This is a genomic window from Methylibium petroleiphilum PM1, from assembly GCF_000015725.1.
In the GTDB taxonomy this organism is placed as follows: Bacteria; Pseudomonadota; Gammaproteobacteria; order Burkholderiales; family Burkholderiaceae_C; genus Methylibium; species Methylibium petroleiphilum.
In genome coordinates, this window is record NC_008825.1 from 335388 (window position 1) to 391291 (window position 55904).

A 55904-nucleotide genomic window follows, 5' to 3' on the forward strand; every position below is an offset into this window, starting at 1 on the left:
TGCCTCAACAAGCGCGATGGAGAGGCGGCCTGCGCCGACCACGACGCCGAGGCCGGCTTCGCGCGTTGCAAGTCGCAGGCGAAGGCGGCCGGTCTGATGGGCGCGGGCAAGGTCCGCGTCAACAAGGCCGGTTGCCTGGACCGCTGCGCCGGCGGGCCGGTGGCGGTGGTCTATCCGGAGGGCACCTGGTACACCTATGTCGATGCCCACGACATCGACGAGATCGTCGAATCCCACCTGAAGCACGGCCAGGTCGTCGAGCGCCTGCTGCTGCCGCCCGATGTGGGTCGCTGACGACGTGCCGGCAGCCGGTTGTCCGTTCTCGCGATGAACGTCCAGACGCAGCGACTGACGCTTGGCGGTCCCGCCGGCGACATCGAGTGCGCGCTCGACGCGCCGGCCGGCCCGGCGCGGGCGGTGCTGGTGATCTGCCACCCGCATCCGCTGCATGGCGGCACGATGGACAACAAGGTAGTGCAGACGGTCGCGCGTGCCGGCCTGCAACTCGGCGCGCGCAGCGTGCGCTTCAACTTCCGGGGCGTCGGCGCGTCGGCCGGCAGTTGGGACGAAGGCCGCGGCGAGCTCGACGACGCGCTGGCGGTCATCGCGGCGCAACGTGACCCGGCCTTGCCGCTGTGGATGGCCGGCTTCTCGTTCGGCGGCTTCGTGGCCGCCAGTGCCGCGGCGCACCTGAGCGGCGACGCGCGGCCGCGGCGGCTGGCGTTGATCGCCCCGTCGACGCAGAAGCAGCAGGTGCCCGCCATTCCCGAGGAACTCCAGGCCGACACGCTGGTGGTTCACGGCGAGACCGATGACGTGGTGCCGTTGTCGGCCACCTTCGACTGGGCGCGCCCGCAGGGCCTGCCGGTCACGGTGATTCCCGGCGTCGGCCATTTCTTTCATGGGCAGCTCGCGCTGCTCAAGTCGCTGGTGGTGCGCGGCTGGTCCTCCTGACCGGCGCGCCGCCCGCTCCCGTTTCCCGTTGCAGAGACCCCGATGAAAAGACTGTTCGTTCTTCTGTTCGCCGTCGCCACCGCTCTCACGGGCGTGGCGGCCCAGGCCCAGGCCGTGCAGCCGCCCGAGATCGCGGCGCGCTCCTACCTGCTGTTCGACGTCACCACCAACCAGGTGCTCGCAGCCAAGGACCCGGACAGCCCGATCGAGCCGGCCTCGCTGACCAAGCTGATGAGCGCCTACCTGGTGTTCCAGGCGCTGAAGGACAAGAAGCTGACGCTGACGCAGACGCTGCCGGTGTCGGAGCGCGCCTGGCGCACCGGCATGACCGGTGCCTCGCGCAGCTTCCTGCCGCTCAACAGCCAGGTCACGGTCGATGACCTGCTCAAGGGCGAGATCGTGCAGAGCGGCAACGACGCCACCGTGGTGCTGGCCGAGGGCGTGGGCGGGTCTCTGGAGCAGTTCGTCGCGATGATGAACCGCCAGGCGCAGGCCTTCGGCCTCAAGGCCACCACCTTCAAGAACCCCGAGGGCCTGCCGGCGGCAGGGCACACCAGCACCGCGCGCGACCTGGCGGTGATCGCGACCCGGCTGGTGCAGGACTTCCCCGAGTACCTGCGCTACTCGGTGATGCGCGAGTTCACCTTCAACAAGATCAAGCAGCCCAACCGCAACCTGCTGCTCTACCGCGACCCAACCGTCGACGGCCTGAAGACCGGCTTCACCGACGCCGCAGGCTACTGCATGATCACCACCGCCAAGCGCGACTTCCCGAACGGTCCGCGCCGGCTGATCAGCGTCGTGCTTGGCGCTGCGTCGATGGAGTCGCGCGCCAACGAGAGCCAGAAGCTGCTGAACTGGGGCTATACCGCCTTCGACGCCGTCAAGCTGTTCGACGCCAACCAGGCCGTCGTCAGCCCGCCGATCTGGAAGGGCTCCTCCAGCACCGCCAAGCTCGGCAGTGCCGCGGCCGTCTACGTCAGCGTGCCCAAGGGTGACGGCGACAAGCTCAAGACCGACATCTCGCGCACCGATCCGCTGGTGGCTCCGCTCGCCAAGGGGCAGGTGGTCGGCAGCATCAAGGTCACCGCCAATGGCGCGCCGGTTGCCGAGCTGCCCTTGACCGTGCTGGAGAACGTCGACAGCGCCGGGCTGCTGGGCCGCGCGTGGGATTCGCTGCGGCTGTGGATCCAGTGATGCCGGTGTCGATTCGTACCGGGTGAAACGCTGCTTGCCCGTTGCCGCCGACGGGCCTACGCTGCGGGCATGAACCCGCTGCCCAGCGCCATCCCCGCGGCGAGCGCCGACTCGCTGTGCTACCTGAACGGCGACTACACCCGCCTGGCGGACGCTCGCGTCAGCGTGCTCGACCGCGGCTTCATGTTCGGCGACGGCGTCTACGAGGTCCTGCCCGTCTACGATCGTCGGCTGTTCCGCTTCGACGAGCACATGGCGCGCCTGGAGCGCAGCCTCGCCAAGGTGCGCATCACCGCGCCGCTGACCCGCGAGGACTGGCTGGCGCGCATGCGCCGGCTGGTCGCGGCCCAGCACGAGCACAGCGGGGCGACCGACCAGCTCGTGTACCTGCAGGTCACGCGCGGCGTGGCGCTGCGCGAGCACACGATGCCGACCGACATCGAGCCCACGGTCTTCATGATGTGCAGTCCGGCGAAGCCGCCGACGCCCGAGCAGCGCCATGCCGGCGTGGCCTGCATCAGCGCGCGCGACTTCCGCTGGGAGCGCGGCGACATCAAGAGCATTTCGCTGCTCGGCAACGTGCTGGCGCGGCAGATGTCGGCCGACAAGGGCGCCGTCGAGACCCTCCTGTTTCGCGACGGCTTCCTGACCGAGGCAGCGGCGTCCAACGTGTGGATGGTGAAGGAAGGCGCACTGATCGGCCCGCCGAAGAGCGAACTGCTGCTCGAAGGCGTGCGGGTCGACCTGCTGGCCGAGCTGTGCGAGGAGTGCGGCATCGGCTACAGCCTGCGGCCGGTCAGCGAGGGCGAGGTCTTCTCGGCCGACGAACTGCTGCTGAGTTCGGCGATGAAGGAAGTGCTGGCGGTCACCCGTCTCGATGGCGAACTGGTCGGGCACGGCGCGTTGCGCGGCAAGCCCGGGCCGGTGTACGCCCGGCTCTACGAGGCCTACCAGCGGGCCAAGCCCGCCCAGTCGATCTGAGCCGCGGCGGCCGCGCGGATTTCGCGGGTGCGGGACAATCCGGCCATCGCGGGCGCCGCAGCGGCGTGCCCGCCCGATGCAGCGGCAGCAGACCATGACGGCCATCCCTCCCGAGCAATCATTGATCGAGTACCCGAGTGCCTTTCCGATCAAGGTGATGGGGTCCAACGCCGAGGGCTTCCGCGAGGCGATGGTCGACATCGCGCTGCGCTTCGATCCCGGGTTCGATGCGCAGACCGTCGAGGCCCGGCCCAGCAAGGGCAACAACTACCTCGGCCTGACGCTCACCGTCACGGCCACCAGCCGCGAACAGCTCGACGAGCTCTACCGCACGCTGAGCACGCACCCGATGGTCAAGGTGGTGCTCTGAGCGCCGCGCCGCTGGTCGAGGTTGCCGACCTCGTTCACGACTACGGAACGCAGCGCGCGCTGCACGGCCTGAGCTGCAGCATCGAGCGCGGCAGCGTGACCGCGCTGGTGGGCCCCAACGGCGCCGGCAAGACCACGCTGATGCGCTGCATCGCCGGACTGGAGGCCCCGCTGTCGGGGCGCATCGCCGTTGCCGGCATCGACGTGATCGCGCAGCCCCGCGAGAGCCACCGTCAGCTCGGCTTCCTGGCCGACAGCTTCGGTGTCTCGACGGCGCTGAGCGTGCGCCAGACCCTGAGCTATGCCGCGCTTGCGCACGGCGCGACGCCTGAGGCCGCCGCGGCTGCCGTGCCGCCGGTCGCCAAGCGTCTGGGCCTCACCGACCTGCTCGACCGCCTGTGTGGCGCGCTGTCGCGCGGCCAGCGCCAGCGTGTGGCGATCGGGCAGGCGCTGATCCACCGGCCGCAGTTGCTGATCCTCGACGAGCCCGCCTCGGGGCTGGACCCGGAGGCGCGCGCCGGGCTGGCGGCGCTGTTCCGCAGCTTGCGCGAGGAGGGCATGACCTTGCTCGTGTCGTCTCACATCTTGGCCGAACTGGACGAGTACTCGACCCACATGCTGATGCTGCGCGACGGCCGGGTGGTCGAGCACCGGGCGCTGACCGTCGCGGCGCCGGCGGCCGGCGATCGCCCGTTGCGCCGGCTGCGCGCCGGCCTGTTGACGGCGGCTCGGGAGGCGCAGGCCTGGCTCGGCCGCGAGGCCGGCCTGCAGGCCACGCTCGTCGACGCCCACACGCTCGAACTCGCCTTCGGCGGCACCGATGCCGACCAGGCGGCACTGCTGGCGCGCTTGATCGGCGCCGGCTTTGCCGTCAGCAGCTTCGCCGAGCGGCGCGAGAACCTGCAACAGAGCTATCTGCGCAGCGTGGCCGGCGCGGGAGCGGGCACATGATGCGCGCGCTGGCTGCCGGCAATCCGGAGTTCCAGCGCCAGCTCTGGCTGGAGTTCTCGCCCGCGCGGCTGCTCGGCATGCCGGCGGTGTTGGCGCTGGTGTTCGCCGCGGTCGGCCTGGCCGGGCCGTCGGCACTGCCGATGGTGGCGCAGGCCGGCTTCGTGCTGCTGGTGGGCTTCTACGGGGCGCGACTGGCGAGTGCCGCGCTGCTAGACGAGGTCAGCGAAGCCACGTGGGACGCCCAGCGCCTGTCCTCGTTGACGCCCTGGCAACTGACCTGGGGCAAGCTGTTCGGCGGCACGCTGTTCGCGTGGTACGGCGGCATCATCTGCCTGGCGGTGTGGCTGGTGTCGAACGCCGTGCAGGGCCACGGCCTGTCGTGGTCGCTGCTGGTCGGCATGGTGGCGGCTGGCGTGGGTCTGCAGGCGGTGAGCCTGATCGTCGCGCTGGCGGCCTTGCGGCGCGGCGGACTGGCGGCGCGGCGCGGCGGGGCCTGGTGGATCGTGCTGCTGGTGGTGTTTCCGTGGTTCGGTGCGCTGCCGCGCCAGGTGTCGCCCGGTGAGGTGCTGTGGTGGGGCATGAGCTTCGAGGCCGCGGTGTTCTACGCGGCAACGGCCGTGGTGTTCGCGGCCTGGGCTGTGCTCGGCGCCCAGCGGTTGATGGCCGGGGTGCTGCAACTGCCCTTGCGGCCGCAGGCCTGGCTGGGGTTCCAGGCGTGGCTCGCGGTGTTCGCTGCCGGGTTCTGGCCGGAGGGAAATGCGGTGTGGCGCGTGGGCTTCGCGCTGGCCGCCTGCGCCACCACCACCGCCTACCTCAGCCTCTTCATCGAGCCGCCTCGGGTCGACCTGTGGCAGCGCTTCGCCGCCCGCTGGCGCGCCGGCGGGGCGCTGGACGCCGCGACGCTGGAGCGGATGCCGCTGATGCTGGCGTCGCTGGTCCTGGCGCTCGGTGGTGGCCTGGTGGCCAGCGTGCTGGCACCCGATCCGCAGGCCGGGGGCATCGGCCGCGCGCTCGCGCTCGCCGGGTTGCCGCTGACCTGGGCCTTGCTGGCGCTGCGGGACCTTGCGCTCGCCTGCGCAATCCACTGGGGGCCGCGCGCGCGTCGGGCGGAGAGCACGACGCTGGTTGTGCTGGTGGTGCTGAACCTGGTGCTGCCCTGGCTGCTGCACGCGGCAGGGCTGTCCGCGCTGGCCGGCCTGCTGCAGCCGCTGGGTGCCGAAGGCGGCGGATGGCTGGGCGCCGGGATCGCCGCGCTGCAGGCGGCTGCAGCGGTGTTCGTCGCGCGCACCCGCTGGCGGCCGGCGGGGGCCTGATGGCGATGCAGCGACGGCGGCTGGGCCGCGTGGACTATGCGACGACCTTCGACGCGATGCGCGCCTTCACCGAGACGCGCACGCCGGGCACGCCCGATGAGCTGTGGCTGTGCGAGCACCCGCCGGTGTTCACCCAGGGACTGGCCGGCAAGGCCGAGCACGTGCTCGACGCGGGAGACATTCCGGTGGTCGCCAGCAACCGCGGCGGCCAGGTGACCTATCACGGCCCCGGCCAGGTGGTGGCCTATCCGCTGATCGATCTCCAGGCGCTGGGCATCTTCGTCAAGGAGTATGTGTTCCGCCTCGAGCAGGCGGTGATCAAGACGCTGGAAGGCTATGGCGTCACCGGCCACCGGGTCACGGGCGCGCCGGGCATCTACGTGAATCTCTGCGACCCCTTCGGCCACGGCGCGCTGCCGGGGCCGCCCGACCCGCGTGACCCCTGGCGTGGCATCGGCAAGATCGCCGCGCTGGGGATCAAGGTGTCGCGCCACTGCAGCTACCACGGTCTGGCGTTGAACGTGGCGATGGATCTGAGCCCCTATGAGCGCATCAATCCCTGCGGCTACGCCGGGCTGCGCACGGTCGATCTTTCTACAATCGGGGTCCCCGTCGATCCGGAACGCGCCGCCGCCGACCTCGGTGACCGGCTCGAGAGCTATCTCAGCCCCTGACACCGCGCGCCCACATTCCATGAACACGCTGCCCTCCACGCCGACCCCGACCTCCGTCTCACCGTCGCCGGCTGCAGGTGAAGCGGCCTACGACCCGCTCGCCAAGCAGAAGGCGCAAGCCAAGACGGCGCGCATCCCGATCAAGGTGGTGGCGGCCGAGACGCTGAAGAAGCCCGACTGGATCCGCGTCAAGGCCGGCAGCCCCAGCACCCGCTTCTACGAGATCAAGCAGATCCTGCGCGAGCACAAGCTCCACACCGTCTGCGAAGAGGCCAGCTGCCCGAACATCGGCGAGTGCTTCGGCAAGGGCACCGCCACCTTCATGATCATGGGCGACAAGTGCACCCGGCGCTGCCCGTTCTGCGACGTCGGCCACGGCCGCCCCGACCCGCTCGACCCCGACGAACCGCAGAACCTGGCCAAGACCATCGCCGCGCTCAAGCTCAGCTACGTGGTCATCACCAGCGTCGACCGCGACGACCTGCGCGACGGCGGCGCGGCCCACTTCGTCGAGTGCATCCGCCAGGTGCGGGCCCTCTCCCCGGCCACCCGCATCGAGATCCTCACGCCCGACTTCCGCGGCCGCGCCGACCGCGCGCTGGAGATCTTGAAGGCGGCCCCGCCGGACGTGATGAACCACAACCTCGAGACCGCCCCGCGCCTGTACAAGGAAGCGCGGCCCGGCTCGGACTACCAGTTCAGCCTGGACCTGCTCAAGCGCTTCAAGGCCTTCGCCCCGGGCGTGCCGACCAAGAGCGGGATCATGGTCGGGCTGGGCGAGACGGACGAGGAGATCCTGCAGGTCATGCGCGACATGCGTGCGCACGACATCGACATGATCACCATCGGGCAGTACCTGGCGCCCAGCGGGCACCACCTGCCGGTGCGGCGCTACGTGACGCCCGAGACCTTCAAGCGCTTCGAGGCCGAGGCCTACGCGATGGGCTTCAGCCACGCCGCCGTGGGCGCCATGGTGCGCTCGAGCTACCACGCCGACCAGCAGGCCCACGCCGCGGGTGTGGGTGTCGTCGCAGGCTGAGACGCCGCGGCCGATGATCTGGCCGCCGTTGCGGGCCTGGCTGCCGGCGCGCCTCCCGGTCGGGCCGACCGAGCGAGCGCGGGCCGCGCTGGGCGCGGCGCTGGGGCTGCTGCTGACCGGCCTGCTGAGCCGCTGGGTCGCTGCGCAATGGCCCGGCGCCGACGTGCCCTGGCTGGTGGCACCCCTCGGCGCCAGCGCGGTGCTGGTGTTCGCGGTACCGGCCAGCCCGCTTGCCCAGCCTTGGTCAGTGGTGGGCGGCAACACCGCCTCGGCGCTGATCGGCATCGCCTGCGCGCATCTGATCCCGGACCCGGCGTGGGCCGGCGCAATCGCGGTGGGGCTGGCGATCGCCGCGATGTTCGCGCTGCGCTGTCTGCACCCGCCGGGCGGGGCGATGGCGCTGCTGACGGCGTTGGCCGGCATCGGCTCGTTCGGTTTTGCGTGGTTCCCGACCTGCGTCAATTCCGTGCTGCTGGTGCTGGCCGGCGCCGCTTACAACAGCGCGACGCGACGCCCCTATCCGCACGCCCAGCTGGCGACGCCGCCCGGGCCGGGCGGCGACGAGACCCACCGCTTCAGCGACGCCGACCTCGACGCGGTGCTGGAGCGCTATGGCCAGGTGATCGATGTGAGCCGCGACGACCTGGTCGCGCTGCTGCATGCGGCCGAGGGCGAGGCCTACCGTCGGCGTTTCGGTGCGACGCTGTGCGCCGATATCATGACGCGCGAGGTCGTGACTGTGTCATTCGGCACCGAGCTGCAGGACGCCTGGGCGCTGCTGCGCGAGCACCGCATCAAGGCGCTGCCGGTGGTTGACCGGGCGCGGCGTGTGGTCGGCATCGTGACGCTGGCGGATTTCCTGCGCCATGCCGACCTGGATGTCCACGAGGGCTGGTCGGCGCGTCTGCGCAGCTTCATCCGCCGTACGCCGGCCACGCACAGCGACAAGCCGGAGGTGGTGGGGCAGATCATGACGCGCCAGGTGCGCGTCGCCAGCGAGGACCGCCCGGTGGCCGAGCTGGTGCCACTGTTCGCGCAGGGAGGGCACCACCACATTCCGATCGTCGGGCCGGAGGCGCGACTCGTCGGCATGCTGACGCAGTCCGACGTGGTGTCGGCCCTGTCGCGTGTGGGCTGAAGGCGCCGCGGCGCCGACTCAGGCCTCGGCGAGCAGCTTGTCGAGCAGGCGGTGCAGTTCGGCGAAATCGGGCTCGCCGACGTAGCGCTTGACGATCTCGCCGCGCTTGTTGATGAGCACACTGGTGGGCGTCAGCTGGACGTCACCGAAGCCGCGGGCGATGGCGCCGTCATGATCGATCGCCACACTGAAGGGCAGTTTGCGGGTCTCGGTGAAGTTGACCACGTAGGCCGGCGGGTCATAGCTCATCGCCACGGCCAGCGTTTCGTAGCCGCGGGCCTTGAACTTCTCGTGGGTGGCGGCAAGATCCGGCATCTCCTTCACGCAGGTCACGCAGCTCGTGGCCCAGAAGTTCACCAGCACCACCTTGCCGCGCCACTGTTCGCTGCGATGCTGCGAGCCGTCGAGCAGTGTGTAGGCCACGTCCGGAACAGCCTGCTTGCCGGTCAGTGCCAGCGTGGCGGCGATGCCGATTGCCAGGACGGCGGCCGCGGCCGCAACATAGCGCATCAATTTCATGGAGGTGTCCGATGGATCGTCGAGAGTTTACGGGGCAGCTCGTCGCCGGCATGGCGTTGTGGATCTGCGCCGCGCAGGCGCGGGCGCTATCCCTCAGTGACGCCGATGCCAGCGCCGGCTTGAAGGCGGCGCTGGAGCGCGGGGCCGAAGTGGCCGTGAGCCTGCTCGGCAAGACCGATGGATTCCTCGGCAATCCGAAAGTTCGCATCCCGCTGCCGTCGGGCCTGGACAGCGCCGCCAAACTGATGAAGAGCCTGGGCCAGGGCAAGAAGGTCGACGAACTGGTGACCGCCATGAACCGCGCCGCGGAGGCCGCCGTGCCGGAGTCCAAGCAACTGCTCAGCAATGCCGTCAAGCAGATGTCGGTCGACGACGCAAAGAAGATACTCACCGGCGGCGACACCTCGGTGACGAACTTCTTCGCCGAGAAGACGCGCATGCCGCTCGGTGAGAAGTTCCTGCCGATCGTCACGCGGCAGACCGAGAAGGTCGACCTCGCCAACAAGTACAACGCGGTGGCCGCCAAGGCGTCGGGCTTCGGTCTGGTGAAGAAGGCGGACGCTAACGTGCAGCAGTACGTGACCGGCAAGGCGCTCGACGGCCTCTACCTGATGATCGGCGAGGAGGAGAAGAAGATCAGGCAGGACCCGGTGGGCACCGGGAGCGCAATCCTGAAGAAGGTGTTCGGCGCGCTGTAGGCGCGCACCCTCAGTACTGCTTCGAGAGCTCGAACACCAGCGCGGACGGCAGCGACTGGTGCAGACCGTCCCGGCCCACCCGCGCGTGGTTCATGCCATTGAAGCCCGAGATCTCGAAGGCATTGCCCTCCTCGGCGATCTCGATGAAGGAGAAGCCGGGCAGCTCGGCACGGATCTCCTCGGCCAGCTGGTCGAGGCGCTCGCCGCGCAGCACGGCCTCGAACACGATCGCATGCGGCCAGCCTTCGCGACAAAAGTCGACCGCCTCGTCGACCGACCCGACAAAGTCGATCACCAGCCCCATGTTGGCGATGGCCTCGCGCACCAGCAGCCGCATTTCACGGCGGGCCGACACCACCAGCACCTGGTTGCCCGCCAGTGGCTTGGAATTCAGCGTCGATGCATCGCCATGATCGAGCTCGACGGCGCTCATGCCTTCGACGGGGTCGCTGACGGTGCGCGGGAACTCCAGCGCCAGTGTCACGTGGGTCTCGTCGGTGTCGCAGTGCAGCGCCAGGCCCATCGACTGGGCGATCTGTCCCACCAGATGCCAGTTCAGCGACTCGAGCGTGGCGCCGTCGGTCGGCTCGAGGGCAAAACTGCAGGACACCCGGCCGTGTGGCGGCCAGTCCTTCTGGTCGACGCGGAAATCGATGCTCGTGCGGGCGCCCTCGGCCGCCCAGTCGAGCACCGCGTTGAGCAGGCTGAACAACAGCGCCGGATCGACCAGCACCTCGATGGCGCGCGTGCTCTGCCGTACCTGGATGCCGCGGGCGTTGACCTCGCGTGCGCGGTGCGTGAGCACCGCCTGCAGCGTCTGGGCGAGGTCGAGCCGTTCGTGGGACTGGCGCAGCCGCTTCGAGGCGAACCGCGACAGCTGCTGGCCGACCATGCCGACGCGGCGTGCGCGTTCGATCTCGGCGCGCAGCACCCGCAGGCCTTCGCGGTCGATCTTGCCGGTGGTGGTGAGCTGGATCACGCGCTCGAGCGCCGTCGTCAGCGGCCCGGCCACGTCCCGCCCGATCTGCGCGACGATCTCGCGCCAGGCCTCCAGGGGCTCGGCTTCGGTGGTGGCGCGGGTGAGCGAGGGGCGAGCGGTCATGTTCGTTCTGTTGTGTGCGGCCATGCTCGGAAGCACGCGGCCGGGAAGCCCGACACTTCCTGCTGTCGATTGTCCGAGCGTTTCTTCACGCAGCCCAGCACTTTGTGACGTTCATGCGTGCTGCCCCCCTGACTCAGGGGCGTGGCGGGCCAAGCGCGCCGCGCTCGCGCGCCGCGGCGATGGCGGCCGCGTCCCAGCCCAGCCAGTCGACCAGCACGTCGTCGCCGTGCTGGTCGAGCAGGGGCGGCGGCCGGCGCGTCTGCGCCGGCGTGGCCGACAGCTTGAGTGGGCTGGCGACCAGTCGCAGCGTGTCGGTCAGCGGGTGGTCGACCGGCTCGACCATGCCGCGTGCCAGCACCTGGGGGTCGGCGAACACCTGGTCGAGCGCGTTGATCGGTCCGCAGGGCAGCTTCGCCGCCTCCAGGGCCGCCAGCCAGTCGTCGCGCCGACGCTGTCGCATCAGCGCGGCGAGCACCGGCACCAGCGCGGCGCGATGGCGCACCCGGTCGGCGTTGGTCGCGAAGCGCGGATCGGCGGCCAGCTCGGGCCGCCCGGCGACCTCGCAGAAGCGGGCGAACTGCGCATCGTTGCCGATCGCCAGGATCACGTGGCCATCGGCGACCTCGAACACCTGATAGGGCACGATGTTCTGGTGCGCGTTGCCGGCGCGTCCTGGTACCTGGCCGCTCACGAGGTAGTTGGCGCCCAGGTTGGCCAGCATCGCCACCTGCGTGTCGAGCAGCGCCATATCGATGTGCTGGCCCTCGCCGCGACGGAAGCCCTCGGCGTCGCGGTGCCGCAGGGCCGCGAGGATGCCGACGCTGGCATACAGGCCGGTGAACAGGTCGGCGACCGCCACGCCCACCTTTTGCGGGCCACCGCCGGGCAGGTCGTCCCGTTCGCCGGTCAGGCTCATCAGGCCGCCCAGCCCTTGCACCGCGTAGTCGTAGCCGGCACGCTCGTGATAGGGGCCGGTCTGGCCGTAGCCGGTGATCGAGCAGTAGACCAGCTGCGGGTTCAGGGCGTGCAGCGTCACGAAGTCGAGGCCGTAGCGCGCCATGTCGCCGACCTTGTAGTTCTCGACCAGCACATCGGCCTGCAGTACCAGGGCGCGCACCAGCGCCTGGCCGTCAGGGTGTGCGAGGTCTATCGCGATCGAGCGCTTGTTGCGGTTCGCGCCCAGGAAATAGGCCGATTCGCTGCTTTCGGCGCCGTGTCGGTCGTGCAGGAAGGGCGGGCCCCAACCGCGCGTGTCGTCGCCGCTACCGGGCCGCTCGACCTTCACCACGTCGGCGCCCAGGTCGCCGAGCAGCTGCGTGCACCAGGGCCCGGCCAGCACGCGCGACAGGTCCAGCACGCGCAGGCCGGCCAGTGAGAGAGGGGTGGGAGCGAGGGCCATGCCGCGATTCTGATGCGGTGCGCGCGGCATCCGGATAATGCGGCGATGTCGTTGCGACCCGTCGTGTGTGCCTGGGTGGCGGGTCTCTCCGCTCTGGCGGCGGCCTGCGCGCCTTCGCTCGACTGGCGCGAGGTGCGACCGGACGAGGCCGGCTTGATGATGTTGATGCCTTGCAAGCCGGAGCAGCGGACCCGTCAGCTGGTCCTGGTTGGGCGCCCGGTCCAGATGCGGGTTCTGGGCTGCACCGCGGATGGAACGACCTGGGGCCTGAGCACCGCCGACCTGGCTGACCCGGCGCTCGTCGGCCCGGCGCTGGCGGAGTTGCGTGCGGCGCGACGGCTCAATCTCGACGGAACCGAGACGGCGGTGAAGGCGGCACAGGTCGGTGGCATGACGCCGCAGGCGCAGGCGGTTCGGTTCAGCCTTGCCGGCAAGCTCCCGGACGGCACGTCGCTGACCGATCAATCGCTGCTGTTCGCGCACGGCACGCGTGTGTTCCATGCCGCCGCTTTGGGCGGGAAGCCGTCGGCGCAGGAGCTCGAGACTTTCTTCGACGGTCTGAAACTTCAGAAGTGACAGGGTCCGAAAGGTCCGATCCGGGGCAGGGTGGCTGCGCACGATGTACAAACGCGGCTTGCCAGACTCTGTCCGATGCTGTCGTGCCGGTCCGGGCCTGAACCCATAATCTCCCGACATGGCCGGACTGTTCATCATTGCGCACGCTCCACTGGCTTCGGCGCTCAAGGCCGCGGCGGGACATGCTTTTCCGGAGGCGCTGTCGGTGGTCGAGGCGCTCGACGTGACGCCGCAGCTGACGCCGGAGGAGATCGAGGCGCAGGCGCGCATCCTGCTCGAGCGCTCGCTGTCGGTGCCGGGGAGGCGCGAGGCACTGATCCTGACCGATGTGTTCGGCGCGACGCCGTGCAACGTGGCCCAGCGGCTGGCCGATGGCGTGCGCGTCAAGATCGTCACCGGCGCCAACGTGCCTATGCTGTGGCGCACGATGAACTATGTGGACCAGCCGCTTGACATGCTCGTGGCGCGCGCGCTGGCCGGCGCGACGCAGGGTGTGCTACAGGTGGCGCCGGCCCGACCGCAGAACCAAGCACAGAACGTGGGAGCCCGACCCGGCGATGATTTCAACGCGCATCAGCATCAGCAATAAGCTCGGCCTGCACGCGCGGGCCTCGGCCAAGCTCACGAAGCTGGCGGGTAGCTACCCTTGCGAAGTCTTCCTCAGTCGCGGACAGCGGCGCGTCAATGCCAAGAGCATCATGGGCGTCATGATGCTGGCGGCCGGCATCGGCACCGAGATCGAGGTCGAGACCTCCGGCGACCAGGAGCGCGAGGCGATGGACGCCCTGCTGCTGCTGATCAACGACAAGTTCGGCGAGGGTGAGTAGGCTTCAGCTGCCGAGGAAGTGTCGGCGGTACTTGAGCGGCAGGTCTTCGATGCGCATCAGCATCGGCAGGTCGGCGGCGTTGAAGTCGGGGTCCCACGCGGGTGCCCCCAGCACCTTGGCGCCGCAGCGCAGATAGCCCTTGATCAACGGCGGCGGTTCGACGGCGAGCCGCCGATCGAGTTCGTCCACGGGCAGCGGCAGTCGCGGGCGCACCTGCCATTCGATCGGTGCCAGGTGGGTATGGCGCAGCTGCTCCCACAGGCTGGCCGCCACATGGCCGCCATCGCGCATGCTGACGCTGGCGCAGCCGATCATCGTGTCGAGCTCGTTGCGGACCATGAACTCGGCCAGCGCGCCCCATAGTGCGAGGATGGCGCCACCCGAACGGTGGTCGGCATGCACGCAGGAGCGGCCCAGCTCGACCATCTTGCTACGCAGTGGGCGCAGGCGCGTGAGGTCGAACTCCGTTTCGCTGTACAGCCCGCCGATGCGCTGCGCGGCCGCCGGCGTCAGGACGCGGTAGGTACCGATCACCCGGCCCGGTTCACTGCGGGTGCCGACCGTGCGCACCAGCAGGTGCTCGCAGAAGGTGTCATAGACGTCGATGTCCAGTCCCGGCGGCGTACCAACGGGCGGTGACAGGCGGGCCCCCATCTCCTCGACGAAGATCTGGTACCTCAGACGCTGCGCTTCGCGAACCTCGCTCTCATCGCGCGCCCAAACCACGTCCAGTCCACGCTGGCTGGCTGAGGGGAGGGCCTCGCTGTCGGGTCGTCGAAGTGACCTCCGAGGCGCGCGCAGCTCCAGGCTCGGAATCTCCTGCAGCGGCAGTGTCGGCAGCGGCAAGTCCCTCATGTTTCGCTCCTTGTTCGGCAATGGCGACGAGCTTGAGTCAGCCGCGTGACGACGCGATGTAGCTCCGATGACGCGCCGATGACACGCGCACAGGGTCCGGGTCGATGTGCGCCGTGGTAACCCCTGCCGGCAGCTGGACGGGCCGCTGCTACGATCGATTCATGAGCCTGCAGATGTTCGGAATTCCGGTCTCGCGCGGCGTGGCCATTGGCCGCGCCGTGCTGGTCGCGTCCAGTCGCGTGGACGTGGCCCACTACTTCATCGAGCCGGCGCAGGTCGAGCGCGAGATCGCGCGGCTGCTGCAGGCGCGCGACGCGGTGGCGGCCGAGCTCGGCGGCCTCCAGCGCGACCTGCCAGAGGACGCGCCCGCGGAACTGTCCGCGCTGCTCGACGTGCACCTGATGCTGCTGCACGACGAGGCGCTGACCGGCGCCACGTCGCAATGGGTGCACGAGCGGCACTACAACGCGGAATGGGCGCTGTCGGCCCAGCTGGAAGTGCTGGCGCGGCATTTCGACGACATGGAAAATGATTACCTGCGTGAGCGCAAGGCCGACCTTGAACAGGTGGTCGAGCGCTTGTTGCGTGTGCTGATGCACGACAGCAGCGCCGTACCGCCGTCGATCGGAGTCAACCCGCGCGACTTCGCCGGCGAGGACCCGCTGGTGCTGGTGGCCAACGACATCGCGCCGGCCGACATGCTGCAATTCAAGCGCAGCGTCTTCACCGGTTTTGTCACCGACGTCGGCGGCAAGACCTCGCACACGGCCATCGTCGCCCGCAGCCTCGACATTCCGGCGGTGGTGGGGGCCCGTGAGGCCAGCCGCATCATCCGGCAGGATGACTGGGTGGTGATCGACGGTGACGCCGGAGTCGTGATTGTCGATCCGTCGTCGATCGTGCTGGAGGAATACCGCTTTCGCCAGCGGCAGAGCGAACTGGAGCGTGTGCGGCTTACGCGCCTGCGGCATACACCCGCCGTCACGCTGGACGGTGAGCGGGTCGAGCTGTTTGCCAATATCGAGCTCCCTGGCGACGCGGCCGCGGCACTGGAGGCCGGGGCGGTCGGCGTCGGGCTGTTTCGTAGCGAATTCCTCTTCATGAACCGGACCGACGACCTGCCCGGCGAGGATGAGCAGTACCAGGCGTACTGCGCAGTGGTCGATGCGATGAAAGGTCTGCCGGTGACGATCCGGACGGTCGATATTGGCGCCGACAAGCCGCTCGACCGGATGTCGGCCCACGAACTGCGGCACGAGCATGCGCTCAACCCCGCGCTCGGCTTGCGCGCGATCCGCTGGAGCCTGTCCGAGCCCAGCATGTTCCGCCAGCAGCTGCGCGCCATCCTGCGCGCCAGTGCGCATGGTCAGGTGCGTTTGCTGGTGCCGATGCTCGCGCACGAGTCCGAGATTCGCGGCACTTTCGATGCGCTGGCGCGCGCGAAGCAGCAGTTGACGGAATCAGGGCGCGCGTTCGGCGATGTCCAGGTGGGCGCGATGATCGAAGTGCCCGCCGCGGCGTTGATGATCGATCGCTTTCTCGATGCCTTCGATTTCGTGTCGCTCGGCACCAATGATCTGATCCAGTACACGCTGGCCATCGACCGAGCCGATGAGGCCGTCGCCCACCTGTACGATCCCTGGCACCCCGCCGTGCTGGAGCTCGTCGCCAGAACCATTCGCGCAGCAAGAGCGCGCGGCAGGGCGGTCAGCGTGTGCGGAGAGATGGCCGGTGACCCGAGCTTCACTTCTGTCCTGCTGGCCATGGGCCTGCGCAGCTTTTCCATGCACCCGTCGCAGATCGCTGCGATCAAGCAGCAGATCCTGCGCACGGACACGCGGCGGCTGAGCGATCTGCTATTGGGGGCCAGGAGCGACGCTCCGACGTTCACGCCGCTGCGGAACGGCGGGGGCGTGGCGGCGACGCCCCCGCGGCCTTGAAGACTGCATCAACAATTTCGTCGACGACCTTGCGCGGCGGAAAAACTTCGTGCTACAGTAGCTGTCTTCGCTGAACACAGCGCCTCGCCGGAAACGGCAGAGAAGATGTGAGAAGCAAAAGAAAATAAGAAAAGCTGAGCGGTTGACAAGGTTTTAAAATCAAGTCATAATCTCGCTTCTCTGCTGACAACAAGTCAGCAACGCCGAAAGGCGACGCTCTTTAACAAATGACAGCCGATAAGCGTGGGCGTTTGAAGGCGAGTGCCAAGAGTCTTGTGAGTAATCGCAAGATTCGAGGTCTCAAGGACCTTAAACGCTCACTGAATTGAATTTTCATGCAAGTGAAGTTCACTTCAATTCTTTGAGTAATTTATCAAGATCGAACTGAAGAGTTTGATCCTGGCTCAGATTGAACGCTGGCGGCATGCCTTACACATGCAAGTCGAACGGCAGCACGGGAGCAATCCTGGTGGCGAGTGGCGAACGGGTGAGTAATACATCGGAACGTGCCCAGTTGTGGGGGATAGCCCGGCGAAAGCCGGATTAATACCGCATACGACCTACGGGTGAAAGCGGGGGATCGCAAGACCTCGCGCTATTGGAGCGGCCGATGTCGGATTAGCTAGTTGGTGGGGTAAAAGCCTACCAAGGCTACGATCCGTAGCTGGTCTGAGAGGACGACCAGCCACACTGGGACTGAGACACGGCCCAGACTCCTACGGGAGGCAGCAGTGGGGAATTTTGGACAATGGGCGCAAGCCTGATCCAGCCATGCCGCGTGCGGGAAGAAGGCCTTCGGGTTGTAAACCGCTTTTGTCAGGGAAGAAACGGTTTGGGCTAATACCCCGAACTAATGACGGTACCTGAAGAATAAGCACCGGCTAACTACGTGCCAGCAGCCGCGGTAATACGTAGGGTGCAAGCGTTAATCGGAATTACTGGGCGTAAAGCGTGCGCAGGCGGCTTTGCAAGACAGATGTGAAATCCCCGGGCTCAACCTGGGAACTGCATTTGTGACTGCAAGGCTGGAGTGCGGCAGAGGGGGATGGAATTCCGCGTGTAGCAGTGAAATGCGTAGATATGCGGAGGAACACCGATGGCGAAGGCAATCCCCTGGGCCTGCACTGACGCTCATGCACGAAAGCGTGGGGAGCAAACAGGATTAGATACCCTGGTAGTCCACGCCCTAAACGATGTCAACTGGTTGTTGGACGGCTTGCTGTTCAGTAACGAAGCTAACGCGTGAAGTTGACCGCCTGGGGAGTACGGCCGCAAGGTTGAAACTCAAAGGAATTGACGGGGACCCGCACAAGCGGTGGATGATGTGGTTTAATTCGATGCAACGCGAAAAACCTTACCTACCCTTGACATGTCTAGAAGTTACCAGAGATGGTTTCGTGCTCGAAAGAGAACTAGAACACAGGTGCTGCATGGCCGTCGTCAGCTCGTGTCGTGAGATGTTGGGTTAAGTCCCGCAACGAGCGCAACCCTTGTCATTAGTTGCTACGTAAGGGCACTCTAATGAGACTGCCGGTGACAAACCGGAGGAAGGTGGGGATGACGTCAGGTCATCATGGCCCTTATGGGTAGGGCTACACACGTCATACAATGGCCGGTACAGAGGGCTGCCAACCCGCGAGGGGGAGCCAATCCCAGAAAACCGGTCGTAGTCCGGATCGCAGTCTGCAACTCGACTGCGTGAAGTCGGAATCGCTAGTAATCGCGGATCAGCTTGCCGCGGTGAATACGTTCCCGGGTCTTGTACACACCGCCCGTCACACCATGGGAGCGGGTTCTGCCAGAAGTAGTTAGCCTAACCGCAAGGAGGGCGATTACCACGGCAGGGTTCGTGACTGGGGTGAAGTCGTAACAAGGTAGCCGTATCGGAAGGTGCGGCTGGATCACCTCCTTTCTGGAAATAGCACTCAATTTCTTGCGTCCACACTTATCGGCTGTCTTTGACGACAGAAATTGAAACGTGACCGGCTTGACGTAACCGCAAGGCCAACGCCTGGTTGACGTGATGAGCGGACCGCAGCGTTTCGTGAATGCATGGGTCTGTAGCTCAGTTGGTTAGAGCACCGTCTTGATAAGGCGGGGGTCGTTGGTTCGAATCCAACCAGACCCACCAATCCATTCCGTGGGGGTGTAGCTCAGCTGGGAGAGCACCTGCTTTGCAAGCAGGGGGTCATCGGTTCGATCCCGTTCACCTCCACCATCAAATTCGATCCCAAGCGTCAGTGGCTTACGGCCCCTGACGCATGCGATCGTCAGATCGTCTGTCGTTCTTTAACAATTCGTAGAGTCAAATCAGAGTTGTCGGCGGAAACCGCTTCATGGCGGACCGTGCCGTCGGCAACATTTTTGATTGCGTCAACAAACTTCAATTCGCAAGAATTTGAAGAAACGGCATAACGCAAATACTCAAATCAGTCCTTGACGATGCTTCTTCAGCGAGGCGTCAAAGTTATAGGGTCAAGTGACTAAGTGCATGTGGTGGATGCCTTGGCGATTACAGGCGATGAAGGACGTGATAGCCTGCGATAAGCTTCGGGGAGCTGGCAAATTAGCTTTGATCCGGAGATTTCCGAATGGGGAAACCCACCCGCAAGGGTATCGCATGATGAATACATAGTCATGCGAGGCGAACCGGGTGAACTGAAACATCTCAGTAGCTCGAGGAATAGACATCAACCGAGATTCCGAAAGTAGTGGCGAGCGAAATCGGACCAGCCTGCACGTTTTAGCAGTCGAATTATCAGAACAGTCTGGAAAGGCTGGCCATAGCGGGTGATAGCCCCGTATGAAAAAATTCGGCTGTGGAACTGGGCGTGCGACAAGTAGGGCGGGACACGAGAAATCCTGTCTGAAGATGGGGGGACCATCCTCCAAGGCTAAATACTCGTAATCGACCGATAGTGAACTAGTACCGTGAGGGAAAGGCGAAAAGAACCCCGGGAGGGGAGTGAAATAGATCCTGAAACCGCATGCATACAAAAAGTAGGAGCCCGCAAGGGTGACTGCGTACCTTTTGTATAATGGGTCAGCGACTTACATTCAGTGGCAAGCTTAACCGAATAGGGAAGGCGTAGAGAAATCGAGTCCGAATAGGGCGTTCAGTCGCTGGGTGTAGACCCGAAACCAAGTGATCTATCCATGGCCAGGATGAAGGTGCGGTAACACGCACTGGAGGTCCGAACCGACTAGTGTTGCAAAACTAGCGGATGAGCTGTGGATAGGGGTGAAAGGCTAAACAAACTTGGAAATAGCTGGTTCTCTCCGAAAACTATTTAGGTAGTGCCTCAAGTATTACCATCGGGGGTAGAGCACTGTTATGGCTAGGGGGTCATGGCGACTTACCAAACCATTGCAAACTCCGAATACCGATGAGTACAGCTTGGGAGACAGTGCACCGGGTGCTAACGTCCGGACACAAGAGGGAAACAACCCAGACCGCCAGCTAAGGTCCCTAATATTGGCTAAGTGGGAAACGAAGTGGGAAGGCTAAAACAGTCAGGATGTTGGCTTAGAAGCAGCCATCATTTAAAGAAAGCGTAATAGCTCACTGATCGAGTCGTCCTGCGCGGAAGATGTAACGGGGCTAAGCCAGTAACCGAAGCTGCGGATGTGCGCGTAAGCGTACGTGGTAGGAGAGCGTTCCGTAAGCCTGTGAAGGTGGGTTGTGAAGCCTGCTGGAGGTATCGGAAGTGCGAATGCTGACATGAGTAGCGTTAAAGGGGGTGAAAAGCCCCCTCGCCGAAAGCGCAAGGTTTTCTACGCAACGTTCATCGACGTAGAGTGAGTCGGCCCCTAAGGCGAGGCAGAGATGCGTAGCTGATGGGAAACAGGTCAATATTCCTGTACCGATGTGTAGTGCGATGTGGGGACGGAGAAGGTTAGCTCAGCCGGGTGTTGGATGTCCCGGTTCAAGCGTGTAGTCGTGGTCTCTAGGCAAATCCGGAGATCTTAGATGAGGCGTGATAACGAGGCGGCTTGCCGCTGAAGTGAGTGATACCCTGCTTCCAGGAAAAGCCACTAAGCTCCAGCTACACACGACCGTACCGCAAACCGACACTGGTGCGCGAGATGAGTATTCTAAGGCGCTTGAGAGAACTCTGGAGAAGGAACTCGGCAAATTGACACCGTAACTTCGGAAGAAGGTGTGCCTTTAGTAGGTGATCCCGTACAGGGGGAGCCCAATGAGGCCGCAGAGAATCGGTGGCTGCGACTGTTTATTAAAAACACAGCACTCTGCAAAGACGAAAGTCGACGTATAGGGTGTGACGCCTGCCCGGTGCTGGAAGATTAAATGATGGGGTGCAAGCTCTTGATTGAAGTCCCAGTAAACGGCGGCCGTAACTATAACGGTCCTAAGGTAGCGAAATTCCTTGTCGGGTAAGTTCCGACCTGCACGAATGGCGTAACGATGGCCACACTGTCTCCTCCAGAGACTCAGCGAAGTTGAAATGTTTGTGATGATGCAATCTCCCCGCGGAAAGACGGAAAGACCCCATGAACCTTTACTGTAGCTTTGTATTGGACTTTGAACAGATCTGTGTAGGATAGGTGGGAGGCTTTGAAGCGGTGCCGCTAGGTGTCGTGGAGCCAACGTTGAAATACCACCCTGGTGTGTTTGAGGTTCTAACCTTGGCCCGTTATCCGGGTTGGGGACAGTGCATGGTGGGCAGTTTGACTGGGGCGGTCTCCTCCCAAAGCGTAACGGAGGAGTTCGAAGGTACGCTAGGCACGGTCGGAAATCGTGCTGATAGTGCATAGGCATAAGCGTGCTTGACTGCGAGACTGACAAGTCGAGCAGGTACGAAAGTAGGACTAAGTGATCCGGTGGTTCTGTATGGAAGGGCCATCGCTCAACGGATAAAAGGTACTCTGGGGATAACAGGCTGATACCGCCCAAGAGTTCATATCGACGGCGGTGTTTGGCACCTCGATGTCGGCTCATCTCATCCTGGGGCTGTAGCCGGTCCCAAGGGTATGGCTGTTCGCCATTTAAAGAGGTACGTGAGCTGGGTTTAAAACGTCGTGAGACAGTTTGGTCCCTATCTTCCGTGGGCGCTGCAGATTTGAGGAAGCCTGCTCCTAGTACGAGAGGACCGGAGTGGACGCACCTCTGGTGTATCGGTTGTCACGCCAGTGGCATTGCCGAGTAGCTAAGTGCGGAAGAGATAACCGCTGAAAGCATCTAAGCGGGAAACTCGTTTCAAGATGAGATCTGCCGGGGCCTTGAGCCCCCTGAAGAGTCGTTCGAGACCAGGACGTTGATAGGCCGGGTGTGGAAGCGCAGTAATGCGTTAAGCTAACCGGTACTAATTGCTCGTGAGGCTTGACCCTATAATTTTGACGACGATTTGAGTTGTCGACTGTTATGCCGTGATGGCGCAATCAAAATCTGATAAGATTCTACGAATTGGCTGTGTTGCTCTGTGAGCAGCGCGGTGTCCGGTTAAGCCTGATGACCATAGCGAGGTGGTCCCACTCCTTCCCATCCCGAACAGGACAGTGAAACGCCTCAGCGCCGATGATAGTGCGGGTTCCCGTGTGAAAGTAGGACATTGTCAGGCTAATATTAAGCAGAACGCCCAACCACCATGGTTGGGCGTTTTTGCTTTTGGGCGTCGATATGAATCGTCAAGATTCCTCTGCGCTGTTTTCGATGAGGCGTCGCACTGGCATGGCGTGTCCCGCACAATTGCAGCATGAGCATCCAGACTGACGATTTCGCTTCGTCCTCGCCGGCCGCACGTCGCGTGGTCAGTACAGCACCGGCGTCACCCAATGAGGAGGCGATCGAGCGGGCGCTCCGTCCGAAGGGTCTGGCCGACTACGTGGGTCAGGCCAAGGCCCGTGAGCAGTTGGAGATCTTCATTGGTGCCGCTCGCAAGCGGTCTGAGGCGCTTGACCACGTCCTTCTGTTTGGCCCTCCTGGCCTAGGGAAGACCACGCTCTCGCACATCATCGCGGCCGAACTCGGCGTCAATCTGCGTCAAACCTCGGGCCCGGTGCTCGAGAAGCCCAAGGACCTGGCGGCAATCCTGACCAATCTCGAGCGCAACGATGTCTTGTTCATCGACGAGATCCACCGTCTGTCCCCGGTGGTGGAGGAGATCCTCTACCCTGCACTGGAGGACTATCAGATCGACATCATGATCGGCGAGGGGCCGGCCGCCCGTTCGATCAAGCTCGAGTTGCAGCCCTTCACGCTGATCGGCGCGACGACCCGAGCCGGAATGCTGACGAATCCATTGCGCGATCGCTTCGGCATCGTGGCGCGCCTGGAGTTCTATTCGGTCGAGGAGTTGGCCCGCATCGTCACCCGCTCCGCGGGGCTGTTGCAAGTGCCGACCGATACGGCGGGCGGGCTGGAGATCGCCAAGCGCTCACGAGGAACGCCACGCATCGCCAATCGCCTGCTTCGACGAGTGCGCGACTACGCACAGGTCAAGGGCGACGGCCGCATCGATGCCGCGATCGCCGACAAGGCGCTCGCCATGCTCGACGTCGATCCCCAGGGCTTCGATGTGATGGACCGCAAGCTGCTCGAGGCGGTGATTCATCGCTTCGATGGTGGACCGGTCGGCCTCGACAATGTCGCGGCGGCGATCGGTGAGGAGTCCGGCACCATCGAGGACGTGATCGAGCCCTATCTGATCCAGCAAGGCTACCTTCAGCGCACGCCGCGCGGTCGCATCGCAACGGCGGCGGCGTACCGCCATCTTGGCGTGTTGCCGCCGACGACCTCCGGCAGCGAGTTGTTCGACGCATAACAACAGGCTCTACCGACCCGCGATATCCGTCAGGGGCGGTCCTTCCCCAACGAGACCTTGCGCCTCGTCTGCCGACGAAGTGGCCAATGTCCATGAACAGGCGATCGACCGCTTGGACGTCGTCGGCGCAAAGCGCCGTGCCAGCGCTCGCAAACACCGCTGGGGATCTGGAATCCAGTCGCTACGATGAGGAAGGCGATGCCTCTTTCGTGCGCCCCGGGAGCCTCCCGGACACTGCCACTTTCCAGACCAAGGAGTCCGTCATGGCTATCGACATGGACAAGCTCAATGCCTTCATGGGTCGCTTCGTGGTCGACATCGGCGCCGCCCTGCATGCCGGTACGGTGGTGCTCGGCGACCAGCTCGGTCTGTACAAGGCGCTGGCCGACGGGCCGATGAGCCCGGCCGACCTGGCGAGCCGAACCCAGACCGACGAGCGCTATGTGCGCGAATGGCTGAGCGCTCAGGCGGCGGCCGGCTATGTCGAATACGACGCCGACACCCGGCAGTTCCACATGACCGAAGAGCAGGTGTTCGCGCTGGCCACCGAGGGCAGCCCGGCCTTCGTGCCGGGGGCTTTCCAGGTGGCGCTTGGTGCACTGAAGGCCGTGCCCAAGCTGGCTGGCGTGTTCCGCACCGGACTGGGCTTCGGCTGGCACCAGCACGACCCGTTGCTGTTCCAGGGCACCGAGCGCTTCTTTAGGCCGGGCTATGCGGCCAACCTCGTAACGAACTGGATCCCCGCCCTCGATGGGGTGGAGTCTTGCCTCAAGTCCGGCGCACGGGTGGCTGATGTGGGTTGCGGCCACGGCGCCTCCACGATCCTGATGGCAGAAGCCTATCCGGAGAGCCGCTTCGTCGGCTTCGATTACCACGCGCCGTCGATCGACTGGGCGCGACAGGTGGCGGCCGAGGCGGGGGTCGCCGACCGGGTGAGCTTCGAGGTGGCCTCGGCCAAGGACTTCCCCGGTGGCGACTACGATCTCGTGGCCTTCTTCGATTGCCTGCACGACATGGGTGATCCGGTTGGCGCCTCGCGTCACGTCAGGGCGGCGCTGAAGCCCGGCGGCTGCTGGATGATCGTGGAGCCGTTCGCCCACGATGCGCTGCAGGACAACCTCAACCCGGTCGGCCGCATCTTCTATTCGGCCTCGACGATGATCTGCACGCCCGCCTCGCGTTCACAGGAGGTGGGGCTGGCGCTCGGCGCTCAGGCCGGCGAGCGACGCCTGCGCACGGTCGTCAACGACGGCGGCTTCCGGCAGTTCCGGCGCGCGACCGAAACGCCGTTCAACCTGGTGTTCGAGGCGCGGCCCTAGCCGCCAGGGTCGACGGCGTGCCTCAGTCGAGCCGACCGCGCGCATCGATCGGCCACACCGCCTCGACAACCCCCCGGTCGAGGCCACCGCGCACGGCGACGAGGTGCTCATGCAGGTTGACGGTCGGGTCGCAATGGCCTGGCACCAGCCACACGGTGTCGCCCATCGCCGGCAGCGGCTCGTCGCCGCGCGGGTGCAGCAGGCCGTGCTCGTCACCACCATTCCTGAACTCGAAGTTTCGGCCCCACACTGTCGGCAGGCCGGAATCGATCGCGTGCGACTTGTGGCCGGCGTCGACCACCGCATGCGCCGCATGGCGGGCGATCACCTGGCTCCTGACGAACAGGGCATGCTCGAAGCGCGGGGACCCGGGCAACGGTGCATTGCGCGCGTAATCGGCGTCCATGAACGCATAGCTGCCCGGTTGGATCTCGCCGTAGACACCGCTGGCGGCCTCGAGCAGGAAGCTGCCGCTGCCGGCGCCCGTGACCAGCGGGCAATCGATGCTGAGGGACGTGACCGCGGCGCGTGCGGCGGTGGCCATCGCGACGGCTTGGCGGATCGCCGTTTCCCGCTCGGCGACGCTGCGCAGGTGCTGCGCACCGCCGTGGTAGGCCTGCAAGCCGGCGAAGCGCAGGCCATCGTGCGCGACGACCTGACGCGCCAGCGCACCGGCCTCGGCGGCTGGCACGCCGCAGCGGCCCTGGCCGGCGTCGATCTCGACGTAGACGTCGATCTGCCGGCCGCTCGCTTGGATCGCCGCAGCCAGGCGCTCGATGCCGACCACGCTGTCGACCGCGATAGCCAGCTGGACGTCGGACGGCAGCGCCGCCAGCCGCGCCAGCTTGGTGGGTGCGATCACCTCGTTGCTGACGAACACATCGCGCACCCCGCCGGCGGCCAGCGCCAGGGCCTCGCCGACCTTCTGCACGCACACACCGACCGCGCCGCGGGCGACCTGATGCAGCGCGATCGCCGAACACTTGTGGGTCTTGGCGTGGGGCCGCAGCCGCACGCCGTGCGAGCGGGCAAAGGCGTCCATGGCGGCGAGATTTCGCTCGAAGGCGTCGATTTCCACCACCAGCGCGGGGCTGTCGATCGCGTCAACGGGATCACCGACCCGGGCGGGAGCAGGACGCATCGGGCGAGTCGACTCAGGCCGCGTGGCCGACCTTGTCGCCCGCAGCGGCAGGTTGGCTATCGCGGGCGCCGTCGCTGAACTCATCGTGCTGCAGGCCATCGAGGTGCGAGGTGTCGCTCCAGCCGACCAGCGTAAAGCCCTCGGGCGTGTACAGCAGCCGGTTGACCGCGGTGTTGCCGAGCTGCCAGGTGCGCGGCGCGTCGAGGCCAACGCGCGCTGCGGCGCGATACAGACAGTCCATCACGCCGCCGTGCGCCACCAGTGCGATCACCTGGCCCGGATGGCGGCTTGCCAGCCGCTCGGCGGTATCGACCACGCGCGCGTAGAAGGCACGCAAGGTCTCGCCACCTTCCGGGCCGAAGTCGACATCGCGCGCCCGCCAGCGCGCGCTCTCGGCGGGCCAGTGGGTCTCGATGTCCGCCCAGGTCTGGCCCTCGAACCGACCGAAGGCTCGTTCGCGCAGTCCGCGGTCGGTCCGAACCGCGAGCCCGGCGGCCGCGCCGATGGCGAGTGCGGTGTCATGGGCGCGCGCCAAGTCGCTGGCATAGACCACGTCGAGGCCTTCGCCGCTGAGGGCCTGCGCCACGCGCCCGGCCTGCCAGCGGCCCTTGTCGTTCAGGCCGATGTCGAGCTGGCCCTGGATGCGCGTGTCGACGTTCCACGCGGTCTCGCCGTGGCGTACCGCGACGATGCGGGTGAGTTGCGACTGCGGCATCAGGTGCCGCTCGCGTTCAGACGTGCGTTGAGGCTGTAGCCGCCGCTGAAGGACGCCTCCGCCAGCACATGGCCGCGCATCGCAGCCCGCACTTGCGCGCCGGTGAAGCTGCCTTCGACCGCGAGCCGTGCGACATCGAGCGCATACAGCGTGAAGATGTAGCGATGCCGCAGCGCGTCGTTGAAGGGCGGGAACGGGCCATCGTAGCCATGGTAGCTCCCGCTCATGTCAGCGTTGCCGGCGAACCAGCCGGTGTAGTCGTTGAGTCCGTGGCGGGCGCCGTGCAGTGTGGCCGGGCCGGGCTTGCCACGCACCGTGAAGCCGCGGCTGAACTCGCCCTCCGCCAGCGCGCCCAGCGACGGCGGCAGGTCGACCAGCACCCAGTGGAAGAAATCGACCCGCGGCAGGTCGGCCGGGACTTCCCGGTCGGGCTGGTTCACGTCGTCGCCGCGGCTCGGCACGTCGGGGTCATGGCAGATCAGCGCCAGGCTCTTCGTGCCGGGCGGCACGCCGCTCCAGGCCAATTGCGGCGAGACGTTGTCCGAGAAGCTCACGGTGCTCGTGGCGTCGGGCCGGCCGGCCGCGTACTGCTGCGGAATGAGGGCGCCGTCGGCCCAGCTGCTGCTCGTCAATTTCATCGGCGGTCCTGTCGTGCGTGGCCGTCGTGGGTCAGACGCCCCAGACGATCTCTTCGTCGGCGGCGTGCGCGCGTTTCATCATCTCCACCAGCGGCCAGGCCCGCTGGCGCAGGCTCACGCCCTCGCGTGGTGGCAGCGTCTTGCCGTCGGCGCGCGCGTCGGCCTCGGCCTGCTGGCGCGCCTGCTCCTCGGCAAGCACCGCGGACTCGAGCGCGGCAATCGCCCCGGGCATGTCGGCCGGCAGCACGATGCCTTTCGCGCCGGGCTCCTTGCCCATCGTGCGCAGCACGGCATCGCCGATCGGGCCGGTCATGATCACGTCGCCGGCCGCCTTGGACTTGAACTTGTACAGCATGGTTTCGACCTTTCAGGATCGATACAGGTGGTCGCGCTGGAATGGGTAGACCGATTGTGCCCCGCGCACCGGCGTCGCCCCGACCTTCCCGTCGGGCCGGCTGGCCAGCAACTGGTTCAGCGACATCCAACCGCGCTCGAAGCCCATCGCGCTGCCCGCCAGATAGAGCCGGTAGGCGTGCACCACGCGCTCGCTGGTCAGCGCACGCGCCGCGTCGAGCCGGGCCTCCAGGGCATCGCTCCAGGCCCACAGCGTGCGGGCGTAGTGGGGACGCAGGTTCTCGACGTCGAGCGTCTCCAGCCCGGCCTCGGCCATCGCCGCCATCACGTGCGAAACGTGCACCAGTTCGCCGCCCGGGAAGATGTAGCGCTCGACGAAATCGCCGATGCCAGCGCCGAGCTGCTCGTTGTGCAGCCCGCCGGCGGTGATGCCGTGGTTCATCAGCAAGCCGCCTGGCTTCAGCAGTCGCCGGAGCTTGCGGAAGTAGGGCAGCAACTGGGCCCGGCCGACGTGCTCGAACATGCCGATCGAAGCGATCTTGTCGTAGGGCCCGCCGTCCGTGCCGTGCTCGGGCACGTCGCGGTAGTCGCACAGCGCGATGCTCACGCGGTCGGCGAGGCCGCGCTCGGCGATCAGCCGCATCACGTAGGCATGCTGCTGCGTCGATAGCGTGATGCCGTGCGCCCGCACGCCATGGTGCTCTGCCGCCCACAGCAGCAAGGCGCCCCAGCCGGCGCCGACGTCGAGCAGCCGCTCGCCGGGCCGGAGCATCAGCTTGCGGCACAGCAGCTCCAGCTTGGCTTCCTGCGCCGCCGCGAGGGTGTTCACGCCGTCGGGCCAGTAGGCGCAGGAGTACACGCGCCGCGGGTCCAGCCACAGCGCGTAGAAGTCGTTCGAGACGTCGTAGTGGAACTCGATCTGCTCGCGGTCGCGCCGCGGCTGGTGCCGGGACAGCGAGCGGCTGCTGCGCCGCAGCCGTGACCACCAGCGGGCCGGACCGGCGGCGTCGTCCAGTCGCGTCGGGTCGCCTGGCACCAGGGCCGCTGCCACCTCCGCAAGGTCGCGCATCGTGCCGTCGATCTGCAACTGGCCTTCGACGTAAGCCTCGGCCAGCCGGCCGACCTGACCGAGCGCCAGCAGCGGCAGCAGGCGCGCGTCCAGCAGTCGCAGCACGACCGAAGCGTGCTCGGCCCCCACCGCAATGCCCCCTGGCAGCTCGAGGCGTGTCCGCACCGGCAGAGACTGCAGGCGCGCGGACACGGTGGCGATCCAGCGCGCCGGGGCCCCGGATCGCGGTGCGGTGGCGTTGCCATCGATCGACGGCGTGGTCATCGGCTTCAGCGTGCTCATTGGTGATGAACTCCTGACGCTATGCTCGACGCAAATTTACCCAGAATGCGGCGGTGCCGCATCACCCTTGCCAATGAAACTGATTCGTTACGGTATGCCGGGGCGCGAGAAGCCGGGCCTGGTGGATGCCCACGGCGTGCTGCGCGACCTGTCCGGCGTGACGCCGCACCTCGACCTGCCGAGCCTCGGACTGGCGGGCCTGCAGCGCTTGCGCCGGATCAAACCCGAGAGCCTGCCGCGCGTGCGCGGCACGCCGCGCCTGGGTGTGCCGTTCACCGGCATCAGCAAGCTGGTCGCGATCGGCCTGAACTACAGCGACCATGCTGCCGAGTCCGGCATGCGGGTGCCGACCGAGCCGATCGTCTTCATGAAGGCGACCACCTGCATCACCGGCCCCAACGACCCCATCGAGCTGCCGCCGGGATCCCTGAAGACTGACTGGGAGGTTGAGCTGGGCGTCGTGATCGGAAAGACCGCCAAGCGCGTGTCCGAGGCCCAGGCGCTGGACCACGTGGCCGGCTACTGCGTGGTGAACGACGTGAGCGAGCGCCATTGGCAGGCCGAGCGCGGTGGCACCTGGGACAAAGGCAAGGGCTTCGACAGTTTCGGTCCGATCGGCCCCTGGCTCGTGACGCGCGACGAGGTCCCCGACCCGCAGGTGCTGTCGATGTGGCTGGACGTCAACGGCGCGTCGCGCCAGCGCGGCAACACCGCGACGATGGTGTTCAGCGTGGCGCGGATCATCAGCTATGTCAGCGAATGCATGACGCTGCTGCCCGGCGACGTGATCGCCACCGGCACGCCGCCCGGGGTGGGCCTGGGCATGAAGCCGGTGCCGCAGTTCCTGAAGGTCGGCGACGTGGTGAGCCTGGGCATCGAGGGCCTGGGCGCACAGCGCCAGGTGGTCGTCCCCGGGTGAGCAGGGCGATCCGGGCGACGCCGCACCCGACGTGAAAAAGGGCGCCCGCAGGCGCCCTCGTTCGAGAAGTGGAAGCCGGACTCAGGCCGCCAGCTTGAACACCTTCACCGCTTCGGTCAGCTTGTGCGACTGATCGCGCAGCGAATGCGATGCGGCGGCGGCCTGTTCCACCAGCGCGGCGTTCTGCTGGGTCGAGCTGTCCATCTGCTCGATCGAGCGGTTCACCTGCTCGATGCCTGCGCTCTGCTCGCGGCTGGCGACGCTGATCTCGCTCATGATGTGCGTTACCTGGCGCACGCTGGCGAGGATCTCGTCCATCGTCGAGCCGGCCTGATCGACCAGCCGCGTGCCGGTTTCCACCTTGTCGACCGAGTCGCCGATCAACGTCTTGATTTCCTTGGCGGCAGCGGCGCTGCGCTGCGCCAGGTTGCGCACCTCACCGGCCACCACAGCAAAGCCGCGCCCTTGCTCGCCGGCGCGAGCGGCTTCCACCGCCGCGTTGAGCGCCAGGATGTTGGTCTGGAAGGCAATGCCGTCGATCACGCCGATGATGTCGGCGATCTTGCGGGCGCTGCTGTTGATGTCGTTCATGGTCGAGACCACCTGCGTCATCACCTCGCCGCCGCGGCTGGCCACGTCGCTGGCGCTGACCACCAGCTGGTTGGCCTGCTGCGCGTTGTCGGCGTTCTGACGCACGGTCGACGTGAGCTGCTCCATCGAGCTGGCGGTCTGCTGCAGGCCGCTCGCCTGGGTCTCGGTGCGGGTGCTCAGGTCGGTGTTGCCCGAGGCGATCTCGTTCGAGGCCACGGACACCTGCTCGGCCGATTCCCGCACCTGGGCGATCGTACTCAGCAGCTTCTTGCGCATCTGGTTGAGTTCGTGGTTCAGCCAGGCGATCTCGTCGCGGCCGCTGGACGAGATCTTCGTCGCCAGGTCGCCGGCGGCGATGCGCGACACCGACGCCACCACGTCTTCGACGGGCCCCCGCACGCTCTGGCGGATCGCCCAGCCCAGCCAGGCGCCGAACACCGCGGTCGCCAGCACCAGGCCGGCGATCGTCCACAGCGTGCGCTGCGCGTTCTTCTGCAGGTCGCCCAGCTTGGTCGATACGGCCGGATCGTTCACGGCGGCGAGCAGGGCATAGGCCTCGCCGGTGGCCGAGCGCACGTTCCAGACGCTGAGGGCCCCGAGCGCCAGCGTCAGCACCACCATGATGGTGAAGCCTGCGGCGATGCGAGTGGTCAGTCGGTAGTTCAGCAAGTTCATCGTGAAGGTCTCCGCTACGTCGGGTTCGTTTCATCACGAATCCCGGTCCCGGGCCGGTGTGCACACGGCAAGCCGGCATCCTTGGGGTCTCCGGGGAATATCGACCCGGGCGACCCGGACTGAAGCGGGGATCAGCGGCGGATTTGCCAGGGTTTTCACGGGGCAGACCCCGCGAGGGCTCAGAAGCTGCCGCGCAGCACCAGCGCCACGCCGCCGCGGCGAGTGCGCAGCGAGAGCCGGTAACCGGAGTCGAGCTGCATCGCCACGCTGCCGCGGTCGAAGCCAAGGCGCGACTTGCGCGTCTTCCATTCCACACCGCCGCGGGTGGTGTAGTACGCCGCGGCAGGGTTCGGGCCCAGGCCCTGGGCCGCCGAGGTGTCGGCGTACAGCGTCGACTGGTCCGACAGCTGCAGCCGCCAGCCCACGGTGACGGCCGGCCCGCCGGTCTGCCCGGTCAGCCGCTCCGGCTCGCTGCCGATCGCGGGCGCGATCACGCTGTGCGTCACGGTGCCGACCCCCAGCGCCAGCGCCACCCGGCCGCTCGACGCCCACCAGCGGTAGTCGATGCTCGAGGTCTCGGCGCGGTTGCCGAGCTCAAGCGCGCCCGAAACCTGGCGGTCGAGTCCCGGCTCCTGCCGGATCTCGACGCTGGTGGAATAGTGGATCCGGTCGCGGCGACGGCTGTCGTTCCACAGCGCCAGGGTCTGCTCGCCGTCCGGCGGCTCGGCGATCGGCGCCGGCGTCTCGGCGCGCCACGGGCTTTCCTCCGCCTGGGCTGCTGCGAGGAGCGGTGCCATCAGCACTGCCACAGCGACTCGGCGGGTGCGTTCGAGACACTTTCCGTGCGCCGACCCGTCCATGGAATTCATCGTACGCCTCGGCCCCGGCGTCGCGGAGGGCGGCACGGCCGCCGGGCACTGGCTTGAGGGGGTGGACATGGCACGCGCCTGAGGGGGTGGACGACGATGAGTCCAATGTCGCACCCGGCGCGCGCGCGTTCCGTCGGACGCGGCTGACGCTGCGCGTAGGAAGATGGCGCACGCCGACGGCGGGCCGCGCGCGCCGGCGCGGCGCCGTGCTCAGGCGATCACGCTGAGCTTGGCGGCCGTGACCTTGAAGCCAGGGATCTTCGCCACGTCGTCCAGGGCGTCGCCGGTCAGCTTGTTCGCCGCCGCCTCCCAGAAGGCGAACGGCAGAAACACCTGGCCGGGCTGCACCTCGGTGCTGACGCGCACGCGCGCCTGCACCGCACCGTGCCGCGTCGACATCAGCACCGCCTGGCCGTCGCGCACGCCGACCGTCAGCGCATCCGCCGGATGCAGCGACACCAGCGCCTCGGGCGCGATGGCGTCCAGCATGCTGGCGTGCCGTGTCATCGCGCCGGTGTGCCAATGCTCGAGCACGCGGCCGGTGGTCAGGACGAAGGGGTACTCGGCGTCGATCTGCTCGGCGCCGGGGCGGAACACGGTCGGTACCACGGTCGCTCGGCCGTCGGCCGTCGGGAAGCGATCGATGAAGACCACCGCAGCGCCGGGGTCGTCCTCGCTCGCCGCGGGCGTCATCACCGCGTCGGCCTTGACCAGGCGGCTCCAGGGGACGCCGGCCAGCGGCGGCATGCTGACGCGCATCTCCTCGTAGACGCGCGCCACCGCCGCCTGCGAGGCGCGCTTGCCGCCGCCGTCTTCGTCGCGCCAGTAGTTCCAGGCCAGGCCCAGACGCCGGCCGACGCGCTCGATGATCCACAGATCCTGCATCGCGAGCTCGGGCGGATCGAGCGCGGGGCGGCCGATCTGGATCAGCCGGTCGGTGTTCGTGTAGCTGCCCCACTTCTCGGCATGGGCCGAGGCCGGCAGCACCACGTCGGCCAGCATCGCGGTCTCGGTGAGGAAGATGTCCTGCACGACCAGATGCTCCAGGCCTGCCAGTGCCCGGCGGGCATGGCTGAGGTCGGGGTCCGACATCGCCGGGTTCTCGCCCTCGACGTAGATGCCGCGGATGCGGCCTTCGCTGGCCGCATGCATGATCTCGACGACGGTCAGGCCGGGCGTCGCATCCAGTGGCTCGGGCGTGGCCCACAGGCGCTCGAAGGCCTGGCGCACCGTCGGGTTGATGACGCGCTGGTAGTTGGGCAGCATCATCGGGATCAGCCCGGCGTCGCTGGCGCCCTGCACGTTGTTCTGGCCGCGCAGCGGATGCAGGCCGGTGCCGACACGTCCGATCTGGCCAGTCAGCATCGCCAACGCGATCAGCCCGCGCGCGTTGTCGGTGCCGTGCACATGCTGGCTCACGCCCATGCCCCAGAGAATCATCGAGCCCTTGCTGGTGGCATAGGCGCGGGCCACGTCGCGGATCGTCTGCGCGTCGATGCCGCAGATCTCGCTCATGCGCTCCGGCGTCGCCTCGGCCACCGAGGCCTTCAGTGCCTCGTAGCCGTTGACGCGCGCCGCGACGAAGGCCTCATCGACCAGTCCCTCGGCGACGATCACGTGCAGCAGCCCGTTGAGCAGCGCGACGTCGGTGTCGGGACGGAACTGCAGGTGCCAGGTGGCGCGACGCGTCAGCGCGGTGTGACGCGGATCGCAGATCACCAGCCGGGCGCCGCGGTCGACCGCGTTCTTGATCCAGCTCGCCGCGACCGGGTGGTTCACCGCCGGGTTCGCGCCGATCAGGAAGATCAGGTCGGCGTGGGCGACATCCTCCACCGGGTTGCTGACCGCCCCCGAGCCGATGCCCTCCAGCAGCGCCGCCACCGAGCTGGCATGGCACAGCCGCGTGCAGTGATCGACGTTGTTGGTCCGGAAGCCCTGCCGCACCAGCTTCTGGAACAGGTAGGCCTCCTCGTTGCTGCCCTTGGCCGAGCCGAAGCCCGCGAGCGGGATGTCGTTGCCGCGCAGGCCGGCCGCCAGCGCCTCGTCGCGCAGCCGGGCCAGGCCGCCGGCCGCGAGCTCCATCGCCTCGTCCCAGGTCGCCGTGCGGAAGATGTCCGTCGGCTTCAGCTGGCCCTGCTTGAGGCGCTCGATGTCGGCCGGGTCCTTGGCCACGCCTTCGCGTCGGATCAGCGGCGTGGTCAGGCGGCGCGGGTTGTGGATGTAGTCGAAGCCATAGCGACCCTTCACGCACAGCCGCCCGTGGTTGGCCGGGCCGTCGCGGCCGGTCACGAAATGGATGCGCTCCTCGCCCTGTGCGTTCGGACCGACGTTCCAGGTGAGCTGGCAGCCTACGCCGCAGTAGGGGCAGACCGAATCCACCTGCTTCGTCACTTCCAGCAGCCCGGCGCCGCGGGCCGGCATCAGTGCGCCGGTCGGGCAGGCCTGCACGCATTCGCCGCAGGCCACGCAGCTCGACTCGCCGAGCGTCGCACCGGCATCGAAGGTGATCTGCGCATGCGCGCCGCGGAAGGCCAGGCCGATCACGTCGTTGCCCTGCTCGTCGCGGCAGGCGCGCAGGCAGCGCGTGCACTGGATGCAGGCGTCCAGGTTCACCGCGATCGCCGGGTGCGAAGGGTCGGCCGCCGCGTAATGCGGCGCGTCGCGCTGCGGCAGGCGCCCGCGCGGCACGGCCAGCTGTTCGGCCCATTGGCTGAGTTCCGAGGCCTTCGTGTAGGTGTCGGTGGTGGCACCGGCGTCGCTGACCAGCAGCTCGACCACCATCTTGCGGGCCGACGCGGCGCGCGGGCTCTGCGTCTGCACCTTCATGCCGGCGGCGACGTTGCGGCAGCACGAGGCGGCCAGTGCCCGTTCGCCCTCCACCTCGACCACGCAGGCGCGGCAGTTGCCGGCTGGCGTCAGGCCCTCCTTGTGGCACAGGTGGGGGATGGTCGTGCCTTCGCGCTTCGCGACGGTCCAGATCGTCTCGTCAGCGCCGGCGCTGACCGTGCGGCCGTCGAGCGAGAACTCCACCATCGCGGCCTGTGGCGCGAGCAGCTTCGAAGTCAGCGGTGCGTTCATGCCGTCAGCTCTTCCGGAAAATACTTGATCACGCAGTCCACCGGGTTCGGCGCCGCCTGGCCCAGGCCGCAGATGGACGCATCGCGCATCACCTGCGACAGCTCGGCGAGCAGCGGCAGGTCCCAGCGGTCGCTGGCGATCAGTTCGTTGACCTTGGCGGTGCCCGAACGGCACGGCGTGCACTGCCCGCAGCTCTCGTGCTCGAAGAAGCGCATCAGGTTGCGCGCCACGTCCGTCACGCGGTCCTGGTCAGACAACACCACCACCGCCGCCGAGCCGATGAAGCAGCCGTGCGGCTGCAGCGTGTCGAAGTCCAGCGGCACGTCGGCCAGGCGCTCGGGCAGGATGCCGCCCGAGGCGCCGCCCGGCAGGTAGGCGTGCAGCTGGTGGCCGTCCAGCATGCCGCCACAGTACTCGTCGACCAGCTCGCGCAGCGTGATGCCGGCCGGCGCGAGGTGCACGCCCGGCTTCTTCACGCGGCCGCTCACCGAGAACGAGCGCAGCCCCTTGCGCTCGTGGCGGCCGTGGCCGGCGAACCAGTCGCCACCCTTCTCGAGGATGTCGCGCACCCAGTACAGCGTCTCGAAGTTGTGCTCCAGCGTCGGGCGCCCGAACAGGCCGACCTGCGCCACGTAGGGCGGTCTCAGGCGCGGCATGCCGCGCTTGCCTTCGATCGACTCGATCATCGCGGACTCCTCGCCGCAGATGTAGGCGCCGGCGCCGCGGCGCAGCTCGATCGCCGGCATGTCGCGCATCGGCGGGTCGGCTCGCAGCGCCGCCAGCTCGCGCTCGAGCAGGGTGCGGCAGCCGTGGTACTCGTCGCGCAGGTAGATGTAGACGGCGTCGACGCCGACCGCCCAGGCCGCGATCAGCAGGCCCTCGAGGAAGCGGTGCGGATCGCGCTCGAGGTAATGGCGGTCCTTGAAGGTGCCCGGCTCGCCTTCGTCGATGTTCACCGCCATCAGGCGCGGCGCCGCCTGCTCGCGCACGATGCGCCACTTGCGCCCGGCCGGGAAGCCGGCCCCCCCGAGCCCGCGCAGACCCGAAGCTTCCATCGTCGACAGCACCGTCTCCAGCGGCCGTTCGCCGCTCAGGCACTGCCGCAGCGTGCGGTAGCCGCCGGCGTCGTGATAGGACGGGAGCGTGGTGTAAGGCGCGGGTTCGTGCTTCGTGCGGCCGGCGGTCACTGCAGCCTGCACGGCTTCGGGTGTCGCGTTCGGCACCGGGCACTGGTGCACGACGGCCGCCGGGGCCTGCTCGCAGCGGCCGATGCACGGGGCGGCGATCACGCGCACCTCGGTCCCCAGCAATGCGGGCAGGCGGGTCAGCAGATCCCGGGCGCCGGTCAGCTCGCAGGCGATGCCGTCGCAGACGCGGACGGTCAGCGGCGCGGGCTCCGGATAGCTGCCGTCGGCCTTCGCCTGGACCACTTCGAAGTGGTGATAAAAGCTCGCCACTTCATAAACTTCGGCCTGGGAAAGGCGCAGTAACTGAGCCAGAGCAGCCAGATGGTCGGTGCGCAGCTGACCGAAATGATCGTTCAGCGTGTGCAGGTGCTCGATCAGCAGGTCGCGCCGCAACGGGGTCTGAGGCCTGGCCGCCAGCAGGGCCTGGACCGTGCTCAATGCCTGGGCGTCGACCGGGCGGTCGCCCGAGGCCCGACGCGGTTTGACGGCCGGGTCGCGCAGGACCTGGATCGGGATCACGGGCGCATTCATAGCTCGGGAATTCCTTGGGTATCGGCGCCGTTCGCTTATGTTTCAATGAGCATATGCCCGGGCGCTGTCTCGTCCCGGGACGATAGCGGGCCCCCCTCACTCTGATATGCACAAGGCCGCCTAATCATGCGGATCCAGATCACCCCTCACTGGGGCGTCGCCCAGGACGTCGACCACCTCGTCGACACCACCGCGCTGCTGACCCTGCTGGCCGCGATCCAGGAGACCGGCGCGATCGCGCAGGCGGCTCGCAGCGTCGGCCTGTCCTACCGCCACGCCTGGGGGCAGGTGAAGCGTGCCGAGGACCTGTTCGGCTACCCGCTGGTCAACGCCGGCCGCGGCCGCGGCTCCACGCTGACGCCGCTGGCCGAGAAGCTGATCTGGGCCGATCGCCGCATTGCCGCGCGGCTGTCACCGCTGCTGTCGTCGCTGGCGTCGGAGCTGGAGAACGAGCTCGGCCGCACGCTGCCGCAACGCACCGATGGCTCCGCGGCGCTGCGCCTGCACGCCAGCCATGGCTTTGCGGTGGCGGCGCTGGTGGAGAAGCTCGAGGCCGCGTCGCTGTCGGTCGAGCTGCGCTACCGCAACAGCTTCGAGTCGGTGTCGGCGTTGGCGCGCGGCGAGTGCGACCTGGCCGGCTTCCACGTGCCGATCGGCGAGTTCGAGGCGCCGGCGGTCAAGCGCTACATGAAGTGGCTCAAGCCGCAGACCCACAGCCTGGTGCACCTGGCGGTGCGTACCCAGGGCCTGTTCGTCGCACCGGGCAACCCCAAGCGCATCCGCACGCTGGCCGACTTGCAGCGCCCCGGCGTGCGCTTCGTCAACCGGCCCGAGGGTTCGGGCACGCGCATGCTCACCGAGTTGCTGCTGAACCAGGCGGGCGTGGTGCCGGCCGAGATCAGCGGCTACGAGAGCACCGAATTCACGCATGCGGCAGTGGCCGCCTACATCGCCAGCGGCATGGCCGACGTCGGCATCGGCGTGCAGACCGCGGCGCAGCGCTTCGGCCTGCCGTTCATCCCGCTGGTGCGCGAGCGCTATTTCTTCGCGCTGCCGACCGCGTCGCTGAACCGGCCGGCCATGCGCACCGTGCTGGACCTGATGCAGTCGCCGGTCTACCGCTCGTCGGTGTCGTCGCTGGTCGGCTACGAGGCCGGCGAGACCGGCCGGGTGCTGAGCGTGACCGAGGCGTTCGACCGCTAGGGTCAGGCGTCTTTGCTGCGCCGCTCGCGCAGGCGCCGGTAGATGAGGCCGCGCGACACGCCGAGCTGGCGCGCGGCGCGCGACACGTTGCCGCCGCATTCGAGCAGGGTGCTGTCGATCATGCGGCGGTGCGAGTCCACCAGCGTCAGCGCCTCGCCCTCGCTGCGCGCGTCGCCGCCGACCGGCGCGGTCGCGGTTGCGGTCGCGCTATCGGGCTCGGAGAAAGCGGGCGTCGCCACCGGGCTGGCGAAAGCCAATGCCGTGGCCCCGTGGTGGCCGTCCTTCTCGGGCGGCTGCGCCTCGAGCCACATGCCCAGCCCGCCCGGAACGCGGTGCGACTGCACGCGGGCTCCGTGGGCCAGCGAGAGCAGGCTCTCGAGGTCGATGCCGAAGGTCTGTTCGACCGTCGGCGAGCCGGCGTGCGCGCCCGCCAGCAGCCGGGTGCCCGCGCCGTTGACCCAGCACACGCGGCCGTTGCCGTCGATCGCGGCCAGGCCCTCGAGGGGCGTGTGCAGCAGGCCCGGGCTCGACTGGAAGCGAAGCAGCAGATGCTCGCGCGACTGCGCGCGCAGCAGGCGGTTCTCGATCGTCGTCGCATAGAGGCGCACCATCGCCGCCGCGTCGAAGCGGAACTGCTCCTCCTCGGACGACAGATCGAGCACGCCGGCGATCTCGCCGTGCGTGTTGCGGATCGGTGCGGCGGCGCAGTACATCACGTTGAAGCCGCTGAAGAAGTGCTCGGCGCCGCTCACCACGCAGACCTCGCCGGTGCGCGCCGACACGCCGGGCGCGCCGGTGCCGACGTTGGACTCGGCGAGATCGTTGCCGACCCGCGCCATGATCGGCATCAGCCGACCCTCGCCGAGGGCGGTGGGCGTCGCATGCACGATCACGCCGTCGTTGCTGGTCAGCAGGGCCTTGCAGGCGGTGCCGGCCAGGGCCGCGTCGAGCTGCGACAGATCGTCCTTCGCCGCGTCGAGCAGCTGGCGGTTGCGCGCCAGCGCGCCCGCCACGCGCGACTTGGTGATCGGCGAGAAGGTCACGTGCTCGTTCGGCCTGCGGCGCGCGCCGACGCAACGTGTCCACGACTGGATCACCAGTTCGGGCACCAGCCCCGAGGGGCGCACGCCCTCCTCGAAGAAGCGCTCGCGTGCCAGGGCCACGCGCTGCTCGGCGGTGGCGAAGAAGGGGCCGGCCGGCAGACGGGATTCGGGGCTGGGTCGTTGGCGAACAGCGGGCACTCTGGCGGTCATGGACGGACTCCGTGAGGGTGCGTGAATCTGTACCAGGCTGGAACAAAAAACGCCTAGGGAAACTACTTGATTGGGCTGCCTGGGAGGCAAAACCTATCGTTCGCCCTGCATTCTGAGGCTGCGGCATGTCGTCGGGCCGTCGCAATGGGAGACGAAGGATGAAGCGGGATTTCGCGAGGGCCGTGCTCGGCGTGGCCCTGGCATGTCTGGCGCCCCTGGCGCTGGCGCAGACGATCGACGACCTCAAGCGCGACGCGACGACGCCCGGCGACGTGACGACCTACGGCATGGGCTGGGGGCAGCAGCGCTACTCGGCGCTGGCCAAGATCAACAAGACCACCGTCAAGCGCCTGGTGCCGGCCTGGAACCTTAGCCTCGACAACTCCGCGAACGCCTCGACGCAGCCGCTGCTGATCGGCGGCGTGATGTACGTGTCGACGCACAACGCCACGGTGGCGATCGACGCCGAGAGCGGTCGCCAGAAGTGGAAGGTCGCCATCGACCTGCCGGCCGACGTGAACGGCTACCTCTGCTGCGGCATCCAGAGCCGCGGCATGGCCGCGCTCGATGGCGTGCTCTACCGCACCACCATCGATGCCCACGTGCTGGCCATCGACATGGCCAGCGGGAAGACGCTGTGGAAGCAGAAGGCGGCCGACTACAAGCAGGGCTACAGCATGACCCACGCGCCGCTGGTCGCCGGCGGCGTGCTGATCACCGGCATCTCCGGCGGCGAGTACGGCACGCGTGGCTTCCTCGATGGCTGGGACCTGAAGACCGGCGAGAAGAAGTGGCGCACCTGGACCGTGCCCGCTCCCGGCGAGCCCGGCTCGGAGACCTGGAACGCCGACCGCCACGACAAGGGCGGTGCGCCCACCTGGCTGACCGGCACCTACGACCCGGAGCTCAACCTCGTCTACTGGGGCACCGGCAACGGCGGGCCGTGGAACCCGGCGTGGCGCGGCAAGGATTCGCTCTACATCTGCTCCATCCTCGCGCTCGACCCGGCCACCGGCAAGATCGTCTGGCACTATCAGACCTCGCCCGGCGACCCCTACGACTACGACGCCACCAACGAGCTGGTGCTGGGCGAACTGCCGGTGAACGGCGCCGCCCGCAAGGTGCTGATGCAGGCCAACCGCAACGGCTACTTCTACGTGCTCGACCGCAGCAACGGCAAGCTGCTATCGGCCACGCAGTTCGCGCAGAAGGTCAACTGGGCGAGCGGCATCGACATGAAGACCGGCCGCCCCATCGACACCGAGATGACGAAGGCAGTGCGGTCCAATGTCGAGAGCAAGGACTTCATCGAGGCCTGGCCCAGTGCCTTCGGTGCGAAGAACTGGATGCCGATGAGCTTCGACCCGCTGAAGAAGCGCGTCTACCTGAACACGCTCAACTTCGGCATGAAGGTCAAGTACGGCACCCCGGCCTACCGCCAGGGGGCCTGGTACCTGGGGCTCGAACTCGGGGGGTGGGTCGATCCGGACGGAGGCATGCGTGGCGCGCTGGTCGCCTGGGATCCCACCACCGGCAGGAAGCTGTGGGAGAGCCCGACCGCCGCGCCGTACTGGAGCGGCGTGCTCTCCACCGCTGGCGGGCTGGTGTTCACCGGCGCGCAGACCGGCGAGTTCATGGCCTTCGACGCCGACACCGGCACGAAGCTGTGGCAGTTCCAGACCGGCTCGGGCATCTCCGGCCTGCCGATCACCTGGGAACTCAAGGGCCAGCAGTACGTCACCGTGACCAGCGGCGCCGCCACCGTGTACGGCTTCCTCGGCGGTGATGCCAAGCTGGCGCAGGTGCCGGCGGGCTCGTCGGTGTGGACCTTCAGGCTGATCGACTGATGCCGGCCGCGATGACCCGCGCCCGTGCGGCCGTGTTCGCCGCGCTGCTGGCGGCCGTTCTGCTGCCGGGGCCGGTGGCCCGAGCGCAGGCGCCCGAAGGCGGCGCGAGCGCCGCGCTGGGGCGCTCGCTCTACACCAGCTACTGCGCGCGCTGTCACGGCGTGAACATGGTCAGCAACGGTGCCAGCTTCGACCTGCGCAGCTTCCCGAAGGAACAGCGCGAGCGCTTCGAACGATCGGTGACGCAGGGGCTGCGTGCCATGCCGGCCTGGGGCTCGACCTTCCAGCCGGACGAACTGGCGTCGCTGTGGCTGTTCGTCAGTGCTGCCGCCAGCCCGCCGTGAAGGCGGCGAAGCGGTGGGGCCGTGTCGCGGCCGGACCGGGTAGACCCGCTTCGGTTTCTCCCTCTGGCGGCCCTGCAGGGGCCGCCCCTAGCATCGATGCGGTCCGCCGATCAGGAGTTCGCCATGACATCCGCCGTCCCCTTCCTGCAAGCCCGTGACCTGCTGCTGCGCCTGCGCGACGACCAGGCCGCTGCAGCGCGAGAGTTTCGCTGGCCGGCGCTCGGCGAGTTCAACTGGGCGCTGGACCACTTCGACGCGATGGCGCGCGACCCCGCACGCGCCGATGCGCCGGCGCTGTGGATCGTCGGCGAGGACGGCAGCGAGGTGAAGCGCTCCTTCCGCGAGCTGTCGCAGCGCTCGGCCCAGGTGGCCAACCACCTGCGCGCCCTGGGTGTGCGGCGCGGCGACCGCGTGCTGCTGATGCTCGGCAACGAGCTGGCGCTGTGGGAGACCATGCTGGCGGCGATGAAGCTGGGCGCGGTGCTGATCCCGGCCACGGCGCTGCTGACCACCGAGGATCTGCGCGACCGCATGGAGCGCGGCGACGTGCGGCACGTGGTGACGGCCAGCGCGCAGACCGACAAGTTCGCGCCGCTGCCGGGCGACTACACGCGCATCAGCATCGGCGAGGCCCAGCCCGGCTGGCAGCGCTTCGAGGACGCCGCCGCCGCGCCGTCCGCCTTCACCCCCGACGGACCGACGCGCGCCAGCGACCCGCTGCTGCTGTACTTCACCTCGGGCACCACCTCCAAGCCCAAGCTGGTGCTGCACACCCACCAGAGCTATCCGGTGGGGCACCTGTCGACGATGTACTGGATCGGCCTGCGGCCGGGCGACGTGCACCTCAACATCTCCTCGCCCGGCTGGGCCAAGCATGCGTGGAGCTGCTTCTTCGCGCCGTGGAATGCCGGCGCCTGCGTGTTCATCTACAACACCGCCCGCTTCAACGCGGGCGGGCTGCTGGCCGTGCTCGAGCGCTGCCGCGTCACCAGCCTGTGCGCGCCGCCCACGGTGTGGCGCATGATGGTGCAGGAAGACCTGGGCGCCTACCGTGGCCGGCTCGCGCTGCGCGAGCTGATCGGCGCGGGCGAGCCGCTCAACCCCGAGATCATCGAGCAGGTGCGCGCCGCCTGGGACATGACGGTGCGCGACGGCTACGGCCAGACCGAGACCACCGCGCAGATCGGCAATGCGCCCGGCCAGCCGCTCAAGCCCGGCTCGATGGGCCGGCCGCTGCCGGGCTACCGCATCGCGCTGATCGATGCCGACGGCAAGGAGGCCGACGAGGGCGAGGTCTGCATCGTGCTGGCCGAACGGCCGCTCGGGCTGATGGTCGGCTACCAGGACAGCGCCGAGAAGACCGCCGACGCGATGCGCGACGGCTACTACCACACGGGTGACGTCGCGGCGCGCGATGCCGAGGGCTACATCACCTTCGTCGGCCGCGCCGACGACGTGTTCAAGGCCTCCGACTACCGCATCAGTCCCTTCGAGCTGGAGAGCGCGCTGATCGAGCACGAGGCGGTGGCCGAGGTGGCGGTGGTGCCCAGCCCGGATCCGCTGCGGCTCGCCGTGCCCAAGGCCTACCTGATCCTCACCGCCGGCCAGACGCCCGACCGTGCGCTGGCCGAGGCGATCCTCGGCTTCGCGCGCAAGCAGCTCGCGCCCTACAAGCGGGTGCGGCGCATCGAGTTCGTCACCGAGCTGCCCAAGACCATCTCCGGGAAGATCCGTCGTGTGCAGCTGCGCGCGCAGGAGGTCGAGCGGCGCGCGGCCGGCGTGCGCGCGGCCGGCGAGTTCTTCGAGGAGGACTTCCCGCAACTGAAGGCCGAGGCCTGAGCAGGAGGCGCGCATGGACAACGCGAGCTACGTGCACGGCGCCTCGGCGCAGACTCTGATCGGCGAGACCATCGGTCGCTGGTTCGACGCGGCCTGCGAGCGCCATGCCGAGCGCGACGCGCTGGTGGTGCGGCACCAGCAACTGCGGCTCAGTTACGCCGAGCTGCGCCAGCGCGTCGACGCGCTGGCCTGTGGCCTGATGCGCCTGGGCCTGAAGGCCGGCGAGCGCATCGGCATCTGGTCACCCAACAACGCCGAGTGGACGCTGACGCAGTTCGCCACCGCCAAGCTCGGGCTGGTGCTGGTGAACATCAACCCGGCCTACCGGCGCAGCGAGCTCGAATACGCCCTCACCAAGGTGGGGTGCCGCGCGCTGATCGCCGCGCCGTCGTTCAAGGGCAGCGACTACCTCGCGATGCTCGCCGACCTGGCGCCCGAGCTCGCGCAATGCGCGCCAGGGCGGCTGCGCGCGAAACGCCTGCCGGACCTGGAATTCGTGATCCGTCTGGGCGCGGAGGCGACGCCGGGCATGCTGAACTTCGACACCTTGCTGCGCACGCCGCGCGCCGACGACCGGGTCGACCTGGCCCGGCTCGGCGAGACGCTGCAGTTCGACGACCCGATCAACATCCAGTTCACCTCGGGCACCACCGGCAACCCCAAGGGCGCGACGCTGTCCCACCACAACATCCTGAACAACGGCCACTTCGTCGGCGAGGCGATCCGCCTCGTGCCGGGCGACCGGCTGTGCATCCCGGTGCCGCTGTACCACTGCTTCGGCATGGTGATGGGCAACCTGGGGGCACTCACGCACGGCGCGACCATGGTCTACCCGTCCGAGGGCTTCGATGCCGCGGCCACGCTGGCGGCGGTGGCCGAGGAACGCTGCACCGTGCTGTACGGCGTGCCGACGATGTTCATCGCCCAGCTCGACCACCCCGACTTCGCGCGCCACGACCTGCGCAGCCTGCGCACCGGCATCATGGCCGGCAGCCCCTGCCCGATCGAGGTGATGCGCCGCGTGGTCGACAAGATGCACATGGCCGAGGTCACCATCGCCTACGGCATGACCGAGACATCGCCCGTCAGCTTCCAGAGCGCCACCGACGACCCGCTGGAGCGGCGCGTGTCCACCGTCGGGCGCATCCAGCCGCATTGCGAGGTGAAGCTCGTCGACGAGGCCGGCCGCATCGTGCCGCGCGGCGAACCCGGCGAGCTGTGCACGCGCGGCTACTCGGTCATGCTGGGCTACTGGGACGACGCGGCGAAGACCCGCGAGGCCATCGATGCGGCGGGCTGGATGCACACCGGCGACCTCGCCACGCTGGATGCCGAGGGCTACTGCAACATCGTTGGCCGCCTGAAGGACATGGTCATCCGCGGCGGCGAGAACCTCTACCCGCGCGAGATCGAGGAATTCCTCTACCGCCACCCCAAGGTGCAGGACGTGCAGGTGATCGGCGTGCCCGACCCGAAGTACGGCGAGGAGCTGTGTGCCTGCGTCATCGTGCGGGCCGGCGAGCAGCTCGGCGCCGACGAACTGCGCGCGTTCTGCGACGGCGAGATCGCGCGCCACAAGGTGCCGCGCCACATCCACTTCGTCGACGCCTTCCCGATGACGGTGACCGGCAAGATCCAGAAGTTCAGGATGCGCGAGCAGATGAAGGAGCTGCTGGGCCTGGTCGACGTGAAGACGGCCTGAGGCCGGCGTCTCACACCGGCGTGGCGCTGGTCGCCTTCACGCGGTCCATCACGAAGCTCGTCTTGCAGTCCTCGACGCTCGGGTGCTTCAGCAGCGTGTCCATGATGAAGCGCGAGTAGTGCGCCATGTCCTGCACCACCACGCGCAGGTGGTAGTCGGTCTCGCCGGTCAGCGCCACGCACTCCACCACCTCGGGCCACACCTGCACCGAGGCCTTGAACAGATCCATCGGGTTGCGCTTGTGCGTCTCGGTGTGCTTCTCGAGCCGCACGCTGATGAAGGCCGTGAGCCCCAGGCCCACGCCCGCAGGTGGCACCACCGCTGCATAGCCCGCGATCACGCCCGCTTCCTCCAGCCGCTTCACGCGCCGCAGTGCGGCCGAGGCCGACAGCTGTACCTCGGCGGCCAGCTGGTCGTAGGTGGCGCGGCCGTTGGCCTGCAGCACGCGCAGGATGCGTCGGTCGATCATGTCGAGCTCGATAGAGGCTTCCATAAGGTTGATTGTGCAGGAATCATGCGCGATGTGGGTCAATTGCGCGTGGTTTGCAGTAAACCTGCGCCGCATGCTCTATACAGTGGAGACAGTTCTTTCTCCACGCCAGCGAGGTCCGCGCATGCAATTCACCCCTTGGGACAACCCGATGGGCACCGACGGCTTCGAGTTCATCGAATACGCCGCGCCGGACCCCGCCGCGATGGGCGCGCTGTTCGAGCGCATGGGCTTCCGCGCGATCGCCAAGCACCGCCACAAGCAGGTCACGCTGTACCGGCAGGGCGAGATCAACTTCATCGTCAATGCGGAGCCCGACTCGTTCGCGCAGCGCTTCGCGCGCCTGCACGGCCCGAGCATCTGCGCCATCGCGTTCCGCGTGCGGGACGCCAAGGCCGCCAGTGAGCGAGCGGTCGCGCTCGGCGCGTGGGGCTATGCCGGCCACGCCGGTCCCGGCGAGCTGAACATCCCTGCCATCAAGGGCGTGGGCGACTCGCTGATCTACCTGGTCGACCGCTGGCGCGGCAAGAACGGCGCGAAGGACGGCGACATCGGCAACATCGGCTTCTTCGACGTCGACTTCGAACCGCTGCCCGGCGCCACGCTCACGCCCGTCGGCCACGGCCTCACCGTCGTCGACCACCTGACGCACAACGTGCACCGCGGCCGCATGGCCGAGTGGGCCGAGTTCTATGCGCGGCTGTTCAACTTCCGCGAGATCCGCTACTTCGACATCGAGGGCCAGGTGACCGGCGTGAAGAGCAAGGCCATGACCAGCCCCTGCGGCAAGATCCGCATCCCGATCAACGAAGAGGGCAACGAGACCCCGGGGCAGATCCAGGAGTACCTGGACCGCTACCACGGCGAGGGCATCCAGCACGTCGCGCTCGGCTCGGGCGACCTGCACGCCACCGTCGACGCGCTGCGCGTCCAGGGCGTGAAGCTGCTCGACACGCCCGACACCTACTACGAGTTTGTCGACCGGCGCATCCCCGGTCACGGCGAGGACCTCGCGGCACTGCGTTCGCGCGGGATCCTGGTCGATGGCAAGGCCGGCGAACTGCTGCTGCAGATCTTCAGCGAGAACCAGCTCGGGCCGATCTTCTTCGAGTTCATCCAGCGCAAGGGTGACCAGGGCTTCGGCGAGGGCAACTTCAAGGCCCTGTTCGAGAGCATCGAGCTCGACCAGATGCGCCGCGGCGTGCTGGCCGGCGAGGCCGCGACGCAGGGCGCCTGACGCGCCACGCTGCTCCTCGCCCGGCAGAGAATCCGCACCGCCATGAAGAACGACTTCCATGACGGCGTGAACAAGGGCGTGGCACCGGTCACCTACGGGCAGGGCGACCGGCCGCCGCGCGGCGACTACTCGCGCGCGCGGGCCGACTACAGCTGCGAGCAGGACATGGCCCGCTACACCGAGGCCGACCACGAGACCTACCGCCGTCTCTATGCCCGCCAGCTGCGGCAGCTGCCTGGCCTGGCCTGCCAGGCATTCATCGACGCTGTCGAGCAGCTCGGTGCCCCCGACCGCATCCCGCGCTTCAGTGACATCTCCGCGCGGCTGTCGAAGGCCACCGGCTGGCAGATCGTCGGCGTGCCCGGCCTGATCCCCGAGGAGGCCTTCTTCGCGCTGCTCGCCCAACGGAAGTTCCCGGTCACCGACTGGATCCGCACCCCCGAGGAGTTCGACTACGTCGTCGAGCCCGATGTCTTCCACGACCTGTTCGGCCACGTGCCCCTGCTGTTCAACCCGGTGTTCGCCGACTACATGCAGGCCTATGGCGCCGGCGGGCTCAAGGCCAGCCGGCTCGACGCCTGCGAGCTGCTGGCGCGCCTGTACTGGTACACGGTGGAGTTCGGGCTGATCGACACGCCGCAGGGCCTGCGCGCCTACGGGGCCGGCATCCTGTCGAGCGCCGGCGAGCTGCGCCACGCGGTCCTGTCCCCCGAGCCGCAGCGCATTGCCTTCGATCTGCAGCGGCTGATGCGCACGCTCTACAAGATCGACAGCTACCAGGCCGGCTACTTCGTGATCGACAGCTTCCGCCAGCTGTTCGACGCCACCGCGCCGGACTTCACGCCGGTCTATGCGGCAGTGCGCCAGCAGCCGCTGGTGGAGGCCGGCATCGTGCTGGACGGCGAGCGCTGCTTCACGCCAGCCGGCTGAAGCCGTCACGCCGCCTGGCCTCCCCCAACGGGGGCCCCCGCGAGAGCGATGTGTGACAGGGTGAGCGCACCGAGACTCGTCGGCAGTGAACGCCACTGCCCCGCTGCCCTCGATGTCGCCCCAGTTGTCCACCCGCTGCGCACTGGCCTTGCTGGGGGCGATGCTGTTCGCGAGCCTGATGGGCCTGCTCGCCTGGGGGCCGGTCGGCTATCCGGCGCAGACCGACCGCAACACCGACTCGCGCACCGTCCTCGGTCTGGTGCAGGGCTGGAACCTGCTGTCGCTGCTGCCCCTGTTCGCGGCCAGCGTGGCGGGCACCGTCGGCCTGCGCCGCCACCGCGCTGGCGGCCCGCGTCGCCTGGCGTGGCGCCTGTTCTTCGGCGCGGCCATGCTGACCACCGTGGTCGGCGCACTGGACCATCTTGCGCCGGGCGATGTCGGCTTCCTGCTGAGGCAGGTCGCCACCGCCAGTGTTTGCGTCCTGCTGTCCCTGATCTACCTTGCAGAACGGCTGGGGCCTCGCTGGGTCACTCCCGGGCTGCTGGCGGCGGCCGTCGCGAGCGGGCCGCTCGGCGGTCTGGCCTGCGCAGCCAGCGCGGCCTGGCTCGGCGGTCCTGACTTGCGCTGGCTGCTGTGGCTCGAGTTGCTGCCGGTGCTGCTGATGCCGCTCGGCGTGTGGGGGCTGCGCAGCGACGGCCTGCGCCCACGCGACTGGATCGTGGCGCTGCTGTGGTTCGCAGCGGCGAGGTTCGTCGACGCCGCAGATGGCTGGGTGTGGCAGGCCAGCGGCGGGGTGTTCAGCGGCCACGCCGTGCACCACCTGCTGCTCGCGGGCTGTATCGGCTGGCTCGCCTGGCGGGTGTTGCGTCAGCGCCCCGACGCGCCGCCGGCCACGCACGAGGAGCTGGCGGCAAGCCAGCGCGCCGCCTCGCTCACCACCTCCGGGTGAAACACCATCGCCACGTGGGCCGTGGCGGGCAGGTGGCGGTTGTCGGCGCCTGGCAGGGTGGCGGCGCAGGCCGGGAACACGATGTTGTCGGCGTGGCTGTAGAAGCAGGTGAAGCGGCCGGTGTGCAGCGCCGGCTCGCGGGCGGCCAGCCCGGTGATCCATTCGCTGGCCTGGCGCATGTGGCGGGAGTTCGTCGTGCGGCTCAGCCGTGCCAGCCAAGTGCCACGGTGCGGTGAGCCGATCGTGATCACATGCTGCACGCGGGTGGCGGCCCCGGGCGTCGCCGCGAGCCAGGCGCGCGCCACCAAGCCGCCCATGCTGTGGCACACCAGCAGCGGCGGTAGCCCGGTCGACTGCTCGAGCCGCGCCACCGCCGCCTCGAGCTGAGGCACGTAGATGTCCAGGTCGCTGAACACCGGTTCCAGATCGACGGCCACGTACGGTCGTTGCTCGGCCGTGCAGCGCGCAAGCCACGGCCCCCACAGGCCGCGATTGCAGACGTAGCCGTGGACGAACACCACGCCGCGCACGCCGGGCCGGCCCGGCACGTCGGGGTAGCGCGCGGCGTGGAAGGGCTGGCGCCACACGAACACCTGCCACGCCACCACGCACTCGCCCAGCCAGGCCCGCAGCAACTGCAGCGGGCCGGCACGCGGGGTCTCGTCGCGGCCGTGCAGGCAGGCCAGCAGCACGAACTCGACCGCGAGGATGAAGACGTATCCGAAGGCGAGCACCAGCGCGCCGGCGACGGCCAGTACCGGCCGCCCCTCCGACGCCCACCCTACCAGCCAGCCCAGCGCGGCCAGCGTCACTGCCAGGATCACGAGGCGCTGCAGGCGCGCGAGCATGGGCAGGTGAGTCCTAGGCCAGCGAAACCGTACGGCCCGTCAGGCGATGCGTCAGTCCGCTGGCGAGCCGGTTGACGATGCCGTAGATCGACAGCTGCGGGTTCGCGCCCACGCTGGTGGGGAACAGCGAGCCGTCGTGCACCGACAGGTTCTCGAGCTGCCAGTGCTGACCGTTCGGCTGCACCACGCCCAGCTTCGCCTCGCCGGCGAAGCCGCAGCCGCCCATGGCATGCGCGCTGAACACGCGCGTGAGCTGCGGCTTCATCGGCAGGGCGGCGATCTCGCGCTTCGCCTCGTCCCAGCTGCGGTAGCTGCGCGCCAGCTCGTGGGTCGGGATCACCTCGCGCGCACCGGCTGCGAACTGCAGCTCGGCCATGCTCAGCAGCGCGCGGCGCGCGCCGTCCATCACGAACGCGGTCAGTGGGTAGTCGAGCAGCGGCGTGCGATCGTCGCGCAGCCGCACGCGCCCGCCGGGCGACTGCGGATGGAAGCCGTCGCGCAGCAGCGCGAGCAGCGCATGCGTGTGCGGGAACTGCTTGAGCTGCCGCGTCTGCTCGAGCCCGAAGCCGGCCATCGTCGTCGCGAACACCGTCGGGTGGATCGGTGGGGCCTCGAGCTTGTAGCCGATGGGGCCGTCGATCGGATCGACGCCGAGGAAGTGGTCGCTGTAGATCGTCTGTGGCGCGCCGGCCCAGCCCTCGACCCGCTGATCAAAGACAGCCGCCGACGCCACCACCGGATGCAGGAAGCTGCGGTGCCCGAGGCGGTTGTGCGGATCGGGCGCCTTCGATCGCAGCAGCAGCCCGGGCGAGTTGATCGCACCGCCCGCCACCACGTAGTGCTTCGCGCTCACGCGCACCGTGCGGTCCGACGCGGCGCTGCCGTCGGTCGCGACCGGCACGCAGTCGAGCCAGCGGACCTTCGAACCGTCGTGCTCGAAGGCCTGCGCGCGCGTTTCCACGAGCAGCCGCGCGCCGCGCTCCAGCGCGGCGGGGATCGTGGTCACCAGCATCGACTGCTTCGCGTTCGTCGGGCAGCCCAGGCCGCAGGAGCCGAGGTTCCAGCAGCCCTTCACGTTGCGCTGGATCGTCGCGGCGCGGATGCCCAGCCGGTCGGCGCCGCGCTTGAGCAGTTCGTTGTTCTCGTTCGGCGGCGCCAGCCAGGGGCCGATGCCGAGACGCCGCTCGGCCTGCGCGAACCACGGCGCCAGTGCCTCGAGCGTGCAGTCCTTCAGGCCGAAGTGCTGCTGCCAGTAGGCCAGCGTGTCGTCGGGCGTGCGGAAGGAACTGGTCCAGTTGACCGTGGTCGATCCGCCGACGCAGCGGCCCTGCAGGATGTTGATCGCCTTGTCGGCCGTCTTGCGCCCGGCGCTCTCCTGGTAGAGCTGCGGATAGGCCTCGCGCTCGAGCTGGTGGAAGTCACTGCTGGTCTTCAGCGGGCCTTCCTCGATCAGCAGCACGTCGAGGCCGGCCTGGGTCAGCAGTTCGGCCGTGATGCCGGCGCCCGCGCCGCTCCCGACGATCGCCACGTCGCAGCTGATCCGCTCCGGCAGCGGCTGCGCGCCCGCGTGGCGTCCGCCGAACACCTTCCAGCCGCGGCCGAGTCCGTCCTTGAACGGGTCGATGATGGCCATGCCGCTCAGACCGCGCTCGGGCCGGGATAGCCCAGCAGCAACCAGTGCTCCGACTGCGCGAAGTAGGCCGCGTTGGTGAGGTCGCGCAGCGCGTGATACGCCTGCTGGCGCAGCTCGTGGTCGGTGGTGCGCATGCGGCGCAGCGCGGCCTCGAGTTCGTTCACGCTCGCGTCGGCCCAGTCGCTGCGCAGGCCGGTCAGCCACTGCCGCGTGGCCGACACCGACAGCACGCCGAGCAACTGCGCGATCTCCGCCTGGGTCGCCGTGGGAAAGCCGGCGATCGTCTCGTCCAGCCGCTGCAGATGGCGCTCCAGTGCTGCGTCGAGCGCCGCCGGCTCGGCGGGCAGGCTGCCTTCGAGCACGGCGCGCGCCACGGCGCGGAACACCGCGCGGCCCGACGGCGTGAGCCGGCCGCCGCGCACGCCGGGCCGCCACAGCCACGCCGCGCCGCCGGCCACGGTGAACAGCGCCGTGGCTCCGGCGCCGAGCTGCAGCAGGCGCCGACGCGACGGCCCCGTGCTCATGCGGCCGGCCTGCGCCGCGGGCGCCAGGGACAAGGGAAGGTGCTGACGGTCATCGACGCGGAGTGTTGCATCATTCGCGCGCCGGCCCGTCGAGGCGGACATCTATTTGCGATCCCGGATTACCCCCGACCCGCATGACCTCGCCCCTGCGAGCCACCGCTGCCGACGCGCCGGCCATCCTGCGCAGCCTCGCCGCCGTCGAGCAGGAACGGGCGCGTCGCCAGGCCGTGCCCGGGCTCGGTGAGAAGGTGCAGGCGATCAAGGCCTACCAGCAGGCGCGGTTCGAGCACACCCATGCCGAGCTGCTGGCGAGTCCGCGCTATGTCGCGGCGGCGCGCTTCTTCCTCGACGAGCTGTACGGGCCCAGCGATTTCAGCCGGCGCGACGCGCAGTTCGCCCGCATCGTGCCGGCGCTGGTGCGGCTGTTCCCGCAGGAGATCGTCGGCACCGTTGCCACGCTGGGCGAGCTGCATGCGCTGTCCGAGTCGCTCGACAGCACGATGGCCGAGGCACTGCCGTCGCCGGCCGTCGACGCACGGACCTACGCCGTGGCCTGGCAGGCCACGGGCCGGCGCGCCGACCGCGCGCAGCAGATCGACCTGATGCTCGAGGTCGGCCGTTCGCTCGACCGCTACACGCGCAAGCCGATGCTCACCACCAGCCTGCGCATGATGCGCGGACCGGCACGCGCCGCCGGCCTCAGCGAGCTGCAGTCCTTCCTCGAGCGCGGCCTCGAGACCTTCAGGACGATGCGCGGTGCGGGCGAGTTCCTGGTCGGCATCGAGGCGCGCGAACGCGCGCTGCTCGCGCAGCTCTTCACGGCCGAACCGCAGGCCGCTGCCGGCTCAGGGCAACTCCCATAGCCGCGCCGCGGCGGGGCCCGAAGAATCGGGCCTCTTTCGGAGGAGCTCGCGCATGGACATGCCGGCCAAGAAGCCCTGGCTCGCCCACTACCCCCCCTCGGTGGCGGCCACGGTCGATGCCGGCTCCGACGCCTCGCTGTCGACGCTCCTCGACCAGGCCTTCCGGCAGCATGCCGCACGCCCCGCGGCCGTGCTGATGGGGCGCGAACTCGGTTTCCGCCAGATCGACGAGCTGGCCGACGCCCTGGGCGCCTGGCTGCAGGCCAGGGGCGTCGTGAAGGGCACGCGCGTGGCGCTGATGATGCCCAACCTGCTGCAGTACCTGGTGGCGCTCGCGGCGGTGCTGCGCGTCGGCGCCGTGGTGGTCAACGTCAACCCGCTCTACACCGCGCGCGAACTGCAGTTCCAGCTCAAGGATTCCGGCGCCGAGGTGATCGTGGTCCTCGAGAACTTCGCGGCGACGCTCGAGGAGGTGATCGACCGTACGGTCGTCAAGCACGTGGTGCTGGTCTCGATGGGCGACCTGCTGGGCTTCTGGAAGGGCCAGCTGGTCAACTTCGTGGTGCGCAACGTCAAGAAGATGGTGCCGGCCTTCACGCTGCCGCTCACCGAGGGGCGCAGCGTCACGCGCTTCAACATGGCCATCGCCGAGGGCACGCGCCTGAAGCTCGTGCGCCCGTCGGTGGGGCCGGACGACGTGGCCTTCCTACAGTACACCGGCGGCACCACCGGCGTGTCCAAGGGCGCCACGCTGCTGCACCGCAACGTGGTGGCCAACGTGATGCAGACCGAGGCCTGGTTCCGGCCCATGCTCGACAAGGTCGGCGGCCAGCAAATCGTCTGCGTCTGTGCGCTGCCGCTGTATCACATCTATGCGCTGATGCTGTGCTTCGTGATGGGCGCGCGCCTGGGCATGAAGAACCTGCTGATCCCCAATCCGCGCGACATCCCCGGCCTCGTCAAGACGCTGACGAAGCACCGCGTCAACATGTTCCCGGCCGTCAACACGCTGTTCAACGCGCTGGCCAACAACGCCGAGTTCGCGCGGCTCGACTTCTCCGGTCTGGTGGCGTCCACCGGCGGTGGCATGGCCTGCCAGCAGGCCACCGCCGAGAAATGGCTGCGCATCACCGGCTGCCCGATGGTCGAGGGCTACGGCCTGTCGGAGACCTCGCCGCTGGTCACCTGCAACCGGCTGGACCTGCGGCAGTTCAGCGGCAACGTCGGCCTGCCGATCCCGTCGACAGAGATCGCGATCCGTGACGACGACGGCCGCGACCTGCCGCTCGGCGAGGCCGGCGAAGTCTGCATCCGCGGGCCGCAGGTGATGGCCGGCTACTGGAACCGCCCCGACGAGACCGCCAAGGTCATGACGCCGGACGGCTACTTCAAGTCGGGCGACATCGGCGTGCTGGACGAGCGCGGCTACCTCCGCATCGTCGACCGCAAGAAGGACATGATCATCGTCTCCGGCTTCAACGTGTACCCCACCGAGATCGAGCAGGTGGTCAACCTGCACCCCGGCGTGCTGGAGTGCGCGGCGGTGGGCGTGCCCGACGAGAAGACCGGCGAGGCGGTCCGGCTGTTCGTCGTGCGCAAGGACCCGTCGCTCACCGAGCAGCAGCTGGCCGACCACTGCCGGCAGAACTTCACCGCCTACAAGCGGCCGCGGCGCATCGAGTTCCGCGACGACCTGCCCAAGAGCAACGTCGGCAAGATCCTGCGTCGCGAGCTGCGCGGCCCAGGCTGAAACGCGGCGGGAACCTCCGGGGCGGCGGACGAGTCTGTCAGGACTCGTCCCTTCCTCCCACGCCGCCGCATGAACCGCCGACTCTGGGAAATCGACGCGCTGCGCGGCCTGATGCTGGTGCTGATGACGCTCACGCACCTGCCCACGCGCTATGCCGACCCGCTGGGCCAGCCGTTCGGCTACGTCTCGGCGGCCGAGGGCTTCGTGCTGCTGTCGGGCTACATGGCCGGCATGGTCTACACCGCGCGCGAGCGACGCGACGGCGAGGCCGTGATGCGCGAGGCCTTCCTGCGGCGCGCGCTGAAGATCTACGCCTGCCAGGCCGCGCTGCTGCTGTTCCTGTTCACCGTCATCGCGCTGATCGGCGTGCTGGCGCGGCAGGACGCCATCACCAACCTGATCTCCTTCTACTTCGAGCAGCCGGTCACCGCCTTCTTCAGCGGCCTGCTGCTGATCTACAGCCCGCCGCTGCTCGACATCCTGCCGCTCTACGTGGTGTTCATGGTGCTCAGCCCGCTGCTGCTGCTGCACGGCCTGCAGCACGGCTGGCGGGGCATCCTCGCGCTCAGCGTGCTGCTGTGGCTGCTGGCGCAGTTCGACCTCGGCCGCGCGGTCTACGACCTCAGCGTCGCGCTCACCGGCCTGCCGGTGCCGTTTCCCCAGACCGGCGCCTTCGAGATGTTCGGCTGGCAGTTCCTGTGGGTGATGGGGCTGTGGATGGGCTCGGTGCAGTCCGCCTCGCGCGATCCGGCGCCGCTCGTCTTCCCGCCGTGGCTGGTGCGCACGGCGGTCGTGATCGGCGTCGTCGGCCTGGTGTGGCGGCACGCCGTGGGGCAGCTGCCGTTTCCCGGCGACGACGGTCTGAACCTGATGTTCGACAAATGGCACCTCGGTCCGCTGCGCGTGATCAACCTGTTCGCGCTGCTGGTGCTGACCCTGCACTTCGGCACGCGCGTCGCGGCCCGGCTGCCGCGGCTGCGGGTGCTGGAGACGCTGGGCGCCGCCTCGCTGCCGGTGTTCTGCGCCCACCTGGTGCTGGCGCTGCTGCTGCTGGCCGTGGCCGGCGACGCCGGCACGCCGCGCGCGGCGTGGATCGACGCGCTGATCCTGGTCGGCTGCTTCGCCGTCCTCTACGCGGTGGCGTGGACCAGCGGCGAACTCGACCGCCGCACCGCCGCGATGCGCCGGCAGCTGCGCTCGCAGGCCGCCGACGCGGCGCTCAGCGTGGCGGTGCGGGCGCGCGCAGGTGGTCGGCGATGACGGTGCGCCACAGCGCGTAGCCCTGCGTGTTCAGGTGCAGCGCATCGGGCAGGAACAGCTCCGCGCGCGGCTGCCCCTGCGCATCGAGCATCTTCGAGTAGATGTCGATGTAGTCGAGGTTCGGCGTGTGGCGGCTGTAGTCGGCCACCAGCGCATTGGTCTCGACCACCTGCGGCATCAGCGCGCTGCGCAGCGGGCTGGGCTTGATCGACAGGAAGGCGATGCGCGTGTCGGGCAGCGCCCGGCGCACACCCTCCACGAAGGTGCTGAAGCTCGCCAGCACCTGCTGCGGCGTGCGGCCCTCGGCGAGGTCGTTGTCGCCGGCGTAGACGATCACCAGCCGCGGCTTGTACGGCAGCACCAGCCGTTCCAGGTACGCCGCGCAGTCGAACATCCGCGAGCCGCCGAAGCCGCGCTTGACGATCGTCTCGCCGGCGAACTGCGCCTCCAGCCCCGACCACAGCCGGATCGACGAGCTGCCGACGAACAGCACCCCGCCGGGCTGCGGCGCCTGGGCCTCGTCGGCCAGCGCGAAGGCGTCCAGGCTTTC

At 68.2% G+C, this 55904-nt stretch carries 48 protein-coding genes, 2 tRNA genes and 3 rRNA genes (2 of these 53 cut by a window edge); 34 read left to right on the plus strand and 19 right to left on the minus strand.

Annotation, left to right across the window (positions count from 1 at the left end; translation table 11 throughout):
* From MPE_RS01540 to MPE_RS01585, 10 genes are all read left to right on the plus strand, one after another.
* Window positions 1-294, plus strand: partial view of a (2Fe-2S) ferredoxin domain-containing protein gene (locus tag MPE_RS01540; protein WP_011827910.1) — the 3' portion only. 30 nt of this gene lie to the left of the window's left edge; the window shows 294 of its 324 coding nt (coding positions 31-324); its start codon lies beyond the left edge, outside the window; the stop codon is at window positions 292-294.
* A gap of 33 nt (window positions 295-327) precedes the next feature.
* Window positions 328-954 carry an alpha/beta hydrolase gene (locus MPE_RS01545; protein ID WP_011827911.1) on the plus strand — a complete coding sequence of 209 codons (627 nt, stop codon included), beginning with the start codon at window positions 328-330 and terminating at the stop codon, window positions 952-954.
* Between the two features lie 42 nt (window positions 955-996).
* Window positions 997-2151, plus strand: a complete 1155-nt coding sequence (locus tag MPE_RS01550) for a D-alanyl-D-alanine carboxypeptidase family protein (protein WP_011827912.1) — start codon at window positions 997-999, stop codon at window positions 2149-2151.
* 69 nt (window positions 2152-2220) lie between these two features.
* Window positions 2221-3132: a D-amino acid aminotransferase gene (locus MPE_RS01555; RefSeq protein ID WP_011827913.1), complete on the plus strand. Its 912-nt coding sequence runs from the start codon at window positions 2221-2223 to the stop codon at window positions 3130-3132.
* A gap of 94 nt (window positions 3133-3226) precedes the next feature.
* Entirely contained in the window at window positions 3227-3502 is a 276-nt protein-coding gene (locus tag MPE_RS01560) for a DUF493 family protein (RefSeq protein ID WP_081771293.1), read from the plus strand.
* A gap of 68 nt (window positions 3503-3570) precedes the next feature.
* The gene (locus MPE_RS01565; RefSeq protein ID WP_259372575.1) at window positions 3571-4452 is read left to right on the plus strand and encodes an ABC transporter ATP-binding protein; all 882 of its coding nucleotides are present in this window, start codon (window positions 3571-3573) and stop codon (window positions 4450-4452) included.
* On the plus strand, window positions 4449-5765 hold the full coding sequence (locus MPE_RS01570) for a hypothetical protein (RefSeq protein WP_011827915.1): 1317 nt from the start codon (window positions 4449-4451) through the stop codon (window positions 5763-5765). Before MPE_RS01565 ends, MPE_RS01570 begins: the two co-directional genes overlap by 4 nt.
* Complete coding sequence (gene lipB / locus MPE_RS01575; protein WP_011827916.1) at window positions 5765-6439, plus strand: lipoyl(octanoyl) transferase LipB; 675 nt, start codon at window positions 5765-5767, stop codon at window positions 6437-6439. Before MPE_RS01570 ends, lipB begins: the two co-directional genes overlap by 1 nt.
* 19 nt (window positions 6440-6458) lie before the next feature.
* A complete protein-coding gene (gene lipA, locus MPE_RS01580; protein ID WP_011827917.1) occupies window positions 6459-7478 on the plus strand; it encodes a lipoyl synthase in 1020 nt (339 codons plus the stop codon).
* A gap of 13 nt (window positions 7479-7491) precedes the next feature.
* Complete coding sequence (locus MPE_RS01585; RefSeq protein ID WP_011827918.1) at window positions 7492-8616, plus strand: HPP family protein; 1125 nt, start codon at window positions 7492-7494, stop codon at window positions 8614-8616.
* Between the two features lie 18 nt (window positions 8617-8634).
* Here MPE_RS01585 and MPE_RS01590 read toward each other — a convergent pair whose 3' ends face one another.
* Window positions 8635-9135, minus strand: coding sequence for a TlpA disulfide reductase family protein (locus MPE_RS01590; protein WP_011827919.1), 501 nt, complete (start codon window positions 9133-9135; stop codon window positions 8635-8637).
* Between the two features lie 11 nt (window positions 9136-9146).
* Here MPE_RS01590 and MPE_RS01595 point away from each other — a divergent pair, with 11 nt between their 5' ends.
* Entirely contained in the window at window positions 9147-9833 is a 687-nt protein-coding gene (locus tag MPE_RS01595) for a DUF4197 domain-containing protein (protein WP_011827920.1), read from the plus strand.
* A 10-nt stretch (window positions 9834-9843) separates the two neighbouring features.
* Here MPE_RS01595 and MPE_RS01600 read toward each other — a convergent pair whose 3' ends face one another.
* Together MPE_RS01600 and MPE_RS01605 are read right to left on the minus strand one after the other, a co-directional pair.
* Complete coding sequence (locus MPE_RS01600) at window positions 9844-10935, minus strand: sensor histidine kinase family protein (RefSeq protein WP_148210867.1); 1092 nt, start codon at window positions 10933-10935, stop codon at window positions 9844-9846.
* A 133-nt stretch (window positions 10936-11068) separates the two neighbouring features.
* Window positions 11069-12334 carry a CaiB/BaiF CoA transferase family protein gene (locus tag MPE_RS01605; RefSeq protein WP_011827922.1) on the minus strand — a complete coding sequence of 422 codons (1266 nt, stop codon included), beginning with the start codon at window positions 12332-12334 and terminating at the stop codon, window positions 11069-11071.
* A gap of 45 nt (window positions 12335-12379) precedes the next feature.
* On the opposite strand from MPE_RS01605, the gene MPE_RS01610 reads away from it, so the two are divergent.
* The 3 genes from MPE_RS01610 to MPE_RS01620 all read left to right on the plus strand — a co-directional run bounded on the left by MPE_RS01610 (window position 12380) and on the right by MPE_RS01620 (window position 13737).
* Complete coding sequence (locus tag MPE_RS01610) at window positions 12380-12910, plus strand: hypothetical protein (protein ID WP_011827923.1); 531 nt, start codon at window positions 12380-12382, stop codon at window positions 12908-12910.
* 118 nt (window positions 12911-13028) lie between these two features.
* The gene (locus tag MPE_RS01615; RefSeq protein WP_011827924.1) at window positions 13029-13499 is read left to right on the plus strand and encodes a PTS sugar transporter subunit IIA; all 471 of its coding nucleotides are present in this window, start codon (window positions 13029-13031) and stop codon (window positions 13497-13499) included.
* Window positions 13468-13737 carry an HPr family phosphocarrier protein gene (locus MPE_RS01620; protein ID WP_011827925.1) on the plus strand — a complete coding sequence of 90 codons (270 nt, stop codon included), beginning with the start codon at window positions 13468-13470 and terminating at the stop codon, window positions 13735-13737. Before MPE_RS01615 ends, MPE_RS01620 begins: the two co-directional genes overlap by 32 nt.
* 3 nt (window positions 13738-13740) lie before the next feature.
* On the opposite strand, the gene MPE_RS01625 is transcribed toward MPE_RS01620, so the two are convergent.
* Window positions 13741-14592 (minus strand): GNAT family N-acetyltransferase, encoded by an 852-nt coding sequence (locus MPE_RS01625; RefSeq protein WP_011827926.1) that lies wholly within the window; start codon window positions 14590-14592, stop codon window positions 13741-13743.
* A 161-nt stretch (window positions 14593-14753) separates the two neighbouring features.
* On the opposite strand from MPE_RS01625, the gene ptsP reads away from it, so the two are divergent.
* From ptsP to MPE_RS01665, 8 genes are all read left to right on the plus strand, one after another.
* Window positions 14754-16532 (plus strand): phosphoenolpyruvate--protein phosphotransferase, encoded by a 1779-nt coding sequence (ptsP, locus tag MPE_RS01630; protein ID WP_049820741.1) that lies wholly within the window; start codon window positions 14754-14756, stop codon window positions 16530-16532.
* Window positions 16533-16913: 381 nt separating this feature from the next.
* A 16S ribosomal RNA gene (locus tag MPE_RS01635) occupies window positions 16914-18444 on the plus strand.
* A gap of 142 nt (window positions 18445-18586) precedes the next feature.
* A tRNA-Ile gene (locus tag MPE_RS01640) sits at window positions 18587-18663 on the plus strand.
* Window positions 18664-18674: 11 nt separating this feature from the next.
* A tRNA-Ala gene (locus MPE_RS01645) sits at window positions 18675-18750 on the plus strand.
* 255 nt (window positions 18751-19005) lie between these two features.
* Window positions 19006-21881 (plus strand): 23S ribosomal RNA (locus tag MPE_RS01650).
* A gap of 117 nt (window positions 21882-21998) precedes the next feature.
* Window positions 21999-22111, plus strand: a 5S ribosomal RNA gene (gene rrf / locus MPE_RS01655).
* The 16S, 23S and 5S rRNA genes sit together here with 2 tRNA genes alongside, the layout of an rRNA operon.
* A 135-nt stretch (window positions 22112-22246) precedes the next feature.
* Window positions 22247-23314, plus strand: a complete 1068-nt coding sequence (gene ruvB / locus MPE_RS01660; protein WP_011827928.1) for a Holliday junction branch migration DNA helicase RuvB — start codon at window positions 22247-22249, stop codon at window positions 23312-23314.
* 263 nt (window positions 23315-23577) lie between these two features.
* Window positions 23578-24633, plus strand: coding sequence for a class I SAM-dependent methyltransferase (locus MPE_RS01665; protein WP_011827929.1), 1056 nt, complete (start codon window positions 23578-23580; stop codon window positions 24631-24633).
* 22 nt (window positions 24634-24655) lie between these two features.
* Here the strand turns inward: MPE_RS01665 and MPE_RS01670 are convergent, their stop codons facing one another.
* From MPE_RS01670 to MPE_RS01690, 5 genes are read right to left on the minus strand one after another with little or no spacing between them, the layout of a single operon-like run.
* Window positions 24656-25774: a DSD1 family PLP-dependent enzyme gene (locus MPE_RS01670; protein WP_011827930.1), complete on the minus strand. Its 1119-nt coding sequence runs from the start codon at window positions 25772-25774 to the stop codon at window positions 24656-24658.
* Between the two features lie 13 nt (window positions 25775-25787).
* Complete coding sequence (locus tag MPE_RS01675) at window positions 25788-26489, minus strand: histidine phosphatase family protein (protein WP_011827931.1); 702 nt, start codon at window positions 26487-26489, stop codon at window positions 25788-25790.
* The gene (locus MPE_RS01680; RefSeq protein WP_011827932.1) at window positions 26489-27127 is read right to left on the minus strand and encodes a YbhB/YbcL family Raf kinase inhibitor-like protein; all 639 of its coding nucleotides are present in this window, start codon (window positions 27125-27127) and stop codon (window positions 26489-26491) included. Before MPE_RS01680 ends, MPE_RS01675 begins: the two co-directional genes overlap by 1 nt.
* A gap of 31 nt (window positions 27128-27158) precedes the next feature.
* Window positions 27159-27482 (minus strand): DUF1840 domain-containing protein, encoded by a 324-nt coding sequence (locus tag MPE_RS01685; RefSeq protein WP_011827933.1) that lies wholly within the window; start codon window positions 27480-27482, stop codon window positions 27159-27161.
* A gap of 12 nt (window positions 27483-27494) precedes the next feature.
* Window positions 27495-28832: a class I SAM-dependent methyltransferase gene (locus MPE_RS01690; protein ID WP_011827934.1), complete on the minus strand. Its 1338-nt coding sequence runs from the start codon at window positions 28830-28832 to the stop codon at window positions 27495-27497.
* A 73-nt stretch (window positions 28833-28905) separates the two neighbouring features.
* Here MPE_RS01690 and MPE_RS01695 point away from each other — a divergent pair, with 73 nt between their 5' ends.
* Window positions 28906-29751 carry a fumarylacetoacetate hydrolase family protein gene (locus MPE_RS01695; RefSeq protein ID WP_011827935.1) on the plus strand — a complete coding sequence of 282 codons (846 nt, stop codon included), beginning with the start codon at window positions 28906-28908 and terminating at the stop codon, window positions 29749-29751.
* Between the two features lie 81 nt (window positions 29752-29832).
* On the opposite strand, the gene MPE_RS01700 is transcribed toward MPE_RS01695, so the two are convergent.
* The 4 genes from MPE_RS01700 to MPE_RS01715 form a co-directional block, all read right to left on the minus strand.
* Complete coding sequence (locus MPE_RS01700) at window positions 29833-31017, minus strand: methyl-accepting chemotaxis protein (RefSeq protein ID WP_011827936.1); 1185 nt, start codon at window positions 31015-31017, stop codon at window positions 29833-29835.
* A 179-nt stretch (window positions 31018-31196) separates the two neighbouring features.
* Window positions 31197-31814, minus strand: coding sequence for a hypothetical protein (locus MPE_RS01705; RefSeq protein WP_148210868.1), 618 nt, complete (start codon window positions 31812-31814; stop codon window positions 31197-31199).
* 282 nt (window positions 31815-32096) lie between these two features.
* The gene (gene fdhF / locus MPE_RS01710; RefSeq protein ID WP_011827938.1) at window positions 32097-34964 is read right to left on the minus strand and encodes a formate dehydrogenase subunit alpha; all 2868 of its coding nucleotides are present in this window, start codon (window positions 34962-34964) and stop codon (window positions 32097-32099) included.
* Complete coding sequence (locus tag MPE_RS01715; protein WP_011827939.1) at window positions 34961-36682, minus strand: NADH-ubiquinone oxidoreductase-F iron-sulfur binding region domain-containing protein; 1722 nt, start codon at window positions 36680-36682, stop codon at window positions 34961-34963. The genes fdhF and MPE_RS01715 overlap by 4 nt, the downstream gene beginning before the upstream one ends.
* 123 nt (window positions 36683-36805) lie before the next feature.
* Between MPE_RS01715 and MPE_RS01720 the strand changes: the two genes are divergently transcribed.
* A complete protein-coding gene (locus MPE_RS01720; RefSeq protein ID WP_036230185.1) occupies window positions 36806-37885 on the plus strand; it encodes a substrate-binding domain-containing protein in 1080 nt (359 codons plus the stop codon).
* 2 nt (window positions 37886-37887) lie between these two features.
* Here the strand turns inward: MPE_RS01720 and MPE_RS24895 are convergent, their stop codons facing one another.
* Window positions 37888-39138, minus strand: a complete 1251-nt coding sequence (locus tag MPE_RS24895; RefSeq protein ID WP_011827941.1) for a GAF domain-containing protein — start codon at window positions 39136-39138, stop codon at window positions 37888-37890.
* A 158-nt stretch (window positions 39139-39296) separates the two neighbouring features.
* Between MPE_RS24895 and MPE_RS01730 the strand changes: the two genes are divergently transcribed.
* From MPE_RS01730 to MPE_RS01745, 4 genes are all read left to right on the plus strand, one after another.
* The gene (locus tag MPE_RS01730; protein WP_011827942.1) at window positions 39297-40985 is read left to right on the plus strand and encodes a methanol/ethanol family PQQ-dependent dehydrogenase; all 1689 of its coding nucleotides are present in this window, start codon (window positions 39297-39299) and stop codon (window positions 40983-40985) included.
* An 11-nt stretch (window positions 40986-40996) separates the two neighbouring features.
* Complete coding sequence (locus tag MPE_RS01735; RefSeq protein WP_036230207.1) at window positions 40997-41329, plus strand: c-type cytochrome; 333 nt, start codon at window positions 40997-40999, stop codon at window positions 41327-41329.
* Between the two features lie 123 nt (window positions 41330-41452).
* Window positions 41453-43168 carry an AMP-binding protein gene (locus MPE_RS01740; RefSeq protein ID WP_011827944.1) on the plus strand — a complete coding sequence of 572 codons (1716 nt, stop codon included), beginning with the start codon at window positions 41453-41455 and terminating at the stop codon, window positions 43166-43168.
* A gap of 13 nt (window positions 43169-43181) precedes the next feature.
* Window positions 43182-44870, plus strand: a complete 1689-nt coding sequence (locus tag MPE_RS01745; RefSeq protein ID WP_011827945.1) for an AMP-binding protein — start codon at window positions 43182-43184, stop codon at window positions 44868-44870.
* Between the two features lie 10 nt (window positions 44871-44880).
* Here the strand turns inward: MPE_RS01745 and MPE_RS01750 are convergent, their stop codons facing one another.
* Window positions 44881-45363: an Lrp/AsnC family transcriptional regulator gene (locus MPE_RS01750; RefSeq protein ID WP_011827946.1), complete on the minus strand. Its 483-nt coding sequence runs from the start codon at window positions 45361-45363 to the stop codon at window positions 44881-44883.
* 121 nt (window positions 45364-45484) lie between these two features.
* On the opposite strand from MPE_RS01750, the gene hppD reads away from it, so the two are divergent.
* The 3 genes from hppD to MPE_RS01765 all read left to right on the plus strand — a co-directional run bounded on the left by hppD (window position 45485) and on the right by MPE_RS01765 (window position 48476).
* A complete protein-coding gene (gene hppD / locus MPE_RS01755) occupies window positions 45485-46597 on the plus strand; it encodes a 4-hydroxyphenylpyruvate dioxygenase (RefSeq protein WP_011827947.1) in 1113 nt (370 codons plus the stop codon).
* 42 nt (window positions 46598-46639) lie between these two features.
* Entirely contained in the window at window positions 46640-47527 is an 888-nt protein-coding gene (gene phhA, locus MPE_RS01760) for a phenylalanine 4-monooxygenase (protein ID WP_011827948.1), read from the plus strand.
* Between the two features lie 85 nt (window positions 47528-47612).
* Window positions 47613-48476, plus strand: a complete 864-nt coding sequence (locus MPE_RS01765; protein ID WP_041929493.1) for a hypothetical protein — start codon at window positions 47613-47615, stop codon at window positions 48474-48476.
* Here MPE_RS01765 and MPE_RS01770 read toward each other — a convergent pair.
* From MPE_RS01770 to MPE_RS01780, 3 genes are read right to left on the minus strand one after another with little or no spacing between them, the layout of a single operon-like run.
* On the minus strand, window positions 48395-49324 hold the full coding sequence (locus tag MPE_RS01770) for an alpha/beta fold hydrolase (RefSeq protein WP_011827950.1): 930 nt from the start codon (window positions 49322-49324) through the stop codon (window positions 48395-48397). The genes MPE_RS01765 and MPE_RS01770 overlap by 82 nt on opposite strands.
* A gap of 13 nt (window positions 49325-49337) precedes the next feature.
* Entirely contained in the window at window positions 49338-50957 is a 1620-nt protein-coding gene (locus MPE_RS01775; protein WP_011827951.1) for a GMC family oxidoreductase, read from the minus strand.
* Window positions 50958-50962: 5 nt separating this feature from the next.
* Window positions 50963-51514, minus strand: coding sequence for a hypothetical protein (locus MPE_RS01780; RefSeq protein WP_049820742.1), 552 nt, complete (start codon window positions 51512-51514; stop codon window positions 50963-50965).
* Window positions 51515-51615: 101 nt separating this feature from the next.
* Here MPE_RS01780 and MPE_RS01785 point away from each other — a divergent pair, with 101 nt between their 5' ends.
* The 3 genes from MPE_RS01785 to opgC all read left to right on the plus strand — a co-directional run bounded on the left by MPE_RS01785 (window position 51616) and on the right by opgC (window position 55354).
* A complete protein-coding gene (locus MPE_RS01785) occupies window positions 51616-52344 on the plus strand; it encodes a DUF8198 family protein (protein WP_011827953.1) in 729 nt (242 codons plus the stop codon).
* Between the two features lie 52 nt (window positions 52345-52396).
* Entirely contained in the window at window positions 52397-54094 is a 1698-nt protein-coding gene (locus MPE_RS01790) for a long-chain-fatty-acid--CoA ligase (RefSeq protein ID WP_011827954.1), read from the plus strand.
* Between the two features lie 69 nt (window positions 54095-54163).
* Entirely contained in the window at window positions 54164-55354 is a 1191-nt protein-coding gene (opgC, locus tag MPE_RS01795; protein WP_011827955.1) for an OpgC domain-containing protein, read from the plus strand.
* Here opgC and MPE_RS01800 read toward each other — a convergent pair.
* Window positions 55314-55904: the 3' portion of an SGNH/GDSL hydrolase family protein gene (locus tag MPE_RS01800; RefSeq protein ID WP_011827956.1), read on the minus strand. It continues 156 nt past the right edge of the window; only the last 591 of its 747 coding nucleotides appear in the window; its start codon lies off the right edge, out of view — the gene reads right to left on this strand; the stop codon is at window positions 55314-55316. The two genes, opgC and MPE_RS01800, sit on opposite strands and share 41 nt — an antisense overlap.

What these genes read in the sequence shown, in the direction of transcription:
- MPE_RS01615 (WP_011827924.1), top strand. Translation starts at nt 13,029, where the DNA reads ATGGCCGGACTGTTCATCATTGCGCACGCTCCACTGGCTTCGGCGCTC.
- MPE_RS01735 (WP_036230207.1), top strand. Translation starts at nt 40,997, where the DNA reads ATGACCCGCGCCCGTGCGGCCGTGTTCGCCGCGCTGCTGGCGGCCGTT.
- MPE_RS01545 (WP_011827911.1), top strand. Translation starts at nt 328, where the DNA reads ATGAACGTCCAGACGCAGCGACTGACGCTTGGCGGTCCCGCCGGCGAC.
- MPE_RS01595 (WP_011827920.1), top strand. Translation starts at nt 9,147, where the DNA reads ATGGATCGTCGAGAGTTTACGGGGCAGCTCGTCGCCGGCATGGCGTTG.
- MPE_RS01620 (WP_011827925.1), top strand. Translation starts at nt 13,468, where the DNA reads ATGATTTCAACGCGCATCAGCATCAGCAATAAGCTCGGCCTGCACGCG.
- MPE_RS01685 (WP_011827933.1), bottom strand. Translation starts at nt 27,482, where the DNA reads ATGCTGTACAAGTTCAAGTCCAAGGCGGCCGGCGACGTGATCATGACC.
- ptsP (WP_049820741.1), top strand. Translation starts at nt 14,754, where the DNA reads ATGAGCCTGCAGATGTTCGGAATTCCGGTCTCGCGCGGCGTGGCCATT.
- MPE_RS24895 (WP_011827941.1), bottom strand. Translation starts at nt 39,138, where the DNA reads ATGACCGCCAGAGTGCCCGCTGTTCGCCAACGACCCAGCCCCGAATCC.
- MPE_RS01610 (WP_011827923.1), top strand. Translation starts at nt 12,380, where the DNA reads ATGTCGTTGCGACCCGTCGTGTGTGCCTGGGTGGCGGGTCTCTCCGCT.
- MPE_RS01785 (WP_011827953.1), top strand. Translation starts at nt 51,616, where the DNA reads ATGACCTCGCCCCTGCGAGCCACCGCTGCCGACGCGCCGGCCATCCTG.
- hppD (WP_011827947.1), top strand. Translation starts at nt 45,485, where the DNA reads ATGCAATTCACCCCTTGGGACAACCCGATGGGCACCGACGGCTTCGAG.
- MPE_RS01625 (WP_011827926.1), bottom strand. Translation starts at nt 14,592, where the DNA reads ATGAGGGACTTGCCGCTGCCGACACTGCCGCTGCAGGAGATTCCGAGC.
- MPE_RS01750 (WP_011827946.1), bottom strand. Translation starts at nt 45,363, where the DNA reads ATGGAAGCCTCTATCGAGCTCGACATGATCGACCGACGCATCCTGCGC.
- lipB (WP_011827916.1), top strand. Translation starts at nt 5,765, where the DNA reads ATGGCGATGCAGCGACGGCGGCTGGGCCGCGTGGACTATGCGACGACC.
- MPE_RS01730 (WP_011827942.1), top strand. Translation starts at nt 39,297, where the DNA reads ATGAAGCGGGATTTCGCGAGGGCCGTGCTCGGCGTGGCCCTGGCATGT.
- MPE_RS01665 (WP_011827929.1), top strand. Translation starts at nt 23,578, where the DNA reads ATGGCTATCGACATGGACAAGCTCAATGCCTTCATGGGTCGCTTCGTG.
- MPE_RS01700 (WP_011827936.1), bottom strand. Translation starts at nt 31,017, where the DNA reads ATGAACTTGCTGAACTACCGACTGACCACTCGCATCGCCGCAGGCTTC.
- MPE_RS01695 (WP_011827935.1), top strand. Translation starts at nt 28,906, where the DNA reads ATGAAACTGATTCGTTACGGTATGCCGGGGCGCGAGAAGCCGGGCCTG.
- fdhF (WP_011827938.1), bottom strand. Translation starts at nt 34,964, where the DNA reads ATGAACGCACCGCTGACTTCGAAGCTGCTCGCGCCACAGGCCGCGATG.
- phhA (WP_011827948.1), top strand. Translation starts at nt 46,640, where the DNA reads ATGAAGAACGACTTCCATGACGGCGTGAACAAGGGCGTGGCACCGGTC.
- ruvB (WP_011827928.1), top strand. Translation starts at nt 22,247, where the DNA reads ATGAGCATCCAGACTGACGATTTCGCTTCGTCCTCGCCGGCCGCACGT.
- MPE_RS01775 (WP_011827951.1), bottom strand. Translation starts at nt 50,957, where the DNA reads ATGGCCATCATCGACCCGTTCAAGGACGGACTCGGCCGCGGCTGGAAG.
- opgC (WP_011827955.1), top strand. Translation starts at nt 54,164, where the DNA reads ATGAACCGCCGACTCTGGGAAATCGACGCGCTGCGCGGCCTGATGCTG.
- MPE_RS01600 (WP_148210867.1), bottom strand. Translation starts at nt 10,935, where the DNA reads ATGACCGCTCGCCCCTCGCTCACCCGCGCCACCACCGAAGCCGAGCCC.
- MPE_RS01550 (WP_011827912.1), top strand. Translation starts at nt 997, where the DNA reads ATGAAAAGACTGTTCGTTCTTCTGTTCGCCGTCGCCACCGCTCTCACG.
- MPE_RS01745 (WP_011827945.1), top strand. Translation starts at nt 43,182, where the DNA reads ATGGACAACGCGAGCTACGTGCACGGCGCCTCGGCGCAGACTCTGATC.
- MPE_RS01585 (WP_011827918.1), top strand. Translation starts at nt 7,492, where the DNA reads ATGATCTGGCCGCCGTTGCGGGCCTGGCTGCCGGCGCGCCTCCCGGTC.
- MPE_RS01605 (WP_011827922.1), bottom strand. Translation starts at nt 12,334, where the DNA reads ATGGCCCTCGCTCCCACCCCTCTCTCACTGGCCGGCCTGCGCGTGCTG.
- MPE_RS01590 (WP_011827919.1), bottom strand. Translation starts at nt 9,135, where the DNA reads ATGAAATTGATGCGCTATGTTGCGGCCGCGGCCGCCGTCCTGGCAATC.
- MPE_RS01740 (WP_011827944.1), top strand. Translation starts at nt 41,453, where the DNA reads ATGACATCCGCCGTCCCCTTCCTGCAAGCCCGTGACCTGCTGCTGCGC.
- MPE_RS01690 (WP_011827934.1), bottom strand. Translation starts at nt 28,832, where the DNA reads ATGAGCACGCTGAAGCCGATGACCACGCCGTCGATCGATGGCAACGCC.
- MPE_RS01570 (WP_011827915.1), top strand. Translation starts at nt 4,449, where the DNA reads ATGATGCGCGCGCTGGCTGCCGGCAATCCGGAGTTCCAGCGCCAGCTC.
- MPE_RS01790 (WP_011827954.1), top strand. Translation starts at nt 52,397, where the DNA reads ATGGACATGCCGGCCAAGAAGCCCTGGCTCGCCCACTACCCCCCCTCG.
- MPE_RS01715 (WP_011827939.1), bottom strand. Translation starts at nt 36,682, where the DNA reads ATGAATGCGCCCGTGATCCCGATCCAGGTCCTGCGCGACCCGGCCGTC.
- MPE_RS01705 (WP_148210868.1), bottom strand. Translation starts at nt 31,814, where the DNA reads ATGGCACCGCTCCTCGCAGCAGCCCAGGCGGAGGAAAGCCCGTGGCGC.
- MPE_RS01560 (WP_081771293.1), top strand. Translation starts at nt 3,227, where the DNA reads ATGACGGCCATCCCTCCCGAGCAATCATTGATCGAGTACCCGAGTGCC.
- MPE_RS01555 (WP_011827913.1), top strand. Translation starts at nt 2,221, where the DNA reads ATGAACCCGCTGCCCAGCGCCATCCCCGCGGCGAGCGCCGACTCGCTG.
- MPE_RS01670 (WP_011827930.1), bottom strand. Translation starts at nt 25,774, where the DNA reads ATGCGTCCTGCTCCCGCCCGGGTCGGTGATCCCGTTGACGCGATCGAC.
- MPE_RS01680 (WP_011827932.1), bottom strand. Translation starts at nt 27,127, where the DNA reads ATGAAATTGACGAGCAGCAGCTGGGCCGACGGCGCCCTCATTCCGCAG.
- lipA (WP_011827917.1), top strand. Translation starts at nt 6,459, where the DNA reads ATGAACACGCTGCCCTCCACGCCGACCCCGACCTCCGTCTCACCGTCG.
- MPE_RS01675 (WP_011827931.1), bottom strand. Translation starts at nt 26,489, where the DNA reads ATGCCGCAGTCGCAACTCACCCGCATCGTCGCGGTACGCCACGGCGAG.
- MPE_RS01770 (WP_011827950.1), bottom strand. Translation starts at nt 49,324, where the DNA reads ATGCTCGCGCGCCTGCAGCGCCTCGTGATCCTGGCAGTGACGCTGGCC.